Origin of the sequence: Streptomyces sp. NPDC091287, assembly GCF_044768525.1 — a bacterium.
In the GTDB taxonomy this organism is placed as follows: Bacteria; Actinomycetota; Actinomycetes; order Streptomycetales; family Streptomycetaceae; genus Streptomyces.
Map to the genome: position 1 here is coordinate 171,505 of NZ_JBIVUV010000007.1, position 55,654 is coordinate 227,158.

The 55,654-nt window shown below is 71.7% G+C and carries 51 protein-coding genes and 2 pseudogenes (2 of these 53 running past the window's edge); 17 read left to right on the forward strand and 36 right to left on the reverse strand.

The genetic code is table 11. From position 1 onward, the window contains the following. The 7 genes from ACIQRW_RS13865 to ACIQRW_RS13895 form a co-directional block, all read right to left on the reverse strand. Nucleotides 1–4,704 carry the beginning of an amino acid adenylation domain-containing protein gene (locus tag ACIQRW_RS13865; protein WP_403758825.1) on the reverse strand. Its footprint begins 6,222 nt before the window's first position, so the window shows 4,704 of its 10,926 coding nt (coding positions 1–4,704); the start codon lies at nucleotides 4,702–4,704; its stop codon lies beyond the left edge, outside the window. 59 nt (nucleotides 4,705–4,763) lie between these two features. Next, nucleotides 4,764–6,551, reverse strand: coding sequence for an ABC transporter ATP-binding protein (locus ACIQRW_RS13870; protein ID WP_403758827.1), 1,788 nt, complete (start codon nucleotides 6,549–6,551; stop codon nucleotides 4,764–4,766). 46 nt (nucleotides 6,552–6,597) lie between these two features. Then, nucleotides 6,598–7,650, reverse strand: coding sequence for an iron-siderophore ABC transporter substrate-binding protein (locus tag ACIQRW_RS13875; RefSeq protein WP_403758830.1), 1,053 nt, complete (start codon nucleotides 7,648–7,650; stop codon nucleotides 6,598–6,600). A 136-nt stretch (nucleotides 7,651–7,786) separates the two neighbouring features. Next, nucleotides 7,787–8,656 carry an ABC transporter ATP-binding protein gene (locus ACIQRW_RS13880; RefSeq protein ID WP_403758833.1) on the reverse strand — a complete coding sequence of 290 codons (870 nt, stop codon included), beginning with the start codon at nucleotides 8,654–8,656 and terminating at the stop codon, nucleotides 7,787–7,789. A gap of 37 nt (nucleotides 8,657–8,693) precedes the next feature. Next, the gene (locus ACIQRW_RS13885; protein ID WP_403758836.1) at nucleotides 8,694–9,755 is read right to left on the reverse strand and encodes a FecCD family ABC transporter permease; all 1,062 of its coding nucleotides are present in this window, start codon (nucleotides 9,753–9,755) and stop codon (nucleotides 8,694–8,696) included. A gap of 38 nt (nucleotides 9,756–9,793) precedes the next feature. Continuing rightward, on the reverse strand, nucleotides 9,794–10,852 hold the full coding sequence (locus ACIQRW_RS13890; protein WP_403758839.1) for a FecCD family ABC transporter permease: 1,059 nt from the start codon (nucleotides 10,850–10,852) through the stop codon (nucleotides 9,794–9,796). A gap of 120 nt (nucleotides 10,853–10,972) precedes the next feature. Next, complete coding sequence (locus ACIQRW_RS13895) at nucleotides 10,973–12,331, reverse strand: lysine N(6)-hydroxylase/L-ornithine N(5)-oxygenase family protein (RefSeq protein ID WP_403758842.1); 1,359 nt, start codon at nucleotides 12,329–12,331, stop codon at nucleotides 10,973–10,975. Between the two features lie 248 nt (nucleotides 12,332–12,579). On the opposite strand from ACIQRW_RS13895, the gene ACIQRW_RS13900 reads away from it, so the two are divergent. Next, on the forward strand, nucleotides 12,580–13,527 hold the full coding sequence (locus tag ACIQRW_RS13900; protein WP_397924665.1) for a methionyl-tRNA formyltransferase: 948 nt from the start codon (nucleotides 12,580–12,582) through the stop codon (nucleotides 13,525–13,527). 28 nt (nucleotides 13,528–13,555) lie between these two features. Here the strand turns inward: ACIQRW_RS13900 and ACIQRW_RS13905 are convergent, their stop codons facing one another. Beyond that, a complete protein-coding gene (locus ACIQRW_RS13905) occupies nucleotides 13,556–14,155 on the reverse strand; it encodes a hypothetical protein (protein WP_403758845.1) in 600 nt (199 codons plus the stop codon). Between the two features lie 332 nt (nucleotides 14,156–14,487). On the opposite strand from ACIQRW_RS13905, the gene ACIQRW_RS13910 reads away from it, so the two are divergent. After that, nucleotides 14,488–14,649, forward strand: a complete 162-nt coding sequence (locus ACIQRW_RS13910; protein WP_403758848.1) for a hypothetical protein — start codon at nucleotides 14,488–14,490, stop codon at nucleotides 14,647–14,649. Between the two features lie 53 nt (nucleotides 14,650–14,702). Next, a complete protein-coding gene (locus ACIQRW_RS13915; protein WP_403758851.1) occupies nucleotides 14,703–15,800 on the forward strand; it encodes an NAD-dependent epimerase/dehydratase family protein in 1,098 nt (365 codons plus the stop codon). Nucleotides 15,801–15,852: 52 nt separating this feature from the next. Here ACIQRW_RS13915 and ACIQRW_RS13920 read toward each other — a convergent pair. Next, nucleotides 15,853–16,183: pseudogene (locus tag ACIQRW_RS13920) on the reverse strand (two-component sensor histidine kinase); the annotation flags it as partial. Further along, on the reverse strand, nucleotides 16,180–16,977 hold the full coding sequence (locus ACIQRW_RS13925) for a response regulator transcription factor (protein ID WP_403758854.1): 798 nt from the start codon (nucleotides 16,975–16,977) through the stop codon (nucleotides 16,180–16,182). The pseudogene ACIQRW_RS13920 and the gene ACIQRW_RS13925, both read right to left, overlap by 4 nt. A 124-nt stretch (nucleotides 16,978–17,101) precedes the next feature. Here ACIQRW_RS13925 and ACIQRW_RS13930 point away from each other — a divergent pair, with 124 nt between their 5' ends. Genes ACIQRW_RS13930 through ACIQRW_RS13940 form a run of 3 tightly spaced genes read left to right on the forward strand, consistent with a single transcriptional unit; the run spans nucleotide 17,102 to nucleotide 19,379 of the window. Beyond that, nucleotides 17,102–17,863: a glycosyltransferase family 2 protein gene (locus tag ACIQRW_RS13930; RefSeq protein ID WP_403758856.1), complete on the forward strand. Its 762-nt coding sequence runs from the start codon at nucleotides 17,102–17,104 to the stop codon at nucleotides 17,861–17,863. Continuing rightward, a complete protein-coding gene (locus ACIQRW_RS13935) occupies nucleotides 17,860–18,507 on the forward strand; it encodes a DUF2064 domain-containing protein (RefSeq protein ID WP_403758859.1) in 648 nt (215 codons plus the stop codon). Before ACIQRW_RS13930 ends, ACIQRW_RS13935 begins: the two co-directional genes overlap by 4 nt. Continuing rightward, nucleotides 18,504–19,379, forward strand: a complete 876-nt coding sequence (locus ACIQRW_RS13940) for a class I SAM-dependent methyltransferase (RefSeq protein ID WP_403758862.1) — start codon at nucleotides 18,504–18,506, stop codon at nucleotides 19,377–19,379. Before ACIQRW_RS13935 ends, ACIQRW_RS13940 begins: the two co-directional genes overlap by 4 nt. Before the next feature lie 394 nt (nucleotides 19,380–19,773). Here the strand turns inward: ACIQRW_RS13940 and ACIQRW_RS13945 are convergent, their stop codons facing one another. Further along, nucleotides 19,774–21,045: a molybdopterin-dependent oxidoreductase gene (locus ACIQRW_RS13945; RefSeq protein WP_403758865.1), complete on the reverse strand. Its 1,272-nt coding sequence runs from the start codon at nucleotides 21,043–21,045 to the stop codon at nucleotides 19,774–19,776. A 193-nt stretch (nucleotides 21,046–21,238) separates the two neighbouring features. On the opposite strand from ACIQRW_RS13945, the gene ACIQRW_RS13950 reads away from it, so the two are divergent. Beyond that, nucleotides 21,239–22,690, forward strand: a complete 1,452-nt coding sequence (locus ACIQRW_RS13950; protein ID WP_403758868.1) for a hypothetical protein — start codon at nucleotides 21,239–21,241, stop codon at nucleotides 22,688–22,690. Between the two features lie 28 nt (nucleotides 22,691–22,718). Here ACIQRW_RS13950 and ACIQRW_RS13955 read toward each other — a convergent pair whose 3' ends face one another. Both ACIQRW_RS13955 and ACIQRW_RS13960 read right to left on the reverse strand, forming a co-directional pair. Continuing rightward, entirely contained in the window at nucleotides 22,719–24,380 is a 1,662-nt protein-coding gene (locus ACIQRW_RS13955) for an ABC transporter permease (protein ID WP_403758871.1), read from the reverse strand. Further along, nucleotides 24,377–25,372 carry an ATP-binding cassette domain-containing protein gene (locus ACIQRW_RS13960; RefSeq protein WP_403758874.1) on the reverse strand — a complete coding sequence of 332 codons (996 nt, stop codon included), beginning with the start codon at nucleotides 25,370–25,372 and terminating at the stop codon, nucleotides 24,377–24,379. The genes ACIQRW_RS13955 and ACIQRW_RS13960 overlap by 4 nt, the downstream gene beginning before the upstream one ends. Nucleotides 25,373–25,495: 123 nt before the next feature. On the opposite strand from ACIQRW_RS13960, the gene ACIQRW_RS13965 reads away from it, so the two are divergent. Further along, a complete protein-coding gene (locus tag ACIQRW_RS13965; protein ID WP_403758876.1) occupies nucleotides 25,496–26,005 on the forward strand; it encodes a GbsR/MarR family transcriptional regulator in 510 nt (169 codons plus the stop codon). A 120-nt stretch (nucleotides 26,006–26,125) separates the two neighbouring features. Here the strand turns inward: ACIQRW_RS13965 and ACIQRW_RS13970 are convergent, their stop codons facing one another. The 14 genes from ACIQRW_RS13970 to ACIQRW_RS14035 all read right to left on the reverse strand — a co-directional run bounded on the left by ACIQRW_RS13970 (nucleotide 26,126) and on the right by ACIQRW_RS14035 (nucleotide 38,754). Next, the gene (locus tag ACIQRW_RS13970) at nucleotides 26,126–27,334 is read right to left on the reverse strand and encodes an esterase/lipase family protein (protein ID WP_403758879.1); all 1,209 of its coding nucleotides are present in this window, start codon (nucleotides 27,332–27,334) and stop codon (nucleotides 26,126–26,128) included. A 205-nt stretch (nucleotides 27,335–27,539) separates the two neighbouring features. Continuing rightward, nucleotides 27,540–28,547, reverse strand: coding sequence for a DNA polymerase thumb domain-containing protein (locus ACIQRW_RS13975; protein WP_403758882.1), 1,008 nt, complete (start codon nucleotides 28,545–28,547; stop codon nucleotides 27,540–27,542). Then, nucleotides 28,544–32,011: a DNA polymerase III subunit alpha gene (locus ACIQRW_RS13980; protein ID WP_403758885.1), complete on the reverse strand. Its 3,468-nt coding sequence runs from the start codon at nucleotides 32,009–32,011 to the stop codon at nucleotides 28,544–28,546. Before ACIQRW_RS13980 ends, ACIQRW_RS13975 begins: the two co-directional genes overlap by 4 nt. Before the next feature lie 540 nt (nucleotides 32,012–32,551). Continuing rightward, nucleotides 32,552–33,028, reverse strand: coding sequence for a hypothetical protein (locus tag ACIQRW_RS13985; protein ID WP_403758888.1), 477 nt, complete (start codon nucleotides 33,026–33,028; stop codon nucleotides 32,552–32,554). 48 nt (nucleotides 33,029–33,076) lie between these two features. Then, nucleotides 33,077–33,487, reverse strand: coding sequence for a gas vesicle protein K (locus ACIQRW_RS13990; RefSeq protein WP_403759437.1), 411 nt, complete (start codon nucleotides 33,485–33,487; stop codon nucleotides 33,077–33,079). Nucleotides 33,488–33,546: 59 nt separating this feature from the next. Next, nucleotides 33,547–33,759, reverse strand: a complete 213-nt coding sequence (locus ACIQRW_RS13995; protein ID WP_265603411.1) for a gas vesicle protein — start codon at nucleotides 33,757–33,759, stop codon at nucleotides 33,547–33,549. Continuing rightward, nucleotides 33,756–34,604 carry a GvpL/GvpF family gas vesicle protein gene (locus ACIQRW_RS14000; RefSeq protein WP_403758890.1) on the reverse strand — a complete coding sequence of 283 codons (849 nt, stop codon included), beginning with the start codon at nucleotides 34,602–34,604 and terminating at the stop codon, nucleotides 33,756–33,758. Before ACIQRW_RS14000 ends, ACIQRW_RS13995 begins: the two co-directional genes overlap by 4 nt. Continuing rightward, a complete protein-coding gene (locus ACIQRW_RS14005) occupies nucleotides 34,601–35,032 on the reverse strand; it encodes a gas vesicle protein (protein WP_403758893.1) in 432 nt (143 codons plus the stop codon). The genes ACIQRW_RS14000 and ACIQRW_RS14005 overlap by 4 nt, the downstream gene beginning before the upstream one ends. Before the next feature lie 71 nt (nucleotides 35,033–35,103). After that, nucleotides 35,104–36,306, reverse strand: a complete 1,203-nt coding sequence (locus tag ACIQRW_RS14010; RefSeq protein ID WP_403758896.1) for an SRPBCC family protein — start codon at nucleotides 36,304–36,306, stop codon at nucleotides 35,104–35,106. Next, entirely contained in the window at nucleotides 36,299–36,889 is a 591-nt protein-coding gene (locus ACIQRW_RS14015) for a hypothetical protein (protein WP_403758899.1), read from the reverse strand. The genes ACIQRW_RS14010 and ACIQRW_RS14015 overlap by 8 nt, the downstream gene beginning before the upstream one ends. A 49-nt stretch (nucleotides 36,890–36,938) precedes the next feature. After that, complete coding sequence (locus ACIQRW_RS14020; protein ID WP_403758901.1) at nucleotides 36,939–37,196, reverse strand: gas vesicle protein GvpG; 258 nt, start codon at nucleotides 37,194–37,196, stop codon at nucleotides 36,939–36,941. A gap of 61 nt (nucleotides 37,197–37,257) precedes the next feature. Continuing rightward, a complete protein-coding gene (locus ACIQRW_RS14025; protein WP_403758904.1) occupies nucleotides 37,258–37,968 on the reverse strand; it encodes a GvpL/GvpF family gas vesicle protein in 711 nt (236 codons plus the stop codon). 2 nt (nucleotides 37,969–37,970) lie between these two features. Continuing rightward, nucleotides 37,971–38,408 carry a gas vesicle structural protein GvpA gene (locus ACIQRW_RS14030; protein WP_403758906.1) on the reverse strand — a complete coding sequence of 146 codons (438 nt, stop codon included), beginning with the start codon at nucleotides 38,406–38,408 and terminating at the stop codon, nucleotides 37,971–37,973. Between the two features lie 46 nt (nucleotides 38,409–38,454). Then, on the reverse strand, nucleotides 38,455–38,754 hold the full coding sequence (locus ACIQRW_RS14035) for a gas vesicle protein (RefSeq protein ID WP_403758909.1): 300 nt from the start codon (nucleotides 38,752–38,754) through the stop codon (nucleotides 38,455–38,457). A gap of 258 nt (nucleotides 38,755–39,012) precedes the next feature. Here ACIQRW_RS14035 and ACIQRW_RS14040 point away from each other — a divergent pair, with 258 nt between their 5' ends. Further along, nucleotides 39,013–39,300 (forward strand): GlsB/YeaQ/YmgE family stress response membrane protein, encoded by a 288-nt coding sequence (locus tag ACIQRW_RS14040; RefSeq protein ID WP_403758911.1) that lies wholly within the window; start codon nucleotides 39,013–39,015, stop codon nucleotides 39,298–39,300. A gap of 132 nt (nucleotides 39,301–39,432) precedes the next feature. On the opposite strand, the gene ACIQRW_RS14045 is transcribed toward ACIQRW_RS14040, so the two are convergent. From ACIQRW_RS14045 to ACIQRW_RS14060, 4 genes are all read right to left on the reverse strand, one after another. Beyond that, nucleotides 39,433–39,819, reverse strand: coding sequence for a VOC family protein (locus ACIQRW_RS14045; RefSeq protein ID WP_403758914.1), 387 nt, complete (start codon nucleotides 39,817–39,819; stop codon nucleotides 39,433–39,435). A 238-nt stretch (nucleotides 39,820–40,057) separates the two neighbouring features. Further along, the gene (gene ligD, locus ACIQRW_RS14050) at nucleotides 40,058–41,020 is read right to left on the reverse strand and encodes a non-homologous end-joining DNA ligase (protein WP_403758917.1); all 963 of its coding nucleotides are present in this window, start codon (nucleotides 41,018–41,020) and stop codon (nucleotides 40,058–40,060) included. A gap of 20 nt (nucleotides 41,021–41,040) precedes the next feature. Continuing rightward, on the reverse strand, nucleotides 41,041–42,036 hold the full coding sequence (locus ACIQRW_RS14055) for a Ku protein (RefSeq protein WP_403758919.1): 996 nt from the start codon (nucleotides 42,034–42,036) through the stop codon (nucleotides 41,041–41,043). Between the two features lie 170 nt (nucleotides 42,037–42,206). Then, nucleotides 42,207–42,959, reverse strand: a complete 753-nt coding sequence (locus ACIQRW_RS14060; protein WP_403758922.1) for a phosphotransferase family protein — start codon at nucleotides 42,957–42,959, stop codon at nucleotides 42,207–42,209. A gap of 120 nt (nucleotides 42,960–43,079) precedes the next feature. Here ACIQRW_RS14060 and ACIQRW_RS14065 point away from each other — a divergent pair, with 120 nt between their 5' ends. The 8 genes from ACIQRW_RS14065 (at nucleotide 43,080) to ACIQRW_RS14100 (ending at nucleotide 49,446) form a co-directional block, all read left to right on the forward strand. After that, nucleotides 43,080–43,916, forward strand: a complete 837-nt coding sequence (locus ACIQRW_RS14065) for a helix-turn-helix domain-containing protein (RefSeq protein WP_403758925.1) — start codon at nucleotides 43,080–43,082, stop codon at nucleotides 43,914–43,916. A gap of 83 nt (nucleotides 43,917–43,999) precedes the next feature. Then, nucleotides 44,000–44,467 (forward strand): cupin domain-containing protein, encoded by a 468-nt coding sequence (locus ACIQRW_RS14070; RefSeq protein ID WP_403758928.1) that lies wholly within the window; start codon nucleotides 44,000–44,002, stop codon nucleotides 44,465–44,467. A gap of 265 nt (nucleotides 44,468–44,732) precedes the next feature. After that, nucleotides 44,733–45,401, forward strand: a complete 669-nt coding sequence (gene snpA, locus ACIQRW_RS14075) for a snapalysin (protein ID WP_403758931.1) — start codon at nucleotides 44,733–44,735, stop codon at nucleotides 45,399–45,401. A gap of 281 nt (nucleotides 45,402–45,682) precedes the next feature. Beyond that, the gene (locus ACIQRW_RS14080) at nucleotides 45,683–45,829 is read left to right on the forward strand and encodes a hypothetical protein (protein ID WP_403758934.1); all 147 of its coding nucleotides are present in this window, start codon (nucleotides 45,683–45,685) and stop codon (nucleotides 45,827–45,829) included. Between the two features lie 924 nt (nucleotides 45,830–46,753). Continuing rightward, nucleotides 46,754–47,746 carry a dihydroxyacetone kinase subunit DhaK gene (gene dhaK, locus ACIQRW_RS14085; protein ID WP_403758937.1) on the forward strand — a complete coding sequence of 331 codons (993 nt, stop codon included), beginning with the start codon at nucleotides 46,754–46,756 and terminating at the stop codon, nucleotides 47,744–47,746. Between the two features lie 111 nt (nucleotides 47,747–47,857). Then, a complete protein-coding gene (gene dhaL / locus ACIQRW_RS14090; RefSeq protein WP_403758940.1) occupies nucleotides 47,858–48,469 on the forward strand; it encodes a dihydroxyacetone kinase subunit DhaL in 612 nt (203 codons plus the stop codon). Beyond that, nucleotides 48,466–48,876: a PTS-dependent dihydroxyacetone kinase phosphotransferase subunit DhaM gene (locus tag ACIQRW_RS14095; protein WP_398619021.1), complete on the forward strand. Its 411-nt coding sequence runs from the start codon at nucleotides 48,466–48,468 to the stop codon at nucleotides 48,874–48,876. Before dhaL ends, ACIQRW_RS14095 begins: the two co-directional genes overlap by 4 nt. Before the next feature lie 66 nt (nucleotides 48,877–48,942). Continuing rightward, nucleotides 48,943–49,446, forward strand: a complete 504-nt coding sequence (locus ACIQRW_RS14100) for an NUDIX domain-containing protein (protein ID WP_403758944.1) — start codon at nucleotides 48,943–48,945, stop codon at nucleotides 49,444–49,446. On the opposite strand, the gene ACIQRW_RS14105 is transcribed toward ACIQRW_RS14100, so the two are convergent. The 5 genes and pseudogenes from ACIQRW_RS14105 to ACIQRW_RS14125 all read right to left on the reverse strand — a co-directional run. After that, nucleotides 49,410–51,182, reverse strand: a complete 1,773-nt coding sequence (locus ACIQRW_RS14105; protein WP_403758946.1) for an ABC-F family ATP-binding cassette domain-containing protein — start codon at nucleotides 51,180–51,182, stop codon at nucleotides 49,410–49,412. The genes ACIQRW_RS14100 and ACIQRW_RS14105 overlap by 37 nt on opposite strands. 449 nt (nucleotides 51,183–51,631) lie before the next feature. Beyond that, nucleotides 51,632–52,672, reverse strand: coding sequence for an NAD(P)-dependent alcohol dehydrogenase (locus ACIQRW_RS14110; protein ID WP_403758948.1), 1,041 nt, complete (start codon nucleotides 52,670–52,672; stop codon nucleotides 51,632–51,634). 69 nt (nucleotides 52,673–52,741) lie between these two features. Then, complete coding sequence (locus ACIQRW_RS14115; protein WP_403758951.1) at nucleotides 52,742–53,542, reverse strand: SDR family NAD(P)-dependent oxidoreductase; 801 nt, start codon at nucleotides 53,540–53,542, stop codon at nucleotides 52,742–52,744. A gap of 173 nt (nucleotides 53,543–53,715) precedes the next feature. Continuing rightward, a pseudogene (locus tag ACIQRW_RS14120) lies at nucleotides 53,716–54,372 on the reverse strand (TetR family transcriptional regulator); the annotation flags it as partial. An 87-nt stretch (nucleotides 54,373–54,459) separates the two neighbouring features. Next, on the reverse strand, nucleotides 54,460–55,654 hold the 3' portion of the coding sequence (locus ACIQRW_RS14125; protein ID WP_403758954.1) for a PP2C family protein-serine/threonine phosphatase. It continues 83 nt past the right edge of the window; the window shows 1,195 of its 1,278 coding nt (coding positions 84–1,278); the start codon falls outside the window, past its right edge — the gene reads right to left on this strand; it ends in the stop codon at nucleotides 54,460–54,462.

Below are 55,654 nucleotides of genomic sequence, written 5' to 3' on the forward strand. Positions count from 1 at the left end.
GCGTTCCACGACGAGCGTCAACGGGTAGTGCGGTGCGCCCTCGTTGACGATGGCGGCGATGGTGAGGGTGTCGTCCGGTCGGCGCAGGGTGGCCACGTCGGTCGCGATGTCGAAGACGACCAGGGTGTCGAAGAGCGAGCCTGTGCCGTTCAGCCGGCCGATCCGGGCGAGGGAGACGTGCTGGTGTGCCAGGACCGCGCCCTGGTGCCGCTTCACGGCGTCGAGCAGGTCGTACGCCGTGTCGTTTGCTGTCCAACGGGCCCGCACGGGAATGGTGTTGATGAAGAGGCCGACCATGTCCCGGATGCCGGGGAGCTCGGCGTCACGTCCGGAGACGGTGGAGCCGAAGACGACGTCCCTGCTGTGGAGGATGGATCCGATGGTCGCCGCCCAGGCGCTGTGCACCGCCACGCTCAGGGACACTCCGGCCGAGCGTGCGGCCGCGTCGATGTCGTCGGCGGGTTCGGCCGAGACGTCGGCGAACCGCTGGGAGGGGGTGTGCCCCTCGGCGACCAGGGAAGGGCCCGGCAGTCCGGCGAGCTCCTCGCGCCACACCCGGTCGCTCTCGCCCTGGTCGCGTCCGGAGAGCCAGTCGACGTAGTCGCGGTAGCCGCCGAGCGGGTACACCGATCCTGGCGCGTGGTACTCGGCCAGCAGGGTGCGGAGCATCGGCGGCACCGACCAGCCGTCGGCGATGATGTGGTGCACGGTCTGCACCAGGACGGTGCGGCGGGCGCCGGCGCGGATGAGCGTGTACCGCATCAGCGGCCCGGCGGCGAGGTCGAACCCGGCTCTGCGGTCCTGCTCGGCGAGGTCGCCGATCTCCTCGTCGGTGAGGGCGGGGCGGTCCAGGGTGACGAAGGGCGCGGTCCTGCCACGCTCGACGACGGAGACGACCCTGCCGTCGGCGAGGGCCGTGAAGCGGGCGGCCAGGTTGGGATAGAGGGTGAGCAGCCGGGTGGCGGCCGCGGCGAGGCGGTCGGCGTCCACGTCGCCGTCCAGGGTCAGCATCTGCTGCTCGACGTAGGCGCCGGTGGCGTCGTCGTCGTAGACCGTGTGGAAGTAGAGGCCCTCCTGCAGCGGGGTCAGCGGCAGGATGTCGTGGAGGGCCGGGCCGTCCAGGGCGTCGACGTCGGTCTGGGTCAGGGGTACCAGCGGGAAGTCGCTGGGTGTGTGCCCACCGGCTTCGAGCGCGGCGAGTGACGTGAGGGCGGAGCTGAAGTGGTCACCGAGGGTGGCGATGTCCTCCTCGGTGAAGAGGCCTTCGGGCCAGGAGATGGTGGTGACCAGTTCGTACGCGCCGTTCGCGTCGGGTTCGGCGATGGCGTTGAACTCCAGGGCGCGCGGCAGCCGCATCGATGGATCTCGCTTCTCGCCCAACTGTTCTGTCGTGCTGCTGAGTTGCCAGTCGCCCGGGGTTCCGGCGTCGAAGCGGCCCAGGTAGTTGAAGAGGACCTGCGGCGCGGGGCCGGGCGGGACGCCGTCGGTCAGATAGTGCAGGGCGCCGTAGGAGAGGCCGTTGCTCGGCACGCGGGCGAGGTCCTCCTTGACCGCCTTGAGGGCGGCGGTGAGATAGGTGGGCGCGGTGAGGTCGGGTGCCGCTCCGGGGTCCACGACGACCGGAAAGAGGGTGGTGAACCAGCCGACGGTGCGCGACAGTTCGGGTTCGAAACCGGCCGCGGCCGTGACGAAGCGTCCTTCGCGGCCGTGTCCTTCCAGTTCGATGTGGGCGAACGTCTGGTCCTGCCCCCGGTCACGCCGCAGGCGGGCGAGGGCGACGGCGAGGGCGGTCAGCAGGACGTCGTTGACGCCGGTGTGGAACTTCGTGGGGATCTCGCCCAGCAGTGCGGCCGTGGCCGCGGGTCCGACGGAGACGGTTCGGGTCCGTTCCCGTTCCACGGTGTCGGCCTCGGTGAGCGCACGCCTGCCGATGGGCGCGTCGGCGGCGGGCAGCCGCGTGGCGTAGTGCCCACGGTCGGTGTCGAACGACGCGCGGCCCAGCAGCTGGGTCCAGCGCCGGAAGGATGTGCCGACCGGAGGCAGGTCGACGGGGGCACCGGTGGAGTGCTGACGCCAGGCCGTGGCCAGGTCGTCCATCAGGATGCGCCAGGAGACCCCGTCGATCACCACGTGGTGGGCGACCAGCACGAGTTGCTGTGCCTCGCGCCGCCAGACGGCGCGCAGCATGACGCCGTTGTCCGGGTCGAGCGCGTCGGTGGCGAGGGCGACGCACTCCGCCGGCGGGGCGTCGCTCTCCTCCCAGCAGGGTGCGGTCTTCCCGGCCGGCGGGATGTCGAAGCTCCAGCGCTCGCCGCGTACGAGCTTGGCACGGAGCATGTCGTGCCGGGTGAGCACGGCGGCGAGCATGTCGTCGAGGGCGTCGGCGGTCAGCTCCGCCGGGGTGTTGAGGACGACCGACTGCACGAAGCCGTCGATCGCGTCCGTGGTCTCGCCCAGCCACTGCACGATGGGCGAACCGACGACGGTGCCGGTCGCGACGTCACCGTGGTCGACGGCGGCGACGGACTCGGCGCTCGCCACCGCCGCCAGCGCCCCGACGACGGTGTTGGTGAAGATCTGTCGCGCGCTCACGTGGAGGCCGGCCTCGCGCAGGGCGCTGAGGAGGGAGATCGCCAGGATGCTGTCTCCACCGAGCTGGAAGAAGTCATCGTCCGCGCCGACGCTGTCCAGCCGCAGCACCTGCGCGACCGCCTCGCAGACCAGGCGCTCGTTCTCGGTGGCGGGCGCCACGGGGGCTCCGGCGCCCACGGCGGGTTCCGGCAGCGCCTTCCGGTCGATCTTGCCGTTCGCGGTGAGCGGGAACTCCGTCAGTACGACGATGTGGGCGGGCACCATGTACTCGACCATGCCGGCCGCGGCCCACGCCTTGACATCGTCCGCGCTCAGGTCCTGGTGGCCGCCGGACGGGATGACGTATCCGATCAGGTAGGTGCCGCCCACCGTGTTCTTCCTCGCGACGACACAGGTGTGCCGTACGCCGGGGTGCTCGGCGAGGGAGGCCTCGACGTCCTCGATCTCCAGCCGCATGCCGCGGATCTTCACCTGGTTGTCGGCGCGGCCCAGGAAGTCCAGCGAACCGTCGGGGGCGTACCGCGCCAGGTCGCCCGTCCGGTACAGCCGGGAACCGTCCGAGGCGAAGGGGTTGGCCACGAAACGGGAGGCGGTGAGGCTCGGCGCGCCCACATAGCCGCGGCCCAAGAGGAATCCGCCGACGTACAGTTCGCCACCGACGCCGACCGGCACGGGCCGCAGCTCGTCGTCGAGCACGTAGAGCTGGGTGTTGGGGTTGGCCCTGCCGATGGAGGTCGACAGGCGTGTCGCGGCCCCCCGGTAGATGACGTGGGAGACGCCGATGGTCGTCTCGGCGGGGCCGTAGCCGTGGTAGAGGGGGATGTCGAGGCGGGCGCGGAAGCGCTCGTACAGCTCCGGGGTGAGGACCTCGCCGCCGCACCAGACGTGCCGCAGGCAGTCGAGACGGCCGGAGTCGCCCGCGATCTCCAGGAGGACGTCCAGCATGGACGAGACCAGGTAGGTGAAGGTGACGCGCTGCTCGGCGATGACGGCGAGCAGGTGGTGCGGGTCGCGTTCGCCGCCGGGCCGCAGGATCACGAGACGGCCGCCGGTGACCAACGGCAGGAAGATCTCGTTGACGGAGATGTCGAAGGAGAGCGGGGCCTTGAAGAGCGACGCGTCGTCGTGGCCGAAGTGAAGGATCTCGGCGGACTGCCACAACAGGCGTTCGCTGATCGCCTCGTGTCGGATCATGGCGCCCTTGGGCCGTCCGGTGGAGCCGGACGTGAAGATCACATAGGCCAGGGAGGCGCCGGGGACGCTCACGTCGGGCGCGTCCCCCGGGTGGGCCCCGTACTTCCAGTCGCCGAGGTCGACGGAGACGGCGTCCGGTTCCCCCGCGTCGGTCTTGCCCGTGGAGTTGAGCTGCAGCACGACCGTGGCGTCCTCGACGACGACGTTCCTGCGGGTGGCGGGCCACTGGGGGTCGAGGGGGACGAACGCGCCTCCGGCCCGGAGCACGGCGAGGAGGCCGACGACCATCTCCGCGGAGCGGCCGAGCGAGATTCCGACGACCTGTTCCGCGCCGAGGCCCCGTTCGATCAGGTGGTGCGCCAACTGGGCGGACAGCCGGGCCGCTTCGCGGTAGGTCAGCGATCGGTGCTCGTCGACGATCGCGACGGCGTCCGGCCTCAGGCGCGCCTGTTCGAGGAACATCTCCATGACGGTCGGGCGGATCCGGTCCGCCCGGGTGTCGTTCCACCGGGTCAGTTCCTCGGCCCGGGCACGGGGACCGGACGGGCCTATGGTGCCGAGGGGCCGGTCGGGGAAGTCGGCCAGGTCGTCGAGGGCCTGCTGGGCGTCGGCCGGGTCGGTCCCGGCCGGCACGGCGACGGCGCGACACTCGGCATCGACCGGTCGACCGCCGGTTCCGCCGGTTCCACCGGTTCCACCGGTTCCACCGGTTCCGTCGTGGATCCGTCCGAGGACGTCGGGAAAGGGCGTGGCGGGGGTCAGCTCCATGCCGTCCGGGGCGATGCCGGTCGCCCAGTACGCGAGGGCGACGGTGCACGCTTCGACGATGGTCCGGTCGCTGTAGTCGCCGAGCCGCCGGCGTACGGCGGCCAGTCGAGTGGGGGAAAGCTCCAGGCGAGAACCGTTGGGTTCGGACATCGAAGTCTCAGCATCCTTCCGCGGTATGCGAATCGACCCGGCTCTCGGCCGGAATGCGCTCAACTGCCCTCTCGCCACGCACGCCACAGCCGGGCGTACTGGCCGCCCAGCTCGACCAGTTCGCTGTGCGTTCCCTCCTCCACCACGCGCCCCGCGTCCAGCACGGCGATCCGGTCCGCCGCCATCGCCTGGGTCAGCCGGTGGGCCACGAACAGCGTGGTCCGGCCGGAACAGGCGGCCAGCACAGCGCGTTCCAACTCGGCCGCGCCCTCACTGCCCGCCTCCGCGGTCGACTCGTCGAGCACGACCACGGGTGACCTGCTGAGCACCAGCCGGGCCAGGGCGATCTGGGCGACCTTGGTGACGTCCAGGCGTTCGCCGCCCTCGCCGACCGTGGTGTCCAGACCTTCGGGGAGCAGGTCGAGCCATCCCCCGGCGCCGACCGTGCGCAGCGCGTCCCTCAGCTCGTCGTCGCTCGCGTCGGGTGCGGCGAGCCGCAGGTCGTCGGCGAGCGGGCCGGAGAACACATGGGTCTCCTGGGTCAGGATGCTCACCAGGGCCCGCGCGCCGGCCTCGTCCGTCCCGGCGAGGTCGTGCGTCCCGATGCGCACCGACCCGGCCTGTGGTCTCCCGATGCCGGCGACCAGCGCGGCCAGGGTCGACTTGCCTGCGCCCGTCGCCCCGACCAGGGCGAGGGAGCCCCCGGCCGGGATGGACAGGGACACGCCCCGCAGGACCGGGTCCTCGGCCCCGGGATAGGTGAACGTCAGGTCCCGTACGGTGACGGGGTGGGGCGCGTTGTCGGCCGCGGCCACCGAGCCGTCGCCCACCAGCCGTTTCTCGGAGGGCTCCGAGAACACGCCGACCAGCCGGGTGAGGCTCGCGCCGGACTTCTGCGCCTCGTCGAAGGTGAACATGATGGCGCCGAGCGGGGTGAACAGGCGGTGGAACATCAGCGGGGCGGCCGACACCTCGCCCAGGGTGGCGGCGTCCGCCTCCAGCAGGGCGTACCCGACGACCAGGATCAGGACGAGGCCGATGAACTCGGCCCGGTTCTCCCGGCCGACGAACCGTCCGAAGAAGCGGAACACCTCGACGCCGAGGTTCCGCACCCGCCACGACTCGCTGGTGACCTTCTCCCGTACGGAGTCCTCCATACGGTAGGCGCGGACCGTGTCGATGCCGTTCAGCCCACTGATCAGGGCCTGCGCGCGATCGGCCTGGGCCACCCGCTGCTCGCGGTAGAGCGGTGCCGAGCGGGGCAGGTACCAGCGGAGCGCCAGCGCGTAGGCGGGCAGGGCGCCGGCTCCCGCCAGGCCGAGCCGCCAGTCGAGACCGAACATGCCGATCGTCGCGATGGCCACCAGGACTCCGGCCGAGAACACGGTGGGGATGGCCGTACGGATGCCCTTGGAGAGCACGGCCACGTCGTCGCCGACGCGGGACAGCACGTCCCCCCGCCCCACCTGCTCCACACGCGCGCTCGGCATCCCCAGAACCGCTCGCACGGCTTCCTCGCGGAGCCGTGCGAGCAGTTCGGCGCCGAGTCTCCCGATGAGGTACGTGGAGGCCGCGGAGGCCGCCGCGCCGAGGAGCGCCGCACTCACCATCAGCACCCCGACGGTGAGCAGTATCGAGCGTGACTCGCCCCCGACCACCCCGTCGACGACCCGGCCGAGGAGCAGCACCGGGAGCACCTGCAACGCGGCCCCGGCCACCGTGGTGAGCACGGTGGAGGCGGTCAGCCACCGTGCCCGGCGGCAGTGCTCGGCCACCCAGCGGGTGGCCTCGCGTCCGGTGGCCGTGCGCAGGGTCGTCCCGGCGACGGGGGTTTTGGTGGTAGTCACACGGAGACCGGTTCTCGCCGGGGAAGGGAGCGTCGGATCGTCATCGTCACTTGACCGACGCGACGAGCTCGTCGATCGCGTACGGCAGGGAGAGCAGGGTGCCCTGGGACATCGCCGCGCCGATCGCCGGTCCCTCGCTGTCCAGCAGGTAGGAGACCTTGCCGTTCTTGACGGCCGGGAGGTTGTTGAACAGTTCGAACTTCTTCAGCGCGTCCGTGTCGGCCTTGTCGTTGATGACGAAGATCCGGTCGACGTCGATGAGGTCGATGCGCTCGGGCGAGAGCTCGGTGGAGAATCCGCCGTCCGCGATCTTGTCGATCTCGGTCTGGTAGGTGAATCCGGTGCCTGTGATGAGCCGGCCCCGGACGTCGGTGGAGGTGAACGCCGAGATCGAGTCCTTGTACCAGGACAGGGCGACGGCCTTCTGTCCGCCGAACTCGGGGTGCGCCTTCTTGGCCGCGTCCAGCTTGGTCTGGATGCCCTTGACCAGTTCGGCGCCCTCCTTCTCCTTGCCGAGCGCCTTGGCGATGTGCACCGCGTTGTCCTGCCACGGGGCGCTGAAGAGCTCCTTCTCGCCCTTGGTGCGGCCCACGGTCGGGGCGATCTTGGAGAGCTTCTCGTAGGCCGCCTTGTCGACCTCGGAGTAGACCGCGATGATCAGGTCCGGCCGGAGGGAGGCGATCTTCTCGAAGTTGGGGCCCGCGTCACCGTTCTTCATGACGACCTCGGGGCGGGTGTCGCCCCACTGGTCCTTCACCCAGGGCCACTGCGTGTTGATGTCGGGCGTCTGCCCGGCCGGGTTCGGGTACTGGTCGACCATGCCGACCGGCTTGACGCCGAACGCCAGGACGGCCTGGTCGTCGGTGTAGCCGACGGTGACGACCCGCTGGGGGGCCTTGCTGACCTCGGTGGACCCGAACGCGTGCTCCACCGTGACGGGGAACGCGCCCCCGGCAGCGGCAGGGGCGTCGTCGTTCTTCTTCTCGTCCGCCGAATCGGTACCGCATCCCGCGAGGAGACCGACGCCGAGGGTCGCGGCGGCCATGGCCGCGGCCAGCCGCTGCCACGGCTTCACAAGCGTCGTTCGATGGAGAGACATCCGGAATCCCTTGCTTTCGCGCTGTCCACTGCACCCCGGTACGAGGGCAGCCAGACTGTACCCCGAGCAAGTGAGGTCAGCCTAGCCTAACCGGATAACTTTCCACCGGTCACGCTGAGTTGGATCCTTCGGGCGGTCAGCGGCCCTGCGGGGCGGGCCCGTTCCACCGTTCGCGCCGGACGTGTGTGCGGCCGATCGGCACGATGAGCGGCCGGTCGCCCACCGGATCGTCGATCACCTCGGCCCGCAGCCCGAACGCCTCGTGGAGCAGCTCGGCGGTGATCACGTCCCGGGGGTGTCCCTGCGCCAGGACGGCTCCCGCCCGCATGACGACGAGGTTGTCGCTGTAGCGCGTGGCCAGATTGAGGTCGTGCAGGACCATGACCACGGTGCGGCCCGACTCGTGCAGGTCGTCGACCAGGTCGAGTACGTCGATCGCGTGGGCCAGGTCCAGGTAGGTGGTCGGCTCGTCCAGCAACAGCAGATCGGTGCCCTGAGCCAGGGTCATCGATATCCACACGCGCTGGCGCTGGCCGCCGGACAGCGAGTCGACGGGCCGGTCGGCCAGGTCCGCCACCCCGGTCATGGCCAGCGCGCGCCGCACGACGTCGGCGTCGTCGGAGGACCACTGCCGCAGCCAGCTCTGGTGCGGGTGGCGTCCGCGGGCGACGAGGTCGGCGACGGTCAGCCCTTCCGGCGCCACCGGTGCCTGCGGCAGCAGTCCGAGCTTCTTCGCCACGTCCCTGGTACGGAGCCTGCCGATGTCCTCGCCGTCCAGCACGACGGAACCGCCGGCCGGTCTGAGCAGCCGGCTCAGGGTCCGCAGCAGGGTGGACTTTCCGCACCCGTTGGGGCCGATGATCGTGGTGATCACGCCGGGTGGAACGGTTACGTCGAGCTTGTCGATGACCGTGCGGTCGCCGTATCCGACGGTGATGCCCCTGGCTGCCAGCCGTGGGACGTCCTCGACGCCCGCTTCGGTCCGGGCGGTGAACTGAGCGGCCACAAGCCCCCCTTGTTGAGGTTCGCCTTACTTCTACCATCTACCGGAGGTTCGCCCGTACCAACAGGTAGACGAGGAACGGTCCCCCGATCACCGCGGTGACCACCCCGACCGGCAGACCGATCGGCAGCGCCGCGCGGGCGACCAGGTCCGAGCCGATCAGCAACAGCGCGCCCACCAGGCCGGAGGCGATCAACGGCGGCGTGGACCAGCGCGCCAGCCGCATCGCCACCTGCGGTGCCACCAGGGCGACGAACGGCACCGGACCCGCCGCGCTCACCCCCACCGCGGCCAGTAGGACGGCACAGAGCAGCAGGACGGCCCGAACCCGCGTGAACCGTACGCCCAGCCCGGCGGCGACGTCGTCGCCGAGGTGCATGGGCTTGAACGGGAAGGCCACCGCGGCCACGACGACGAGCAGGACGAGCGTGCACCAGAACGCCACCCGGACCTCGTCCCAGCTCCGGTTGTCCAGCGAGCCGATCAGCCACACCTGGGCGCGCGCCACGTCCCGGATGTCGGCGGAGGCCAGCAGCCACACCGTGATGGCCTGCATCGCCGCGGTGACCGAGATGCCGATGAGGATGAGCCGGAAGCCGTCGATCCCGCGTCGCCAGGCGAGGAAGTACACCAGCAGCCCCGTGCCGAGGCCGCCCAGGAGGGCAGCCGAGGACAGCCCGACCGAACCGGCGATCGCCGCGGCGGTGCCGCCCGTCGTCGTCACCAGGAACACCGCGACGGCGCCGGCTCCGGTGGTGATCCCCAGGATGTCCGGGCTGGCGAGCGGATTGCGCGCCACGGACTGGGTGATGGCCCCGGAGACGCCCAGGGCGATGCCCACGATGAGCCCGGCCAGCGCCCGGGGCATCCGGAGGTCCATGACCACGAACTCGTCGACCTGTTCGCCCCGGCCGAAGATGGTGGCGATGACCCGCGAGAGGCCGATGGGAAAGTCACCGACGGCGATGGAGAGGCAGAAGACCAGGAAGGCCGCCGCCGCGAGCACCAGCGTGACCAGTACGAGCCAGGGACGCCAGACGAACGACACCTGGCCGAGCCGCACGCCCGGCGGCACCGACGCTCGCACTTCGGTGCCACTCATGGGCTCCTGGACTTCCCTCATGTGCTCGTGAACCCGCCTCATGCGCTCTTGAACTTTCCTCGCCACACCAGGAGCGCGAAGAACGGGGCTCCGAGAAGGGCGACGACGACGCCCGACTCCAGCTCTCCCGGCCGCACGACCAGGCGGCCCACGATGTCGCAGACCAGCAGCACGCCGGCACCGAGCAGCCCCGCGTACGGCACCAGCCAGCGGTAGTCGGGGCCGGTCAGATAGCGGGCCACGTGGGCCACCATGAGCCCGAGGAAGGCGATGGGGCCACTGGCCGCCGTGGCGGCCCCCGCCAGCAGCGTGATGGCGACGATGCCGATGGTCCGGCTCACCGCGATGTTCACTCCCAGACCGCGCGCCACATCGTCGCCCAGGTTGAGCAGGTTGAGGGCGGGCAGCGTGATCAGCGCCAGGACCAGCCCGACGGCGATGAACCCCGTCACCGGCCAGATGACGTCGAAGCCGACGCCGGCGACAGAACCCGCGTTCCAGAATCGCAGCGCGTTCAACGACTTCTGGTCGGACAGGGCCACCGCCGTGGTCATCGCCGCGAGGAAGACCGTGACGCCCTGTCCGGCCAAGGCGAGGGTCAGGGGGTTGCCCGCGCCCCTGCCGATGCTGGCCAGGCCGAAGACGACGACGCCGGCGATCCCCGCGCCCACGAAGGCGAACCAGACGTACTGGAACGGGTCGGTGAACCCGAACAGGGCGATGACCGACACCACGGCGAAGGAGGCTCCGGCGTTCACGCCCAGCAGTCCCGTGTCGGCGATCGGGTTGCGCGTGTACCCCTGGATCAGCGCGCCGCCCACGCCCAGGGCCAGCCCCGCCACGATCGCGAGGACCGTGCGGGGCACGCGCACGGTCTGCACGATGAGCCGGATCTCGGTGAGCTTCTGGTCGGGCTCGGGGTCCGCGAACAGCCCGTGCCAGACCTCGGTGGGGCTCAACGCGCGCGCCCCGACGGCCAAGGACACCGCTGCCGCGATCACCAGGGCCGCCGTGAGGACGCCCAGCCCGACGACCCGCCGTCGGCGGGTGTCGGTCGTCTCCCCGGGCACGGGGCGCTCCACCTCAGTCGTGAACATGTCGAGGAACGATATCCCTTTGATCGGAGCGGTCCCGCGGGGCCCGCCCGGCAGGTCGCCGGGCAGGTCGCCGGGCGGGCCGGAAGCCGGACTCCCGGTGCGTCCACGGCGCTCGACGCGCTAGCGCGGGGTGGCGCCGCCGGCCCCCTCCGCCACCGGCCGGGACTCGTCGGAGGTGGACTTGACCCGGCGGTCGAGCAGGGAGTCCAGGATCTCGCCGACCCGTATCGCGGTGTTGGAGAGCAGCGAGGTGGTGATGCCGTGCGTGTGCTCCGTACCGCCCTGGAGGTAGATGCCGCAGCGCAGGCCGGGGTCGGTCACGATCCGGTAGTCGCGCTCGACCCGTACGCGGCCGGCGTCGTCACGCGGGCAGCGCTCTCCGACCTCGCCGAGGACGCCGAGCGGGTCGGCGGGGCTGTATCCGGTGGCGAACACCACGACGTCGGCGTCCAGTTCCGACTCCTCGTCGGTCACCAGGGATCTCACGGTCGCCCGGACCCCGTCGGCGCTCTCCTTGACTCCGGTGACCCGGGACACGTTGAGGAAGCGCAGCCGTTCGGTTCCCAGGACCTTCTCGCGGTACATCTGGCGGTAGAGGTCGTCGATCAGATCGATGTCCACCACGGAGTAGTTGGTGTTGCCGTGGTAGGCCATCAGCCGGCTCTTGACCTCCTCGGGGGCGGCGAAGTAGTCGTCGACCGCGTCGGGGTCGAAGATCCGGTTGGCGAAGCTGCTGTCGTCGGCGGGGCTGTAGCCGTAGCGGGAGAAGACCGCGCAGACCTCGGCGTCGGGGAATCGGCGGTGCAGATAGGCGACGTTCTCGGCGGCACTCTGGCCGGCGCCGACGACGACGAACCGCGAGGGCGAGGCGTTCTCCAGGCCGTCGACCTTCCGCAGCAGGTCGGAGTTGTGCCAGACGCGTTCGCCGCGTTCCACGCCCTTGGGCATGAGGGGGCGCAGCCCGGTTCCGATGACGAGGTTGCGGGCCCGGTGGACAGCCAGCCCCTCTCCGGACCGGACGGTCACGTCGAGGTACTCCACCGTCCCGTCGTGCACGAACGGTGTGACGGCGACGACCTCGTGGCCGTAGGAGACCAGGTCGTCGACCTTGGCCGCGGCCCACTCGAAGTAGTCGTGGAACTCCACACGCAGCGGGAAGAGGTTCTTGTGGTTGATGAAGTCGATCAGCCGGCCCTTGCTCTGCAGGTAGCAGAGGAAGCTGAATTCGCTGGCCGGGTTCCGGAGCGTCACCAGGTCCTTGAGGAAGGACACCTGCATGGTGGCGTCGTCGATGAGCATGCCGCGGTGCCAGCCGAAGCTCGACTGCTGCTCGAAGAAGTGGGCGGTGACCGAATCCTGCCTGCCGACTTTGCTGTTGTGCTCACTGAGCGCGATCGCCATGGCCACATTCGACGGGCCGAAGCCGATGCCGATGAGGTCGTGGACCAGTGGTGTGTCGCCAGGAAGAACCTGTGACATGTCACTCCCATTCGTCTGGGAAAGTCGCCTGTCAGGCGTGGGGGTTGATGGCGGAAGGTGGGCAGGCCGACGGAGTTGCCCACCTCGACTTAGGCGAGCCTAAGCTCACCAACAAGCCTTGTCGATAGGGCAAATGAGGTGGCGTTCCACTGACGGCCCGTCATCGACGGTCGATGGCATGCCATGTTGCCGACTCAGGTGAGGCTTGCTTTACTTGCCCGGCCCATCCCTGCCCCGAGGAGGAACCCATGCGGGTCGTCATGTTCGGTTATCAGACCTGGGGGCACCGCACCCTTCAGGCCCTCCTCGAATCCGAGCACACGGTGGTGCTGGTCGTGACGCACCCCAGGAGTGAGCACGCGTACGAGAAGATCTGGAGCGACTCCGTCGCCGATCTCGCCGAGGAGCACGGGGTCCCCGTCCTGATCCGCGAACGTCCGGACGACGAGGAGCTGTTCGAGCGCCTCAAGGAGGCGGACGCGGACATCATCGTGGCCAACAACTGGAGGACCTGGATACCGCCGCGCATCTTCGGCCTCCCCCGCCACGGCACGCTGAACGTTCACGACTCGCTGCTGCCGAAGTACGCCGGATTCTCGCCGCTGATCTGGGCGCTGATCAACGGCGAGAGCGAAGTCGGCGTCACCGCGCACCTCATGGACGACGAACTCGACGCCGGCGACATCGTCCGCCAGGAGGCGATAGCCGTCGGCCCGACCGACACCGCCACCGACCTCTTCCACCGCACCGTCGACCTCATCGCCCCGGTCACCATCGGCGCACTCGCCCTCATCGCCTCCGGACAGACCGAGTTCACCCCGCAGGACCGGTCGAAGGCGACCTTCTTCCACAAGCGGGCCGCGGAGGACATCCGCATCGACTGGAACTGGCCCGCCGAGGATCTCGAACGGCTGATCCGCGCCCAGTCCGCCCCTTACCCCAGCGCCTTCACCTTCCACCGGGGCCGGCGGCTGGAAGTCCTCTCCGCCGTCGTGTCCCAGAACCGCTACGGCGGCACGCCCGGCCGGGTGTTCTACCGGGAGGGCGAGGGCGTGGTGATCGTCGCCGGGGCCGACGCCCGCACCGGCCGCAACCACGGCCTCGCGATCACGCGCGTACGGACCGAGGACGGCCGCGAGCTGCCCGCGACCGAGTACTTCACCTCAATGGGCGGCTACCTCACCGGCCGCCCCTGATCCGGGGGGACTGTCGCCGGGCGCCCGCTCAGCGGGCCGGGTCGGCGCCCGGGGCCGTCGAGGCATCGATGCGGACCAGCCGATACCCCTTGAGCTCCGCCTTCTTCTTCCGGCCAGGCGACATGGTCCGTCGGCGCGCGCTCTGCGCCGCGCCGAAGAGCGCGCCGAGCCGGGGGTTGCCTCGCCTCAGGCGATAGAAGGCGTCCCGCTTCGCCCCCACCAGTGCCCCCACCGCGACGAACGGCACGCCGCTCAGGATGGCGTCCAGTGCCACCCTGAGCACTGCCGGGTTGGTGGCGACGTCCGGTACCACGTCATGCACATGCGCCAGGGACCTGGCCGCCGCGAGGGCGGCGTCGAAGACCGGGTCCTCGGCCCGCCAGGACGCGAGCAGACGCTCGGAGATTCCCGCGGCGGAAGCACAGCCTTCGGCTCCGAGCCCCATGGCCGCCGCCCGGACCGCCTCGGCCCGCCGTTGCGCCTTCTCCTCCTTCAGGGACATGGCCGGCCGCAGTGCCTCCGCCAGAGCGCGCTCCGCGGCCCTCGCGGCATCCAGCCCGGCCACCACGGCCTCGGCCCAGGCATCCGGTCGCTCGCCCGCCATGTCGCCCGCCGACCGATCGCTCAAGGGACCGCTCCTCTCCCACGACATGAGTTGTTTAAGGTGCAACCATATGCGTGATGTCCGTGGCGAGCGCGTCCGGGAGGACCGCCCACCGCGGGGCCGAGCACCGACGGACGTCCCGGCCGCCCGGTCAGCCCGCCGTCGTCACGTCGCCCCGGCCCAGGGGGTGCGGTCCGGCACCTTCGTCCGGCAACGGGGCCGGCGGCTCGCCTCCCGCCCGGTCGAAGTCGGTGAGCGCTTCGATGACGCCACGACACCAAGCCGGACGAAGCCGCCCACCCCTGCCGCGCGGCCGGCGGCGGCGCCTCGCCCGACTGCCCATAGCCTTCTACCGCGTGGGTCTCGGCTCGGTCTTCGGCCGGCGCCTGCTGCTCCCGCACCACACCGGCCGGAACAGCGGCCTGGACCGACGGGTGGCCCTGGAGGTCGTCGCGCACGACCGCGGGGCCGGCGGGTGCGCCGGCCGGGACGTCGGACACGTCCTTACGGACCCGTGACGTGTGCGCGCCGCGCCCGGCCCGACGGCTCGCCGGGCCCTAGCGTGGCGGTCATGCGCGTACTGGTCACCGGCGGAGCCGGGTTCATCGGGTCACATGTCGTCGCCGCACTCGCCGCCGCCGGACACGAGAGCGTGGTGCTGGACGCCCTGCTGCCCTCGGCACACGCCGGCGGCACGCCTCCGGAGCCGCCGGGCGACCGGGTGGTCGTCGGGGACGTCCGGGACCGGGAGACGGTGGCGGACGTGCTGGCCGGGGTGGACGCCGTGTGCCACCAGGCGGCCATGGTCGGCCTCGGCAAGGACTTCGCGGACGCCCCGCTGTACGTGGGGTGCAACGACCTCGGTACGGCGGTGCTGCTGGCGGAGATGGCCGCTGCCGGGGTCCGGGACCTGGTGCTGGCGGGGTCGATGGTGGTCTACGGCGAGGGTCGCTACGCCTGCCCCCGGCACGGCACAGTCCGCCCCGGACCGCGCGCGGAGGCCGATCTGCGGGCGGGGAACTTCGAGCCGCGCTGCCCGGACTGCGGGGCGGAACTGACCCCCGGCCTGGTGGCCGAGGACGCACCCGCGGACCCGCGCAACGTGTACGCGTCGACGAAGCTGGCCCAGGAGCACCTCGCCGCCGCGTGGGCACGGGCGACGGGCGGCCGGGCGGTGTCGCTGCGCTACCACAACGTGTACGGGCCGGGGATGCCGCGCGACACCCCGTACGCCGGTGTCGCCTCGTTCTTCCGCTCGGCCCTGGCGCGCGGTGAGGCCCCCCGGGTCTACGAGGACGGGGGCCAGCGGCGCGACTTCGTCCACGTCCATGATGTGGCGGCGGCGAACACGGTGGCCCTGGAGGCGGTACGGGAGCGGCGGCCCGCGTCCTTCGCCGCGTACAACACCGGCAGCGGAGAGCCGCACACCATCGGGGAGATGGCCGCCGCGCTGGCCGGCGCGCACGGCGGGCCGGACCCGGTGGTGACCGGGGAATACCGCCTCGGGGACGTACGCCATGTCACGGCGGACTCGCGGGCGCTGCGCGAGGAACTGGGCTGGCGACCCCGGGTCTCCTTCGCCGCGGGGATGGGGGACTTCGCGGCGGCCCCGCTGCGTGGTTCGGCGGGCAGCCGGCAGGAGAGCGCCGTCACGCTGTCGGGAGCGTGACGGAGCAGCAGCCGCCGCCCTGTACGTTGCGCACCTCGGCGCGCCCGGCGTGCGCCTCGACGATGCCGCCGTCGCCGAACGAACGCGTGGCCAGAGTCAGTTCACGGCTGTGGGCGGCCACCCAGCGACCCAGCAGGACGGCGGTGGCCAGGGCAGCCAGGCGGCGACGGTCGTGACGACGTAGAGGTCGTGGGACGAGAGGACCATGGCCCGGGCGACCGTCAGCGTCCCGGCGAGCATCGCCGTGACGCCACCTCGGCGACGACGCTCAGCGGGACCACCGGCGAACGGTGCCGCAGGAGACGCAGGACGCCCACGCCGAGGAGCCCGGCGGCCGCCGCGCCGAGAAGGGCGAAGAGCGCGATGAGCAGGACGTCCTTCACCGCGAACAGCCCCCGGTCGGCGGCACGGGGGCGGTGTCCACGCCCTCCTCCGTACGGTCCGCTTCGGCGTCCAGGCGGTAGCCCACGCCCCACACGGTGCGGATCAGCCGGGGGCGGGCGGGATCCGTCTCGACCTTGCCGCGCAGTCTGCGGATGTGGACGGTGACCGTCGACAGATCGCCGAAGTCCCACCCCCAGACCTCCCGCATCAGCTCCTCCCGCCCGAACGCCTTCCCGGGGTGCCGGAGGAGGAAGGCGAGCAGGTCGAACTCCCGCACTGTCAGGGCCAGTCCGTGCCCGTCGCGGTAGGCCCGCCGGGCCGCCGGGTCGAGGCTCAGCCCGCCCGCGGACAGCGGGCCGGCCCCGTCCGCCGGTACGGCGGCCCGGGCGCGGCGCAGCACGGAGTCGACCCGCAGGACCAGTTCGCGCGGGCTGAACGGCTTGGTGACGTAGTCGTCGGCGCCGGTCTCCAGTCCGAGGATGCGGTCCTCCTCGTCACCGCGGGCGGTGAGCATGATGACGGGGACCGGGCCGTGCTCGCGCATCCGGCGGCAGACCTCGAACCCGTCCATGGCGGGGAGCATCAGATCCAGGACGACGAGATCGGGCCGGTGTGCCGCGAACCGTGTCAGCGCGGCGGGACCGTCGCCGGCCTGCTCGACGGTATAGCCGGCGCGGTGCAGATAGCCGACGACGACCTCGGCGACGGTGGGGTCGTCGTCCACGACGAGGACCCGGCCGCGCGCCCCCTGCGGGACGGGCACCGGATGCCGGGCGGGCGGGGTGTTCTCCATGGGCTCCACTGTGGCACCCCGCCCCGGGACACCCGGGGCCGACCGCCCCCCATCCGGCCGATGTCCATGTTTCGTAAGAACCTGATGCCCTGAATGCCGGAGTTGTCTCCGTAGGGTGGTGCGGGTGACCGATTCTTCTGCCGCTCTTCCGTTTCCGCCCGCCCCGCACACCGGCCTCCCCAGGGCCGACCTCGTGCTGCCCTGCCTCGACGAGGCGGCCGCGCTGCCCTGGGTGCTCGATCGCGTCCCCGACGGCTGGCGCGCGATCGTGGTCGACAACGGCTCGACCGACGGTTCGGCCGAGCTCGCCCGCTCCCTCGGCGCGCACGTCGTCACGGAGGGACGGCGCGGGTTCGGCGCGGCCTGCCACGCCGGGCTGCTCGCCGCCGAGGCCGAGTTCGTCTGCTTCTGCGACTGCGACGGCTCGTTGGACCCCGCGCTGCTGACCGGCTTCGTGCGGCGGATCGCGGACGGCGAGTGCGATCTGCTGCTCGGCCGCCGCCGCCCCGAGGGCCGGGGCGCCTGGCCCCCGCACGCGCGCGCCGGCAATCTGGCACTGGCCCACATGCTGCGCCGCCGCACGGGTCTGCGCCTGCACGACCTCGGCCCGCTGCGGGCGGCCCGCCGGAGCGATCTGCTCGCCCTGGACCTCACCGACCGGCGTAGCGGCTATCCGCTCCAGATGGTGGTCCGGGCCTCGGACGCCGGGCTGCGGGTCGCCGAGAGCGACGTCCCCTACCGGCCGCGCACCGGGAAGTCGAAGGTGACCGGCACCTGGCGCGGGACCTGGCAGGCGGTCCGCGACATGCGGGGCGTGCTGCGCGAGCCACCGGCTGACCGGGCGTCCGACCGGGCCGGGCGCGCGGAGACGGAGGCCGTTCGATGAGCGCGTACGGGCCCACGGAGTTCCTGGTCATCGCGAAGGAGCCGGTGGCGGGACGGGTCAAGACCCGGCTCTGCCCGCCCTTCTCCCCCGCCGAGGCCGCCGAGCTCGCCGCCGCGGCCCTCGCGGACACCCTGGAGGCCGTGCTCGCCCTGCCCGCCCGGCGGCGTGTCCTGGTCCTCGACGGACAGCCGGGCCCCTGGGTGCCCCCGGGCTTCGAGGTGGTGCCGCAGAGCGCGGGCGGTCTCGACGAACGTCTCGCCGCAGCCTTCGGCGGGTGTACGGGACCGGCCCTGCTGGTCGGCATGGACACCCCGCAGATCTCGTCCGCGCTGCTCGCCCCCGCTCTCGCTCCGGACGCTTGGGACGGCGTCGGGGCCTGGTTCGGTCCGGCCGAGGACGGCGGCTTCTGGGCCCTGGGCCTGGCGGATCCCGACCCGGCCCTGCTGCGCGGGGTGCCGATGTCCGTCCCGGAAACGGGTGCGGTGCAGCGGCGCCGACTGGTGGAGTCGGGGCTCGCCGTGCGCGATCTGCCGGTACTGGTCGACGTGGACACCGCTGCCGACGCCCACCGGGTCGCGTCGGCGGCGCCGGGCGGCCGGTTCGCCGCGGCGCTCGGCCGGCTGACCGGGGCGGGGGTGCGATGAGTACCACCGTGCCCTCGTCCGGGCTCGCCGCACCGGCCCCGGCCGACCGCGTCGAGGCCCCGGACGCCCACGGAGCGCACGTCGGCTCCACGGATACCCCCGGCGCCGCGCCGATCCGCACCGCCCATTGGGGCGCCGACCCGTACGCCAACGCCCTGCGCACCGGCCGCGGTCCGTTGTTCCTGCGCCGCAACGACGGCTGGCTGCTGCCGCTGGACGTGGAGCGCTGGTGCTCCGACGCGGGCTCCGCCGACCTGTCCGCGCTGCACCGGTGCGAGGGGCCGGTACTGGACATCGGCTGCGGGCCGGGGCGGCTGGTGGCGGAGCTGGCCTCGCTCGGACACCGGGCGCTGGGCATCGACGTCAGCGAGGCGGCGGTGGCCCGTACGCGTGGTCTCGGCGGCGCAGCTCTGCTCCGCAGCGTGTTCGACCCGCTGCCCGGGGAGGGCCGTTGGGGCACCCTCCTGCTCCTCGACGGCAACATCGGCATCGGGGGTGACCCGGCCGCCCTGCTGGACCGGGCGGCCGATCTGCTCGGCGTCGGCGGGCTGTTGATCGCCGAGACCGCCCCCGTCGACGTGGACGAACGGGTCCGGGTCCGTCTCGACGACGGCCGGGACGGAACGGACGGAAGGACCGCCCCCGCCTCCGCGCGCGACGCCGAGCCGTTCCCGTGGGCGCGGATCGGGACGCCTGCCCTGCTGCGACACGCCCGCGCGGGCGGCTGGCTCACGGCCGATCAGTGGGGCGCGGAGGGGCGGACCTTCGTCTCGCTGCGCCGGCCCGTACGGGAGCGGAGCGCCCGGACCAGCAGCCAGAGCGCGGAGAGCGCGAACAGCGCACCGGTGATCAGCAGCCAGTTGCCGAAGTAGACGTCCGGGGAGGTGCCGGCGGCGGCCTCGTACCGCCGTTCGGTGCGCCGGGCGATCAGCGGGAACCAGATCAGCAGGAGCAGCCCGGAGAGGAACGCCGGCACCCGGACGAAGTTCACCAGGGCCGGCCGGGGGCCGAGCGCGGCGCGCAGCGCCCGGTCGGCCCCCGCGTACACCGGCAGCAGCACCAGGTCGTGCAGGACGGCCGACGCGGCGAACCAGAGCAGCACGCCGACGGTGTCCCCGTCCAGCAGCCGTACGCCCGCGTAGCCGGCCAGGCAGAACGTGGCGGCGAGCAGCAGCAGGTGGAGCGGGCCCTCGCCGTACGGGCGGCGCGGCGAGAAACGCGGGCGGCGCGGGCCGGCGGACGCGGGCGGTACGGCTCGGGTGGACATCACAGCTCTCCGAACGTCAGGGTCTCGACCCATTTGGTGTTCAGCACCCCGGGCGCGGCGGGGACGATGATCCTGGCCGGGTAGCCGTGGTCGGGCGACAGCGGTGCGCCGTTCACCTCCAGTGCCAGCAGCGAGCGGCCGTCGCGGACCTGGTTGTCACGCAGCGCGGCCTTGCGGAACGAGCCGCTGCGCTGGAGCGACTCGACGAACACGCCCGGCGGCCGGTCCGGGTATCCGGCGAGCGCCGCCAGGTCGGAGAGCCGCACCCCGCGCCACTGCTGGTCCGAGGTCGACCAGCCCTCCACGCAGGCGATCGGGAGCGCGGCGCCGTGCTGTTCCATGGCCAGCAGTTCGGCACGGGAGAAGCGGAACTCCCCGGCCGGCCCCCGTACCGTCAGCCGCCAGCGCTCACCGGTGTCGGCGGGCCTGATCCGTACGGCGGCGGCGGTCTTGTTGATCTGGAAGGCGTTCGGGCCGGGTCCCGGGTCGGTGCCGCCGCGCGGGGTGAGGAGGGCGATGCGGCGCAGCGGCCCGTCGAAGCTGCGGCCGGCCGAGGTGACCAGCAGAAGGAGCGAACCGGCCCCCACGAGGGCCAGCGCGCCGCGCCGGGACAGGGTGGCGGGCAGCGGGTCGGGGGCGGCGAGGGTGTCCGGTTCGCCGCGCGGGATGCCGCCTCGCAACACCCGTACGGCCTGGGGCGTCTTGAGCGCCACATGGGTGACGAACCCTGCGAGGAAGACCCAGGCCCCGTAGAAGTGCAGGGTGTAGAAGGACCCGGGGAAGAGGTAGTCCAGCTGGATGTTGAGCAGTCCGGTGAGGAACTCGAACAGCGCCCCGCCCACGAGCAGCAGCAGCGAGATCCGCTCCAGGGCGTGGCCCACGGAACGGGCGGGCGGCAGCGCGAAGAGCCGGGGGATCACCGACCAGAGCTTGGCGAGCAGGACGGGCACGAGCACGATGCCGACGGTGACGTGCAGGCCCTGGGTCAGCCGGTAGAGCCAGTGCGGGCCGGTCGGCCAGGAGAACAGGTAGAAGCCGAGCCACCCCTTGCCCGGGGTCTTGTCGTTGACCCGGTTCAGGTCGGGGTTGTAGGCCGCGTACGAGAGCAGACCGGTGACGAACAGCAGGGTGAGTCCGGCGAGCAGGATGACGCCGAGCACGGCGGTGAAGCGCACTCCCCGCACGGGGCTGCGCCAGAATGCCGGGTCGGCAGGGGTGCGCAGGGCGCGGAGGGAGTCGGGGAGGGAACGGATGCGACGGCGTTCGGGCATGATGCCGACGCTAGGCGGGATCGGCGTCTACGGGCGGACGCGACTCCTGACGGAATTCTGACGTCGCGGCGGCAGGGCGGGGGAACGGGCTTCGCCGCAACGGTCGTCCCAGCCGGCAGGGTGAATCTGACGGTTCGGTGACGCGGCCCTGCCGTACCGCCCGATCGCCCCCCGGTGTGCATAGCGTGCCAGGGTGAAGACCGAGGACGCCACCCCCACGAACACCGCCGGCGGCACGGGGCACGGCCCGCCGACACCGCCGGACCGCGACCACGACCACGACCGCGCCCGCGCCCGGCGCGCGGGGCGGGCCGACCTGGTCGCCGCCGCCGCGGGCGTGCTGCTGGTCACGGCCGCCGTGGTCGTCGGCCATGTCATCCAGAACCGCGACGGGAGTCTGCGCGCCCAGTGGCCGCCGCTGCTGGCCTCCTGGGACCCGCACCTGGGTCCGGGCACGCCGGCCGCTCTGATCATGGCGGTCCTGGTGGTCGCTCACGGCCCGGCGCTCGCCGCCCGGCTGCCCTGGCGCGGGCTGCTGGCCGCGGCCTGGGCCGGGTCGATGGCCTGGGTCCTCTCGATGGCGCTGATCGACGGCTGGCACCGGGGTGTCGCGAAGCGGCTCACCACGAAGCACGAGTATCTGCGGGTCATCGACCGCTTCGAGGACATTCCCGCCACCCTGCGCGACTTCACGAACCACATCGTGATCGGCGAGCCCGGCAACTGGCCCGCGCATGTCGCCGGGCACCCGCCGGGCGCGACGCTGACCTTCGTGTGGCTGGACCGCGTCGGTCTCGGTGGCGGCGCCTGGGCGGCCGTCTTCTGCGTCGTGGTGGGCAGTTCGGGGGTGCTGGCCGCCCTGATCACCGTGCGCGTGCTGGCCGAGGAGCGCCTGGCCCGGCGTGCCGCGCCCTTCCTCGTCCTCGCCCCGGCCGCCGTCTGGGCGGGCGTCTCCGCCGACGGCTACTTCACGGCCGTGGCCGCCTGGTCGGTGGCGCTGCTCGCGCTGGCCGCCACCCGCCGGGTCCGCTTCCCGGCCGGGGCGGCGGTCGGCGGGGGCCTGCTGTTCGGGTGGACCTGCTACCTCAGTTACGGGCTGGGGCTGATGGCGGCCGTCCTGCTGGCGGTGCTGGTGCTCGCCCGGACCGCCCGCCCGGTGCCGTTGTTCCTGCTCGGCGCCCTCGTGGTCCCGGTGGCCTTCACGCTCGCCGGGTTCAACTGGTGGACCGCCTACCACCTGTTGGTCGAGCGCTACTACCAGGGCGCGGGCGGCGTCCGTCCGTACGGCTACTGGGTCTGGGCCAACCTGGCATGCGCGACCCTCGCGGCCGGGCTCGCCGCCGTCGCCGGGCTGCGCCGGAGCGCGGTGGCCGCGCCCGGCGCCGTACGGGCACTGCGGGGCGGCTCCGCGGCGGCCTCCCCGGAAGCGAGGCTGGCGCTGCTCGTCCTGGCGGCGCTGGCGGCGCTGCTCGCCGCGGACCTCTCCGGCATGAGCAAGGCGGAGACCGAGCGCATTTGGCAGCCGTTCCTGCTGTGGCTGCTGCCGGCGACGGCGCTGCTCCCCCGCCGCAGTGTGCGGTGGTGGCTGGCCGCGTCGGCGATTCCGGCTCTGTTGATCAACCACCTGCTGTGGACGGGGTGGTGATTGAACGTCAGTGCGGCCTCCGTGTCCGTCACTTGGTCTCCAGGTCCCGGCGGCGGAAGCCCGTCAGCCCCAGCAGGATCAGGCCGGCGGCGACGGCGGTCAGGGCGAGCAGTGGGGTCCAGTTCATGCCGGCGGCCGGGAGTCGCGGCACATGGCCGAAGGGCGACAGGTTCTCCATCCAGTCCGGGAGCTGGAGGATCGGCCCCAGGTACCCGACGAGGAACGCGTACACGGGCACGGTCCACGCCACCGCTCCCGCACGCGGGAACCAGCCGAAGAGCAGGACGGCCACACCGACGGTCACCCACAGGGCGGGGGCGTAGGCGGCGGCCGCTCCGACCAGGTCGAGGACCAGGCGCCCGTCCCCCGCCGACGCCGCGCCCGAGAGGCCGAAGCCCAGCCCGGCGAGGACCAGCAGCGCGGTGCCGCCGGCCAGTGCGACGGCGACATGGCTTCCGAGCCAGCGGTTCCGGGAGAGGCCGGTGGCCAGGAGCGGTTCGGCGCGGCCGGCGCTCTCCTCGGCGCGCGGCCGCAGCGCGGCCATCACCACGTACACGGCGGCGACCACCGCGACGACCACCATCACCATGGACGCGAACGACTCGGCCACGGTGCTGCCGCCGATCTTCGCCAGCGCCTCCTGGACCTGTTCGATGTCCTTCACCATGTCGGCTGCCTCGCCGAGGATCGAGCCGTACATGACGCCCATCAGGCACAGCCCGGCGCCGAAGCCCAGCAGGGTCGCCCGGTGCAGCCGCAGGGCGAAGCCGAAGGGCCGGGTGAGGGCGTCGGACGCCGTACGCCGGCCGAGCCGCGCGGCGCGCAGGCCCGCGCCGACATCGCGTCGGGTACTCAGTACGAATCCGTACGCCGCGGTCAGCGCGGCGAGGGCAAGGCAGAGCGCCAACGGCCACCACCGGTCGTCGACGAAGACGTAGGTGCGCTGGATCCAGCCGATCGGGCTCAGCCAGGACAGGGCGTCGTTGCCCACGTCGCCGGAGGCCCGCAGCACGTAGGCGGCGCCGATCGCCGCGAGCGCCATGCCCGAGGCGCCCCGGGTGTGCTCCGTGATCTGTGCGGTGAGCGCGGCGATCCCGGCGAAGACGAGCCCGATCGCGGCATGGGTGAGGCCGTACAGCAGCGCCCCTCCGGCGCCGATTCCGTCGATGCCCAACGCGGTGAGGCCCAGGGCCAGCAGCAGGGCGAGCGCGAGGTTGGCCACGACGGCGAGCGCCAGTGCGGAGGCGAGGTGAGCGTGGTGCCCGACGACGGTGGAGCGGACCAGTTCGGCGCGGCCTGTCTCCTCCTCGTCGCGGGTGTGGCGGGTGACGATCAGGATGCTCATCAGACCCACCAGGACGGCCATGAAACCGAGCAGCTGGTGACCGAGCATCGCTCCGGCGGTGTAGTCGGAGAGATAGTGACGAGGGCCGGTCATGGCGAGCGCGGCCGGGCTGTCCATGGAGCCGACGGCGGTGGCGCGTTCTTCGGGGGTGGAGTACAGCGCCTTGTACTCGGACGCCGTGGCCAGCGTGCCCAGGGTGAGGGCAAGCAGCCATACGGACACGCGGACGCGGTCCCGGCGCAGTCCGAACCGGAGCAGGGTCCCGGTACCGGTGAAGGCGACGGAGGCGGTCCTGGTGGGCGCGGACCTTCCGGAGACGTCGAGCGGCGCGACGGTGCTGGTCATCGGGGAACGCCGCCCTTTCCGCCGGTGGAGGTGGAGGGGGGCCCGTCGGAATACGTCGGCGCGTCGGAGGGCGCGGGGTCGCCGTTCCCCGTACGTCCGTTGGACGCGAGCTCGTCGCCGTAGTGGCGCAGCATCAGCTCTTCGAGCGTCGGCGGGTGGCTGGTCAGGCTCCGGATGCCGAACTCTCCGAGCCTGCGGATCGCGGCGTCGAGGTGTGCTCCGTCCACGGCGAAGTTCACTCTCCGGTCCATCACTTTCAGTCCGTGCACACCGGGCATGGCGTCGAGTCCGGTGGCCGGGCGCTCGGTCTCGGCCTCGACGGTCGTGCGCGTGAGGTGGCGCATCTCGCCGAGCGTGCCCGACTGCACGGTGCGGCCCCGGCGGACGATGCTGACGCGGTCGCAGAGCTTCTCGACCTGGGCCAGGATGTGGCTGGAGAGCAGCACGGTCTTCCCCGCGGCCCTCGCCTGAAGGATGACGTCCTGGAAGACGACCTCCATCAGGGGGTCGAGGCCCGCCGTGGGCTCGTCGAGGAGGAGCAGTTCGGCGTCGGAGGCGAGCGCGGCGACGATGGCGACCTTCTGCCGGTTGCCCTTGGAGTAGGCGCGGCCCTTCTTGACCGGATCGAGGTCGAACCGTTCGATGAGTTCGTCGCGCCTCTGCCGGTCGAGGCCGCCGCGCAGCTTCGCCAGCAGGTCGATGGCCTCTCCTCCGGTGAGGCCCGGCCACAGCTCCACGTCCCCGGGGACGTAGGCGAGCCGCCGGTGCAGCTCGACCGCGTCTTTCCACGGGTCCTTGCCGAGGAGTTGGGCCCCGCCGGAGTCGGCGCGCAGCAGCCCCAGCAGGATGCGGATCGTCGTGGACTTGCCGGCCCCGTTGGGTCCGAGGAAGCCGTGGACCTCACCTGCTTCGACGGCGAGGTCGAGGCCGGTGAGGGCGTGCGTCCGACCGAACGACTTGTGCAGTCCGGCGACGGTGATTGCCTTCTTCATATTTCGAAAGTACGCTTCTTTCAGAAGTGTGTGAAGTTAAGAAACCGTATGAATCGCTCGATAGACTGGCCGAGGACGCGGGCGCACAGGGGCGCCAAGAACCACAGGGACCGGGGTCGGAGCATGGATGAGCGGCGGGAAGAGAGCCGCGTGGACGGCAGCGACGACGAGGCGGCCCTCTCCCTCTTCGTGGAGCGCTTCGCCGCCCAGCTGGTCCAGGCGGGCATGTCACGCATGCCGGCCAGGGTCTTCGCCGCCCTGCTCTCCTCCGAGCGAGGAGCACTCACCTCCGCCGAACTGAGCGAGCGGCTGAAGATCAGCCCGGCGGCCGTGTCAGGAGCCGTCCGCTATCTCGCCCAGGTCAACATGGTCAGCCGTGAGCGGGAGCCGGGGTCCCGGCGTGAGCGCTATCGCGTACAGAGCGACCAGTGGTACAACGCGCTGCTGGAACGGGACGTCCACCTGAAGAACTGGCAGGCCACGATGCAGGAGGGCGTGGACCGGTTCGGCCTCGACACCCCGCAGGGACGCCGGATCAACGACACCCTGGAGTTCTTCCGGTTCCTGGAGAAGGAACTCGGGTCGCTGATGCAGCGTTGGGCCGCGCACCGGGCCGAACACCTCGGGGGCTGATGGCCGCACGGTACGGGCACGGGCTACGGCGTCCGTGCCGCCGGGCCCGGCCGTGGGCGCGGCCGAAGGCCGCCGCCCGGGTGCGATCGGACGGCAGCCCCGCCGGGCGCGGGACGAGGATCAGTCGGGAAGCCGGTCCATGATCCAGGTACACAGCTCCTCGGTGATGCCCGTGTGCGCGGTGGTCGTGGACGAGCAGAGGAAATCGTCGAGTTCGCTCTCCTGCGGGTCCAGGTCACCGACGTTCGCGTACAGGTCGTCCTGCTTCTCGATGTCGCGGATCGCGACCGCGCTGACCGTGGGGACGAAGCAGACGTCCTCGTGGCGCAGGTCGATCTTGCCGCCGAGCTTCTCCATCGCCCCGGAGAGGATCTTGTACGTGTGCAGGGTTCCGCCCGGCGCGCCGTCCAGTTCCGGGAAGCCGTTGGTCGCGATGGTCCTCTCGGCCTTGGGGAACCTGCGGTTCAGGTACGCGGCCGTCACGTCGTCGCCCTGGGCCTGGGTGTAGAAGGTGGTGCCGGGGTAGATCCGGTCGATGCGCAGAGCGACCTCGCCGGGCTTCACCTCCGGCAGACCGATGCCGTCGGCGCGGCCGTTGGCCACGGCGATCTTCATCGGGATCTGCGGCCAGTCGCCGACCCGGTCCAGGGCCGCCAGGAACTCCGTGCGCTCCGGGGCGACCGCGATCTTCTCGGTGTCCTTGTCGTAGTGCTGCCACAGCATCTGCCGCGCGGCGGGGCTGTTCATCTGCTTCGCGAAGTCGTTCGGGAAGGGGATGAAGTGGGAGAACGCCTGCACGCCGACGGGGATGGAAGCGCCGCGGTGCGGGCTGTCGTAGGAGAAGTACAGGGCGGTCCTGTGGTCCATCCGCTGCCTCTCGAGCTTGGCCAGTGCGTAGCGGGTGACGATGCCTCCCATGCTGAAGCCGCCGACGACCAGGCGGGCGTCGCCCACCTGCTCGGCGGTCGCGCGCAGGATGGCGGCAACCGCCGCCTCGGCGTTGTCCAGGATCGACGCGCTGCGCTCCTCGAAGCCGAGGAGGATCACGTCCCTGCCGCGGCGGCGCAGCTCGCTGATGAACGGGAAGCTGCCGCTCTCCAGCCCGTGGTAGAGCACGTCGAGCTTGCTCCGGCCGAGGTTGAAGCCGTCGGCCATGATCACGGGCCGGACGAGGCCGCCCCGGTCGCCCTCGCCGGGGAAGACCCACGCGAAGCCGTTCGGCAGGGGCCATTCCTCGTGCTCCGGCACCTCGATGGGCCCGGCCGGTTCAGCGGTGAGCGGGCCGCCGAGGGTGAAGGCACCGACATTGGGCTCGGACGTCTCTGACATCGTCGTACTCCTGTGGGGAGGTGGGCGGGACGACCTCATCATCGTGGGCGATATGGGCGTATCGCCCCTGGGAGTTGGGGAGTTCACCACATCTGATGATCATGAGCGGAAAACGCGTTCAGTGCGTCCGGCAGATGCTCCAGCACCGCCAGATGCTTGAGCACCGTCCGACGTGGCGCCGGGGAACGGGCGGGGGGGGCCGCGGTCACCACCGCAGCTGGGCGAGGGTGCCCGGGCGGATCGCCTGATCGCCGAAGCGGGCCCGCGCCCGGTCGGCGGCTTGCTCGATGCGCCGCCGTTTGCCGTCCGCCGGGTCCAGGAGCAACTGCTGGACGGCGTACTGGGCATCGGTGAGGTCCGCGCGAACGGTGATCGTGCGGACACGGGCGCGCTGCAGCCCGAAGCGGGCATACAGGTCGTACGCGGCAGCGCTGAGTGCCGGTGTGTGAGCGGTGTACTCCTCCAGCGTGCGCGAGCGCTGCGTCGTGGCGCCGTCGGCGTACGAGATGCTCAGCGCGAGCCGCGCGGCGACCTGGCCGGTGGTGCGCAGCCGCAGCCCGAGACGTTCGCAGAGGTCGAGCAGGGCCCGGCGGTGTGCGGCGGGGTCGAGCTCGTCGTGGCTGAACTCGTAGGAGCAGCCGGTGGACTTGGGCGCCGTCTCGGAGGTGACCGGGCGCGTGTCCAGGCCGCGGGCCCGTTGCGACAGCGTCACGGCGGTGGCCTTGCCGAGGATGCGCTGCAGCGTCAGCAGCGGAACATCGAGAAGGTCGCCGATGCGGTGGAGGCCGTACTCCCCGAGCGTACGGGCGGTGGCCGGGCCGACCCCGTGGAGGGCGCCGACAGGCTTGGGGTGGAGAAACGCGGCGACTGCCTCGGGGTCCGGGGCGACGACGGTGACCTGACCAGGAGCGGTCGTGTCGGCCGCCATCGCGGCCAGCATCCGATTCGGGCCGGCGCCGATCGTCGCGCGTAGCCCGAGGTGTGCGGCCAGGCGGAGCGCGGCCATGGCCGCCAGGCCACCGGTGTCCCGGTCGAAGAACCGCAGGGCACCGGTGACATCGAGGTCGGCGGCGTCCGGCGGGAGGGCCTGCACCAGCGGGGTGAGATCACGCAGCAGCGCGAGGGCCTGCTCGTACGTCTCCTGGCCGGCCGGGCCGAGGTCGTGGAGCTGAATACGCAGGATGCTTCGGGCTCGGGTGGTCATGGCGCTCACCCCGCCGATCCGGGAGATCGATGCCCCAGGCGCCGCAGGTCGGCGGAGCCGGACCCGGCGGGCCGCAGATCGCTCCAGGCGTTGAGCTTCGCCCCGGCCGTTCCGTCTTCGAGTGTCCGGCCCGCACCCGGCGTGCTGTCACCGCGGGCAGGTGTGGGGGCGGGTGTGGTGCGGCCGAGCAGGCCGAGGGCGGCTTCGGGGCCCAGGTCGCGGCGGGTGGTGGCGACTTCCTCGAGGTCCCAGGCCGCCTGCCCGACCACGGTGCGCCGGGGGCCGCGTTCCTCGACGACTCCGCGGACCAGGAGCAGGCCGGAGTGGAAGACCGTGTGCGCGCAGGTGTCGTGGGAGTCCTCGAAGAACGCGAGGTCCACGAGGCCGGAGCCGTCCTCCAGGGTCACGAAGATGACCCTCTTGCCGGACGGGATCGGCGGCGTCTGGGTCGATGCCCGCACGCCGGCGACCAGCACCTGCTGTCCGCGGTGCATCGCCTGCAAGTGGTGGGCATCGGTCGCGCCGAGCTCGGCGAGCAGGCGGTGGTGGTGTTCGAGCAGATGGCGGCTGACGTCGATGGAGAGCACGTCGATCTCGGCACTCATCACGTCGCGGCCGGTCATCTCGGGCAGCCCGGCCGGCTCGCCCGCGTGCGTCTCGTCGCCGAGCGGCAGTTGGCCGTCGATCGTGGTCCGGTTGCGTGCGGAGCGGTGCAGCTCGGTGGCCTGCAACAGCAGATCCCGCCGGGTCAGCCCGCCTTGCAGCGGAGCGAGCGCTCCGATCTTGATGAGGCGCTGGGCGAGAGGCAGGGACGGGCGGGCGCGCAGCCACAGATCCTGCAGTCCGGCGTACGGCTGCCCGGCTTCGATGCGGGCGCTCTCCGCCTCGGTGATCCCGCGCACCGTGGACAACGCGAGCCGTACGCCCCAGCCGTTCGCGGTCGGCTCGACGCTGTGTGCGCTGCGGGAGGTGTTGACGTCGACCGGCAGGATCGCCACTCCGAACTGCTTCGCGTCCTGGACCAGGACGCGGGGCGCCCACATGCCGGGATCGTGCTGGAGCAGCCCGGCGAAGAACGCGGCGGGGTAGTGCGTTTTGAGCCACGCCGACTGGACGGCCGGGACCGCGAAGGCCACGGCGTGCGCGCGGCAGAATCCGTACGCCCCGAACTCCTTGACGATGTCCCAGACTTCGCCGATCACGTCCGGGGTGTAGCCGCGCTCGCCGGCGCAGCGGCGAAACCACGCCTCCACCTTCGGCAGCCGCTCGGCGTCGGCGAGGGCGCGGCGTGCGACGTCCGAGGCCGCACGGTCGCAGCCGGTCATCGTGGCCAGGATCATCATGATCTGCTCGTGCCAGATCACCACCCCGTACGTGTCATCCATGATCGGCACAAGGTCGGGGTGGGGATAGCGAGGCTCCTCGGCCCCGTGCCGGGCGGCGATGAATTTCGCGGGCATGCCGCCGGCGACCGGGCCGGGCCTGAAGAGGCTGATGTCGGCGATCACGTCCTGCATGTGCCGTGGCTGGAGTCTCGCGATGAGATCCTGCTGTCCTGGGCTCTCGAGCTGGAAGCAACCCAACACCTTGGTGCTGCGGATCAGTTCGAAGGTGGACTCATCGGCGAGGTCGACGTGGTCGGGACTGTCGAGGTCGATGTGCCGGCCTGTGGTGCGGCGGATCTCGGCGACCGAGTGCGCCATCGCCGACTGCATGCGCACGCCGAGGACATCGAGCTTCAGCAGGCCGAGGTCTTCGGCATCGTGCTTGTCGGCCTGCACCGTCGGATACGCGCCTCCCGGAGCGGGCTGCACCGGGAGGCGACCGAGCAGGCTCGCGTCGGAAAGGATCACGCCGCACGGGTGCATGGCGAAGCCGCGCGGCAGGGCGTCCAGGCCCTCGGCCAGCTCCCACAGCGGACCGTACTGGTCGGCCTCGGCCGCGAGCTGCCGCAGTTCGGGCAGTTCGGACAGGGCGGAGCCGATGTCGCACGCGCGGATGTGCGGAAAGCTCTTGGCGATCCTGTCGACGGTCTGCGGGCGGATCCCGAGCGCGAGCCCCGTATCGCGCAGGGCGTGACGGGCGCGGTAGGTCTCCGGCATCCCGGTGACCGCCACGCGCTCGGAGCCGAACCGTTCGAAGATCCGGTCGTAGACCTCCAGGCGCCGGTCCGACTCGACATCGAGGTCGATGTCCGGCAAGGCGGTGCGGCGCTCGCTGAGAAAGCGTTCGAACAGGAGCCGGTGCGAGAGCGGGTCGGCCGTGGCGATGAAAAGGCTGTGGTTGACCATGGACCCGGCACCGGAGCCGCGGGCGGCGACCCGGATCCCCATGGACCGCACGTCCGCGACGACCTGGGCCACCGCGAGGAAGTACGCCTCATATCCGAGGCGCTCGATCACCCCGAGCTCGTAGTCGAGCCGATCCATCGCCCGCACGTCCCGGTCGAGGCCGCGGGCGGTCATCCCGGCCTCGCTGCGCTGCCGCAGCATCCGCATCCCGTCCCCCGGCCGGGTGCCGGCTCCCACCACGTACGGCTCGGGGAAGTGTGCCCGCCCCAGTCCGAGGTCGCGCACCGGGTCCATCGTGCACTGCTCGGCGACAGCTGCCGTCTCCTCGATCAGACGTCGCCCCCGACCGGCCGGGGCGCTCGTGGCCGCGGCCACCCGCTCTGCCACCTCGGCCATCTCGGCTCCGGACTTCAGATACCGCTCGCCCGGGTCGAGCGCTCCGCGCTGCGGGATCGGACGCAGCAGCCGGGCGGCGTCCAGCACGTCGGCCAGGCGGTGCTGCTCGCGCCGCTCGTAACGCACGGCGTTGGTGAGCACCGTCGGGATGCCGAGCCGGTCGCCCAGAGCAAGGGTGTGCGCGGCCAACCGCACCGATCCCGCGCCCAGCCCGGACAGGCCGTAGGCGACCGCCTCCAGCCGAAGAAGTCCCTGACCCGCGATCTCCCGCCACGGGACGAGCAGCCTTTCCGCGACGTCCGGCCGCCCGGCGGCCAGCGCCCGTACAGGCTCGGAGGTCGGCCCGAGGATCGCCACCACATCCTCGCCCAAGCCCTCCCGCAGCGCCTCCCACGAGGCGACCGGAAAGCCGTCGACCGGATGCGCGTGGGCCGCGGAGACGAGACGGCAGATACGCGCCCACCCGCTCACGGAGCCTGCCAGCAGCGTGATCCTCAGGCGCGGCTCCGCCACGTGCCCACCACCGCGGACCGGTGTGCGCGAGCGGCGAGGAGCCTTTGCCGTGTCGAACGCCGGGACGGCGAGATCCACCCCGAAGATCGGGCGTACCCCGGCGCTCAGGCACGCCTTCGCGTGCCGCACGGCGCCGGTGACACTGTCCCGATCAGTCAGCGCGAGCGCACCCATGCCGAGCTCCGCCGCCCGGCGCACCAGGTCTTGCGGATGCGAGGCACCGTAGCGGGCGGAGAACCCGGAAGCGACGTGGAGATGCGTGAAAACAGCCATCGCGCACCTCCGAATCTGCTCTGGCACCCCCTGCTCGTCTGGCGTCCCGCTGTCAGAACGTTGCATCCGATCTATTCGCACAATAGTTCGATAGGGCAGTTTCAGCCAACCGATCTTGACGTGGCGAGAAGTCGCCCTCCCGCGAGAGCGCACCTTGAACGCACAGAACCGACGCGGCGGGAGGCCGACACCAACACCGACTCCAGCAGCGCGGCGAGCACGTGGGCCGCGCGGGACCCCGGGTCGCCCACCACCAGGCCGATGGCCAGATCCAGGCCCGCCTGCGCCGCCGCCGACCCGCCCCGCTCCTCGCCTACCTGCTGACCTGTCCATACTCTTCGATATTCGCTCGAACGTTCGAATAATTCAAGCCAGGCATCTCTCGGCGGGGCACTCCGGACCGGGGCCGCGGGTGTGCCGACACGGGACAGGGCCCGGTAGGGGCCAGGACGTGGGGGGGGGGGGGGGGGGGTTTTACGGGCCCCCCCCCCCCCCCCACGTCCTGGCCCCTACCGGGCCCGGCGTTCTCCTGCTTCTCGGTCAGATCCTCCCGCGCGCCAGTCGGGTCAGCGGGCCCGTCGGAGGCCTGGCCGTCGAACGGCCGATGGCGAACGCCGCTCCGGCGACACCGGCCACCCCCGCCGCGGCTCCGGCGGCGACCGCCTTGCGGTGCTTGACGACGGTCCAGGCCGTGGTCGCCGCGCTCGCGGCCTTCGCCGCGTTGGCGGTCACTGCGTGCTGCCCGCTCTGAAGACCTGCGGCAGCGGCACGGCCGACGCGGCGGGTGGTCTCACCGGCCGCCCGGGAGCTGTCCGAGGCCGCGTCCTTGGCGCTCCCGGCCGCATCCTTGGCGCTCCCTGCCGCGGACAGCGCCTCGTCGGCGGTCGCGTCGGCCCGCTTACCGGCCTTCTCGGCCGTGGTATCGACCGACTTGCGGGCCGATGCCGTCTTGCGGGCGGTCGGGGTCGTCCTGCCCTTGTTCGGGGTCGAGTTCTTCGTGTCCTTGTCGTCAGTCATGGGCTCCTCCTTGCCTTGGGTGCTGCGATGAAACCTGGCTCTGCCCGCTCAGGCGCCGTTGTGCGGCAGCAGTGAGCCGAGCGGCCCGAGGTCGAGATTGAGGTCGTCCATCGTCAGGTCGTAGCGGTCGCACAGCTCCGTCATGCGTTCGTTCAGGATCATCAGCGTCATGCCGATCCGCTCCTCCTGGGGCTCGCTCAGGTCGCCCTGGTCGACGCGGTGGATCGCGGTGCGCTCCATGAGCTGGCGGAGCAGTTCGACGATGGTGAGCACCAGCTTGATGAGATCCCGCTCCACGGTGTCCGGATCGGTGTGCAGCCGCTGGGCCGCCGCCGATGGACGACTGTCGTCCCGTTGCGCGGGGCTGAGCCCGAACGCCCGGGCCGCGGCGTGTGCCACCTCTTCTGCCGCCGCGGCGGCCGTGCCCTCCGCGCCACGCGCGCGGTCGTCCTCGGCCATCGTGTCCACCTCCTCCTCGCTCGCCGGAGTCCTTCGCTCGTACGCGGCCGGGGGCGGCCTCACCACGGCCCCGGCTCCTCACCGGTGATCGACCGGATCACCGCTCGAAGGTTGATGTGGACGAGATCGACGTCGGCGATGGACAGGACGAGGTCTCCGGTGAGCACGGCCCCGCCGTTCAGCAGTCGGTCCAGGAGATCGATCAGCGCGACGGGCGGACCGCCCCGCGGCTCGGTCTCGCCGAGAACGCCGCCGATGATGTCCGTGCTCACCGCGGGCCACCGCCGTCCGCGCCCTCCGCCACCACGGCGGTGGCGAACGAGTAGGGTGCCCACGGTCCGGTCACCTCGATCGACACCCCGGGGGCGCCTTCGGCCAGCGCGGCGAGATCCCGGTGGAGCTGCGCCGTGTGTTCCCGGGGCACGAGGTAGGCCTCGTTGGCCACGTTCACCCCGGCCCGGGCGGCGAGCTGCCCCTGCTGCGGGCGGTGCACCGCCCGTGAGGCCGCCACTCCCTCGGCCAGCCGCGCGGCCCGGGCGGCCAGGTCGGACGCCGCCCGGTAGACGTCCTGGCTGTCGCGCTGCTGCGCCTGACGCTGCCGCAGATAGGCGCGGCCCGCTCCGCCGCCCGACGGCGCCGCCGCGGCCGGTGCCGTCGCGGTGGCCGTACGGGGATCGGCGTAGACCTTCACGCCCAGCTCGACGTGGCCCTCCAGACGGCCCAACAGTTCCTGGAACTCGCTGCGTTGCCGGACCAGCATGTCGGCCACCCGGGTGTCGTCCAGATAGACCGCGGCCAGCCGCATCGGCAGGACGGAGGTCTCCGCGAACGCGGCGTCCACCACGGCGTGGTGGGCTCGGGCCACGGCTTCGAGCCGGTCCAGGTCCTCCATCTGCGCGGTGAGTCCCTGCTCGCTGAACGTGTCCGCCGGCACGGGGGAGACGAGTGCGCACAGCCCGCCTCCGCCGACGGGGCGCAGGGGCCGGCCGTCCACGCCCGGCAGCCGGGCGGCGAGCCCGTCCAGGGCGGGGCCCTCACGGCCGACGGCGTAGACGTAACTCATCTCCCCGGCGCCCTCGCCCGGAACGCGGACGGTTGCGTTCGGTCCGGTGTTCATCGTTCCTCCTCCTGTTCCACCGGGGTGGCCCGGTCTCCGGCCGCCGCGGAGCCCGGAATCCCGGCCGCCGACCGCAGGTGGGCCAGTTCGGCGCGCAGTCGCTCGTTCTCGTCGGCCAGCGCGTCGTGCCCGGGACCGGCCTCGGTTCCCCGCGCGGGGCGGGCCCGTGAGGAGAGCGAGGGATCGTGCTCCCACCAGTCGATGCCCATCTCCTTGGCCTTGTCGACGGAGGCGACGAGCAGCCGGAGCTTGATGGTGAGCAGTTCGATGTCGAGCAGGTTGATCTGGATGTCACCGGCGATGACGATGCCCTTGTCCAGCACCCTTTCCAGGATGTCGGCGAGGTTGGCCGACGAGCCCTGCTGCCCGTATGCCGGGCCGGCCCCTCGGGGCGAGGCCGGCAGCCGGCCGGCGAGTGAATCGGACACGGTGTCTCACGCCTTTCCGTGGGGTGTGGGTTTTCCGTGGGGTGTCGGTGCGGCTCTGTGCGCGGGTCCGGTCACTGGTCGGCGGTGGCCGTACGGCGTCGGGAGCGACGGGCCGGCCGCGGCTCTTCTTCCGTCTCCTCGGCCGCCGCTTCGTCGTCCTGGTCCCCGGCGTCCTCGTCGTCCGCGGCCTCCTCCGGTTCGTCCAGCTCGTCCGCCGGCTCGACGTCCTCGTCTTCCTCCTCGTCGCCCTCCCCCTGGTCCTCCTCGTCGCCGAACTCCTCGTCCTGCGGCTCTTCGTCCTCGTCCTGCGGCTCTTCGTCCTCGTACGCGAGGTCGTCGTCCTCGTCAGAGGGCTGCTCGTCCTCGGACGGTTCCTCCTCCGACGGTTCGTCGGGGACGCCCTCATCGGATTCGGAGCCCTCGTCGTTCCGGGACTCCTCCTCGTCCAGCGCCTCGTCATGGCTGAGGACGACTTCTCCGTCACGGATCTCGCCGCGCCAGCTGTCGGTCGCCTCGCCGCGCATCATGATGAACTTGCGGTAGAGCTTGAGGTCGAGCCGGGCGCGGCGGCCCTGGGCGCGCCAGATGTTGCCGGTCTTCTCGAACAGCCCCTTGGGGAAGTATTCGAGGACCAGCAGGACACGGGTGAGATCGTCGGTGATCGCGTGGAAGGTGACCACGCCCTTGACGGTGCCCTTGGCTCCCTCGGTGGTCCAGGTGATGCGTTCGTCGGGCACCTGCTCGGTGACGTTCGCCTTCCAGCTGCGGGTCGACTTGGCGACCTTCACCTTCCAGTTGCTGGTGGTGTCGTCCGTCTTCTCCACGCTCACGACGCCCTTGGCGAACGAGCTGAACTCCTGGAACTGGGTCCACTGGTCGTACGCCTCACGGACCGGCACGCCGACGTCGATGTCCTCGACGATGGTGACGCTCTTGGACTTGCCCCCACCGGACTTGCGCCCCTTGCCGAACAATCCCTTGACCTTGTCCTTGACGGTGTCCTTGAGATGGGAGGCGCCGGCGCTCAGGGCGGCCTGACCGGGTGACTTGCCTTCCCCGAGGGCTTGGCCTCCCTTGGCCAGGCTCTTGAGGGCACCGCCCCCGCCGCCCGGCTCCGCGAGCTTGGACACCGAGTCGCCGAGACGGTGTCCCAGCTGGGTCACGGCGTGTTCGGCACGGGCCCGGAGGTAGTTCTGCAGCTCGTCCTTGAGGCGGTCGGTGGCCGGGCTCTTGACCACGTCGTCCTTGATGCCGCCAAGTGCGGAGTCAGGCATCGTCGCCTCCCCGGGCCTTGCGGGCGCCGGAGGCCGCGGTCTTCCGGGCGGTTCCGCCGCGCTTGCGGGCGGGGGCGGACTTGCCCCCGCTCCCGGACCGGCCGGCACCGGACGAGGACCGGTTCCTGGACGCGGGCTTGGAGTCGGACGCGGCGGCGGTCTTTCGGGGAGTGCGCTTGCTCTTCCCGCCCGTGTCCTCGCCCCCGTCCGCCTCGACTTCGTCGTCGACGGCGGCTGTCCCGGCCTCCTCGTCCTCCTCCTCGAACTCCTCCTCGTCGGCCCCTGAACCGGCCCCCAGTGCCTGGGTGCGCTGTTGCAGGGAGTCGGCCAGACTGCCGGCCCGCTGCGTGACGGCCTTGGTGGCCGCCGTCCTGGTGGCGTCGACCAGTTCCTTGCGCACCTGGTCGTTGAGGGAGCCCAGGACCGGTGAGTCGGCCAGCATCCTGCCGAGCTGCCGCGGGTCGAGGTCGATCTTCTTACCGAGGAGGAACATCCCGAACCCCAGGGCGAGTTTGGCCTTCTTGGTACGCCCCAGCAGGTATCCCCCCACCAGAGCCGCGCCTATCTTGGCGTTCTTCGTCATGTGCGATGCACCTCTGCTCTCCCCCGGTCACGTGTGTCGTGGTTGATGGTCACGGCGCGTGCCGTGTGTTGTTGCGGTACTCCTCGATCTCGTCGAGCAGGTCGAGGAGTTCGTCCTCGCGCCGATCGAACTCGTCCTCGTCGACCAGGCCGTTGATCAGGTCCTGTTCCAACTGGGCAAGCCGGGCACGTACCGGCTCGGGGTCGTAGTACTCCTCCTCGGCGGCCTGGACGACCTGGTCGAGGACCCAGGCCGTCCCCCGTACGGGAGCCAGCGGCAGGGTCAGGATGCTGCTGATGAGGCCCATGGCTGACAGATCACCTCCGCTCCCGGGGACGGCCGGACGGGCCCGGGCCGCCCCTCGGCGGTCAGACGAAGCTGTACGGGGGCAGCGGGCCGGTCAGGGTGAACGCGTACGCGTCGCCGCGCTGCTCCGCCTCGCGCTGGACCGCTGCCACGAAGGCGTCGGTCTCCGCCCGGGGCACGAGGAAGGACAGGTTGAGGAACTGCTGCGGGGCCGGCTCCGCGTGCGAGCTGCGGGTGGCGGCGTCCGCCAGCCGGACTGCGACGTCCTCCGCCTCCCGCTGGTGGCGGGCGGTCACCTCGCGGGCCACCAGTTCTCCCAACGCGACCCGGTCGTCGTGGCTGCCCTGGGCACGCGTCCGTTCGTTGAGCTGCCGTATGTCCTCGGACTCGGTCATGATCTCCCGCAGGAGATCCTCCTCGTCGCGGCCGGCCTTGAGGTTGTACTCCACCCGGCCGTCGAGTTCCACCAGCCGGTCCCCGTACGCGTCGGCCTCCCGGTCCAGGGCCGCAGTGACCTCGTCGTCGCCGGGGCCCACCAGACCGAACCTCATGGGCAGGGTCGCACCACCCGCCATCAGCGCTTCCAGAACAGCCTGATGGGCCATCACATCGCGTCGCTTGGCGCGGAGTCCGGGAGGCGCGTCGCTGACCACGGCGGCCAGCCGGTCGGTATGCAGGGTACGCAGGGCGGAAGGCGGGTCGCCCACGCCGTACAGGCCGTTCAGGGGCAGCGGATGGTCGGCGCCGGTGATGGCGTAGATGTAGGTGGGCACCGTCACTCCCCGCTTCGCTGGGTCTGGCGGCTGGACGTCGACTTACGGGCCGGGCGCTTGCGCGGCTCTTCCTCGGACTCGTCGCGCTTGCCCTGCAACGACTCGGTCACCGCCTCGACGGCACCGCTGAGCGCGCCCTTGGACTTGCCCTTGGCGCCGTTCTCCGTCATGTCGCCGACCAGGTCCGTGAGCTGACTCGGCGCCTTGCGTCCGGACTCCAGATCGAGTCGGTTGCAGGCTTCGGCGAACCGCAGATAGGTGTCGACACTCGCGACCACCACCCGGACGTCGATTTTGAGAATTTCGATACCGACCACGGAGACACGGACGAATGCGTCGATGACCAACCCGCGGTCGAGTATGAGTTCAAGAACGTCGTAGAGATTTCCCGATCCGCTCCCACCACCGGACGTCGCATTGCTCTGCTGAACGAGTGCCATGGGGAACTCCTTTCGGTGATCTTTGTTACGTCTGACGACGGAATTTTCAGCGACGGTCGATCTGGCCCCTGGCATAGCGGCGCAGTCGCTCGTAGGACAACAGCGTTCCCTGCGGGTCGAGTTCAACCCGGTAGGAGGCCATGACACTCATGGTGTCCGGCACTCTTTCCAGCTCGACCACTTCCACGTCCGCCGACCAACCGTCCTCGGTGGCCTTCACCGCGGAAACAGAACCCGGCTCGCACTGGAGCAATTCCGTGAGCTGCGCAGAGGCCTGCCTCATGGCGGTAGGAACGTCGACGCGCTTTCCGTCGTGCTCTTCATCGGTCTTCTTCTCGGTGCTCATCATTCACCTGTCGCCGGGGATGACCGCTTGCGATCGGCCTCCGTCGTCCATGGCTGACATTCGCCTGCCCCTACGCTCCGGACGTATGCACGAATGAATGGGCCGATGGTGGCGAACCGCCTCCGGTGACGCCGGATACCCCTGTGCGGCGGCGACTTCGGCGGTGTCGTGGCGTGTCGGCGAGTCTCGTGTACCGAGAGTCCTCATCGCCCCTCGGGGGTACACGAGGCGGACACGTCGACCACGAAGGAGCCGGCCATGCACATCTCGGGACTCGTCAGCGCTCTGATCATCGGTGCGGCCGTCGGCCTGCTGGGGCGCCTCGTCCTGCCCGGCCGTCAGCACATCGGCGTCCTGTGGACCCTCGTCGTCGGCATGGCCGCGGCGCTCCTCGGCTCGCTGCTGGCGTCCGTCCTGGGTGTGGGCGACACGCGGGGCGTCGACTGGTCGGAGTGGCTCTTCCAGATCGTCCTGGCCGGCCTGGGCGTGGCCGCCCTCGACCGCGCACTCGCCGGAACCGAACGACGGCCGCGGAAGCGCGCGTGACGCCTGCCGTCAGTACGGGTACGTGGGCCCCAGTACGGGTACGTGGGCCCCGCGGCCCGGCCGGTCAGGCCGCCCTTCCAGCGGATGCGGTCAGGTCGTCCCGGGGATCGTGGGGTCGGGCCGTCGCGCCGTTCAGCTTCCGCCGCTGGGAGCGTGGCTCAGGTCCACGACGCAGAAGATGTTGCCGTCCGGGTCGGCCAGAACAACGAAGTCCGGATCGGCCGGGTAGAGGTCCCAGTCGACGCTCTGCGCGCCGAGACCGAGCAGTCGCCGGACCTCACTCCGCTGCTCCTCGGCCGAATCCGTGAACAGGTCCAGATGGATACGGGGGCGTGGCTCGGCCGGGGAGTCGCTGCGCAACAGGCCGAGTGCCCGGCCGGAGCCGTCGACGTGGTCGAGCGTTCGCCACGTCTCGCTCGCCCACTCCTGACTGGCGACCAGGTTCAACGCCGCGCTCCAGAAGGCAACCGCTCGGGGGAGGTCGGTGACACCGACGACAGGCATTCCGAGTCTCAGCATAGGACGAGCGTAACAAGTGCTCCTTCAGGCCCGCGTGCTGCCCGCGTGCTGTTCGGCTTGAGCTGTGTGACGCGCCCGTCGAGTTCACTTCGGTATCGGTAGAAGTCGAACTGCTGAGCCACCTCGACGCACCGTCCGGGGTCCCCTCCGCAGACGGTAGTGGTCGCTGATCTCCACGAAGTCGACGCCCGAGGCCGTACGGCGCTTGCTCGACGGAGGAAGGACGCCTCTGCGCGACTCAGTGGAGGTCATCGGGTGTGAGGTCGGGGCGCAGGCGGTGCCAGGAGGGCTGGCGCAGCCGTCCGGCCCTGGTGCGGGTCGTGTAGCGGACCTCTCCGACCAGCCGGGGCTCCACCCACCGGGCCCCGGTCACCGCGGGCCGCTCGGTGAACGGGCAGGTGTCGGTCGCCGCGGCGTGGAGGAGGGCTGCGAGGGTGGTGCGTTCGGCGTCGCTCCAGCCGGTGCCGACGCCACCGACGTAGCGGAGTCCCCCGCCGGGGTCCGGTCGGCCCATGAGGAGGGCGCCGGGCAGCGAGGTGAGGCGGCCGTGGCCGGGCAGCCAGCCGCCGACGACGATGTCCTCGGTCCGCACGTGCCGGATCTTGACCCACGCCCGGGAGCGGACACCCGGCTCGTAGAGGGAGGTGCGCCGCTTGGCGACGATCCCTTCGAAGCCGGCGGTCCGTGTCATCTCCAGCGCCTGCTGACCGTGTCCGACGACCGCCGCCGGGGTCGACCACGTGGGCCCGCCCAGGTCCAGGGAGTCCAGGACGGCGCGGCGCTCGGAGTACGGGGTGCGGGTGAGCCGGCTCGTGCCGAGAAACACGACGTCGAAGAGCATCAGGTGCACGGGCGCCTTCGCGGCCATGCGGCCCGCCCTGGCCCGGGAGCCGGCCAGCCCCATCCGCGGCTGCAGCCGCTGGAAGTCGCCGCGCCCCTCGTCGTCCAGGGCGACGATCTCCCCGTCCAGTACAGCGGGGCGGGAGCCCAGCGCCGCTCCCAGGCTCGCGAGCTCGGGATAGGCGGGGGTGATGTCGGCGCCGGACCGGGAGCGCAGCTGTACGGACCCGTCGCCGGGAAGGTAGACCATGCACCGCTGCCCGTCCTGCTTCACCTCGTACGCGTACGAGCCGTCCTCCGAGGGCGGGGGCAGCCGCCCCGGGGTCGCGAGCATCGGTGCGATGCGGGGCAGACGCGCCACGGAACCGTCTCGGTCCGCGGTCAGGAGGCGCTCCGCTTCCTCGCCGTGCGTTTGGCGCCGGTCGTCTTCTTCGCCGAGGTCGTCTTCCCGGCGCCCGTCTTCCGGCCGGTGGTCTTCCTGGACGTGGCCGCCTTCCGGCCGGTGGCCGACGTCCCGGACGAGGCCGTCTTCTTCGCTGGGGTCTTCTTCCGGGGCCGCATCTCGTGCACCGTGGCCTCCCCTCCCCCGCCCTCCCCGCGGCTGTCCTTCGCCGCCTCGACCGACGCGTTCAGCGCGGCCATCAGGTCCACGACCTTGCCCTCCTCCTGCTCCTCGCCCTCGGCGGGCTCCGGAAGCTCCTTGCCCTCCGACTTCGCCGTGAGCAGTTCCTCCAGGGCGTCCCGGTAGGTGTCCCGGAACCCGGCGATGCTGTCCAGAGCCATGGTGTCGGTGAGCTGTACGGCCCGCTCGATCTCTTCGTCGTCCAGCTCGACCTGGATCGGGGCCAGGGACTCGGGGCTGCGGATCTCGTCCGGCCAGCGCATCGAGTGCAGCACGATCGCCCCTTCCCTGACCCGCAGCAGCCCCAGCCGCTCACGGTTGTGCCAGGCGAACTTCGCGACGGCCACCTTGTCCGAGCGCTCCAGCGCCCGGCGCAGCAAGGTGTAGGGCTTCTCGGCTACTTTGCCGTCGATCGCAAGGTAGTAGGAGTCGCTGATCCGGATCGGGTCGACGCTGTCGGCGTCCACGAAAGCGACGATCTCGATGGCTTTCGCGGTGGGCAGCGGAATCCTGTCCAGTTCCTCATCCGTGATCGGCACCGTCTGCTCCTTGGAGAGCTCGTAGCCCTTGCCGATCTCGTCCTGCGACAGTGCTTCGCCGTCCAGCTCGCAGACCTTCCGGGTGCGGACCCGTCCGAGATCCTCCAGGTGGACCTGGCGGAAGTGGATCGAGTGGTCCTGGGTCGCGGATACGACCTTCACCGGGATGGTGACCAGGCCGAAGCTGATCGCACCGGTCCACAAAGGCCTCGGCATACCTACCTCCATGCCCGCCGCGGGCTGAGTCGCCGTGCGGGCTCTCACGACCCCCCACCACATTCTCAGCACCATTCGTATCCCGGCGCCATTCGTGGTGCTGCGCCGGATTCGGAACGGCGAACGCGGCGGCCTTGTTGTTCCCCTCCGTGGCGAGGAGGTCGATCGCCTCACATCCGGGCTCTCAGCACGTCGACCTCACAGCCCGGCGCGAACGGGTCGAAGCCGTGCTCGATCAGCCAGCGAACTGCCAGCAGGCTTCGCAACGACCACCACGCGTGGATCACGTCGAGGTCGATGTCGATGTCGGCGTCATAGCCGACGAGGACGTCGTCGAGGTGCTTCTCGTGTCCGAGCGTGAAGGTGGCGAGGTCGTACAGGGCATCACCCCGACCCGCCTCGGACCAGTCGATGATGCCCGTGACCTCGTCGCCGTCGAGGAAGACGTGCGCGATCTGCAGGTCGCCGTGCGTGAACGCCGGAGTCCACGGCCTGAGCGCGGCCTCGGCGACCCGGCGGTTGTGGGCGACCAGGTCAGCGGGGAGGAGGCCGTTCGTCACGAGCGACGCGCACGCGTCGTCGAGTTCCGCCGCCAGCGCGACAACGCTCCGCCCGGCACGACCGGGCCAGGGCGGCGGCGGCGCGTCGTGCAGCTTCCGGATGGCGGCGCCCGCCGCGGCCCACGCCGCCGACGACCCGGTCGGCGGCCCGCCGAGACGCCCGAGCGTTGTTCCCGGGAGTGCGGCGATCGCGAGCACGGGCGGCTTGCGCCACAGGACCTCCGGGGTCGGAACCGGCGCGAGGGACATCGCCTCGACCTCGACGTCGATGCGCGCCTGATCGGCGTCCACCTTCAGGAACACGTCGCCGACGCGCAGAGTCGCGCGCTCGGAATGGGCGACGACGACTTCGACCTCTTCCATGGGCGACCACTATCCGGGGGACGACCGCCGATGTCGCCGGGATATCTCCGATGTCGCCGATGTAGCGGCTGTTGAACACGAGAGCTCACCAGTGGGCCGCCGGTTCATACACTGACGAGGGTGGAGGACCATAGGGCTACCAGGATCGATGCGCGTCCGGCGCCGGCCTTGCGGCGGTACGTCGGCTCGTATGTCGGCTTCGACCTTCGCGGGTTCCCGGCGGGGGTGCACTGCGGTCCGCCGGGCCGCGTGCTCACGGCGGTGATCAGCCTGTCCGACCCTTTGGAGGTGGCGACGGGCGTCGACGACGGGTCACCGGTGACCCGATTCGGCAGCGTGGCCGGCGGGCTGATGTGCCGGTCCGTCGCGATCCACCACGACGGACGCCAGCAAGGCGTGCAGGTGTCGCTGACACCTCTCGGGGCTCGGGCCGTCTACGGCATGCCCGCCGCTGCACTCGCCCACCAGCTGGTTCCCCTCGACGAGCTTCTCGGAGCGCTCGGCGTCGAGCTGGTCGACCGGCTCCGAACGGCAACGACCTGGGCCGCGCGGTTCGCCGCGCTGGACGAATTGCTCCTGCGAGCCGTCGGCCGCAGCGACGGCGGCGAACGCGTCCCCCGGGCACGCCCCGAGGTGGCCGAGGCCTGGCGCCGCCTCGTCGCCGCGCGGGGCCGTGTCCAGGTTGCGGCGGTCGCCGCAGAACTGGGCTGGAGCCGTCGGTACCTCACCGAGCGGTTTCGCAGTGAGGTGGGCCTGTTACCGAAAACCTTCGCCCGAGTTCTGCGCTTCGAGCACGCGCACGAACTGGCAACGGCGCACGATCCGCTCCCGTGGGCCGATGTGGCGGCCCTCTCCGGCTACGCCGACCAGGCCCATCTCGTTCGGGACTGGAGCGAGTTCACGGGCCGATCGCCGACAGCCTGGCGTCGCGGCGAAGTCCTCCTCGGGAACGGGTAGTCGCCGGCCGGCTGCCCGTCGCGTCGGCTCCCGTTCCCTTTCGTTCAAGACCACCCGATGGCCGTCCGGTGACGATCGTCGGCATGAGACTCATCAACCACGAACGCAACGCCATCGACCTGCGGACCACCCCCGTGCACCTCGGGCTGGGATCAAGAGCCAAACCCGTCGAGGGCTTCGCCTGGGACCCGGAGGTGCTCCAGGCCTACAGCGCCGCGGTCGCGGCGGACGGCGCCGAGGGCCGGATAGTGACGATCTTCGACGGCGACGGCCCAGGCGACCACTGGGAGCGCCACCCCGCCGGCGACGAACTGGTCGTCTGCCTCAGCGGGTCGGTGACGGTCACCCGCGACGTGGACGGGGTGCCCGACCGCGTTACGCTCCGGCCGGGCGAGGCCACCGTCAACCCTGCCGGAGCATGGCACGCGGTCGACATGGCGGGGTCGGCGTCCATCCTGACCATCACCGCAGGCCTCGGCACCGACCACCGTCCCCGGACCGGCATCCGCCCGACCGAGCACGTCGGCACCCCCGGCCCGCAAGCGCCGTGACCAAGGCCGCACTCCTCGAACTCGCCGAGCCTGGCGCGGGCTCCGTCGTCGCGTACGAGGCTGCTTCCTCGGCCACGTGGCGGCCTTGAGCCGATGTCATGGGGGCGCGACCCGGAGGACGGGGATAGGGCGGTGGCATCGCGAGTTGGCATCATTCCCAGCAGGTCTCCGCTCCCCCACACTCTCCCCGTACCGTCCCGCGCCCCGTCCGTTCAGCGGACAAACTCCAGGGTGCGGCTTCATCGGACAGTAGGAGAAATCCCCCATGAGACACGTCCCGACCGCCATCGCCTCCGCCATTGTCGGCCTCGGCTTAGTTGCCGCGCTGGGTTCAGCTCCCGCGGTCTCCGCCGCTCCTGCTCCTGCTACTGCTCCTGCCACCTCCACCTCAGCCGGCATTGCCGCGTACAACGGGTCGGGGGAGAACGCCGCCGCGAACCGGGCCTTCTTCGACGCGGTCATGAAGTCGGTCGCTGAGAAGCGGGCCGCCAACCCGGGAACCCAGGCCGTCACGGTCACGTACAGCGCGGCTTCCGCCCCGAGCTTCCGCACCCAGATAGCCAACAGCACCCGGATCTGGAACAGCTCGGTCTCCAACGTCCGGCTTCAGGAAGGCTCCAGGGCTGACTTCACGTACCGCGAAGGAAACGATCCGCGCGGATCGTACGCCTCGACCAACGGACACGGCCGTGGCTTCATCTTCCTGGACTACCGGCAGAACCAGCAGTACAACTCGACCCGCGTCACCACGCACGAGACCGGACATGTGCTCGGCCTGCCGGACAACTACTCCGGACCGTGCAGCCAACTGATGTCCGGCGGCGGCCCCGGCCCGTCCTGCACCAACGCCCAGCCGGACGCCAACGAGCGAGCGCGGGTGAACCAGCTCTGGCAGAACGGCTTCGCGGCCGCGCTGGCCCGTGCCGCCTCCTAACCGGACCGGGAACTGATCGCTACACCTGCATGAGTGGAGGGCCGTTCTGGACGGGGAGCGGCCCTCCACACTGAGCCTTCCGCCGTCAGCGTGCTGCCGGTTCGGGGTCGGTGCTGCACCCGCTGATGGTGAGCAGGACTGCCGTGAGCGCGGTGGTGAAGCTGCGACGACGGGGTGCGCGTTGGTCGGACCCGGCTCGGCCGGCAACGCGCACTGCGACGCCCGAGCATTCTCGCGTCTTTGCCGGGTAGGCGGATGGCACACCGTTCCGAGGAGGAACCATGTCCGGACTGATCGCGCGTCTCACGCAATTCACCCGTAGCCCCCGTGGCCGGCGGACCATCGAGTCGGCCCGACGTGCCGCGGCCGACCCCCGTAAGCGCGCCCAGGCTCGCAGCCTGCTCGGCCGGCTGCGCGGACGCCGGTGACATCGGCGCTTCGGCGGACGACCGGAAAAGTACCTGCTGGCATCACTCATCGGAGACCGGGGACAAAGGGCCTTGACGGAAGTCGATCGCTCCCCTGCCTGACGAATATTCCCCATGGCGCGGATGGGCACCAGGCCGATCATGGTGTGCGGATCGATCATGGTCGCCGAGGGGCTGATTCGAGCTGGTGCCATCGGGTTCGGCTTCGAAGAGGTCCGTCCCGCCCGGGCGGGCGTGGCGGAAAGGGTGAACGCCGCTCGCCGTTCCGGCAGCGCCGCGTAGGCCCGCGGCAGTAAATCAGGGCGCAGCGGGACGGTCGACGTTCCGCAAACGCAGCCGAGAAGTCGGTTACCGCCGCTGAAGCTTCGGTGGAGGAGGCGCGGTTATCGCGCCTTGCCTCGGAACGGTCGGCCACGGTGGCCGAGGAGACGTTGGCCGATCAGCGACGCGAGGCGGCGGAGCGGCGTGCGGCGGAGGAAGAGGCGGCCCGCCCGCGGGTGGACCTCCGCATCGAGCACAGCGGGGGCGGGCGCACCCGCCGCACCGCCAGGGCGTCCGCTTCGGGTAGGTCACCTGCCCGCTGCCCACCCTCGATGACCGCCTTCAGCGTGGGAGCGGGTCACCCCCGGGCGGCGGAATGCATCCACTGTCCGGATCAAACTCCGCAACTCGTTCCGCGGATGGCGTCGAACGCGGCTTGTCGGCAGGATCGTGGGAGTCTCACCGGTTCCAGCCCGATCACTCACGAGCGCCCCACCGATCGACTGACAGCCCTTCAGGAAACTCAGCAAGCAGTCGGCATCAGGACCACCACGATGCGCATCCGGCCGCTGCGGACCGCCGGGATCAGCAACTCGCCGCAACCCTTCCCACCAGGAAAAACGCAGGTCAACAAGGCTCTGACAGGCCCGCTAGGAGACAGATGTGAAGATGCTCATCAACGTTCCCGAGACCGTGGTCGCCGATGCCCTACGGGGCATCGCTGCCGCACATCCCGAGCTGACCGTCGATGTGGAGAACCGGGTCGTCATGCGGCGGGACGCGCCCGTGGCGGGAAAGGTGGGCCTCGTCTCCGGGGGCGGTTCGGGACACGAGCCGCTGCACGCCGGGTTCGTCGGACCCGGGATGCTGTCGGCCGCCTGTCCCGGGGAGGTCTTCACCTCCCCCGTGCCCGACCAGATGCTGCGGGCGGCGGCAGCCGTCGACAGTGGGGCGGGGGTGCTGTTCGTCGTCAAGAACTACACCGGTGACGTGCTCAACTTCGAGATGGCCGCCGAGCTCGCCGACGACGAGGGAATCCAGGTCGCCCAGGTGGTGGTGGACGACGACGTGGCCGTGAGCGACAGTACGTTCACCGCCGGGCGGCGCGGTACGGGAGCGACGCTGTTCGTCGAGAAGATCGCCGGAGCCCTGGCGGACGAGGGCGCTCCGCTGGAGCGGGTGGCCGCCGTCGCACGGCAGGTGAACGGGGCCTCGCGCAGCTTCGGGGTGGCGCTGGGCGCCGTCACCACCCCGGCCAAGGGCAGCCCCACCTTCGATCTGCCCACCGGGGAGCTGGAGTTGGGCATCGGCATCCATGGGGAGCCGGGGCGTGAGCGGCGGCCGATGATGACGTCCGGTGAGATCGCCGACTTTGCCGTGAACGCGGTACTGGAGGATCTGCGCCCCACCGGTCCGGTCCTGGCGCTGGTGAACGGCATGGGGGCGACACCGCTGCTGGAGCTGTACGGGTTCAATGCCGAGGTCCATCGGGTCCTGTCCGAGCGGGGTGTCGCGGTGGCTCGTACGCTCGTGGGGAACTACGTGACGTCGCTCGACATGGCAGGCTGTTCGGTGACGCTGTGCCAGGTCGACGAGGAGCTGCTGCGACTGTGGGACGCGCCCGTGCGGACGGCCGCGCTCCGCTGGGGCTGCTGAGCGCCGACGGGATCCCGTGACCGGGTGCGAATCCGGCGCGGGGTCGCCCGTACAGCCCGCGCCGCCGCCGGGACGACCCGTTCCGGGTGGGACCGAGGAACAGGAGATCATGTGCTCGACACCGACTTCTTCCGCCGCTGGATGACCGCTGTCGCGGCGTCCGTGGAGCGTGAGGCGAACCATCTGACCGAGCTGGACTCGGCGATCGGGGACGCCGATCACGGCAGTAACCTCCAGCGCGGCTTCACGGCGGTGACGGCGGTGCTGGAGAAGGATGCCCCCGCCACTCCCGGTGCTGTGCTCACCCTGGCCGGACGGCAACTCATCTCCACCGTCGGCGGGGCGTCCGGACCGCTGTACGGGACGCTGCTGCGCCGTACGGGCAAGGCGCTCGGGGACGACGACGAGGTGACGCGGGACCAGCTGGCCCGGGCGTTCGCGGCCGGGGTCGCCGCGGTGGGACAGCTGGGCGGCGCGCAGGCCGGGGACAAGACGATGCTCGACGCGCTGCTGCCCGCGGCGGAGGCCCTCGCCACCTCGTTCGACGGCGCCGCGAACGCGGCTCGTGCGGGCGCCGAGGCGACGGTGCCGTTGCAGGCGCGCAAGGGCCGGGCCAGCTATCTCGGCGAGCGCAGTATCGGGCATCAGGACCCGGGTGCGACCTCGTCGGCTCTGCTGGTCGAGGCCCTGGCGGCGACGGCGGCGGACGGAACGGGCGCGTGAGCGGCGAGCGGCAGGTGGGCATCGTGCTGGTCTCCCACAGCGGTCCGGTCGCCGAGTCGGTCGCCGAGCTGGCCCGGGGCCTCGCCGCCGGAGGGGTGACCGCGCCGGTCGCTCCGGCCGGCGGGCTGCCCAACGGCGGGCTCGGGACGAGCGCGGAGCTGATCGGCCGGGCCGCCGCCTCGGTGGACCGGGGTGCGGGTGTCGCGGTCCTGGTGGACCTGGGGAGCGCGGTCCTCACGGTGAAGGCCATGCTCGCCGAGGGCGACGAGCTGCCGGAGGGCACGAGGCTGGTGGACGCGCCGTTCGTGGAGGGCGCTGTGGCCGCCGTGGTGACCGCCTCGGCGGGTGGCGACCTCGCGGCGGTGGAGGCCGCGGCCTCGGAGGCGTACGGCTACCGCAAGACGTAGCGCTGTCCGCAGGATCAGGCTGGGCCCGCGTGGCGCCCCGCACCGTGCCGCAGCAGACTTGACGACATGTCGACAGGCAGGCGCAGTGCGGGGCTTCTTCTCTTCCGGGTCACGGAGGGCGTGGGCGAGCGGGATGTCGAGGTGCTGATCGGGCACATGGGCGGGCCGTTCTGGGCGGGGCGGGAGGCGGCCGCCTGGTCGGTGCCGAAGGGCGAGTACGGACCGGAGGAGGACGCGGAGGCCGCCGCCCGCCGGGAGTTCGTGGAGGAGCTGGGCGTGCCGGTCCCGCCGGGCGAGTGGATCGCGCTGGGCGAGTCACGGCAGCGCAGCGGCAAGACGGTGACCGCCTGGGCCCTGGAGGCGGAGCTGGACCTGGCGTCCGTCGTGCCCGGGACGTTCACGATGGAGTGGCCGCGCGGGTCCGGCGTGCAGCAGGAGTTCCCGGAGATGGACCGGTTCGCCTGGTGCACGCCGGAGCAGGCCGCCGAGCGGCTGATCGTCGGCCAGCGGGTGTTCGTCGACCGGCTGCGCGCTCAGGTGCGCGGGAGGACCGCCTCCCCCGAGGCGTAGGCCGGTGCCGCGCCCGCCGGGCGGCCGGCCCGCAGCTCCAGTACGTCGCCGGTGAAGCGGGCCCGGAAGCTGCGGTCGTGCGAGACGACGACGACCGCGCCCCGGTACTGGTCGAGGGCCTGTTCCAGCTCCTCCACCAGGCTCAGCGCGATGTGGTTCGTCGGCTCGTCCAGTACCAGCAGATCGGCAGGCCGGGTCACCAGCCGGGCCAGGGCCAGCCTGCGTTGCTGGCCGACGGAGAGGGACGCGACGGGCACGTCGAGGTCCTCGGGGCGGAACAGGCCGAGGGCCAGGAGTTCGTCGGCGTACTCGTCGGGGAAGCCGGGGCGGCCCGCCGCGAAGGTGGCGAGCAGGGTACGCCGGGTCGGGCGCGCGGGCAGTTCCTGCGGGAGGTAGCCGATGCGGGCCCGGCGGGTGACCGTTCCCGCGTCGGGGGTCAGGTCACCCGCGAGGACCCGCAGCAGGGTGGTCTTCCCGGCCCCGTTCTCACCGGTCACCAGGAGGCGGGATCCCGATTCCACGCGCAGGGAGGGGAGGCGGAGGCGGTCCCCGACGGAGACCGCCTCCAGCTCCACGAGAGTCCTCGCCCGGTCCGCGGTGCCGGTCACGGTGGCAATTCCGTCGTGGTCCGCCGTGCCGGTCCCGTCGGCGATTCCGTCGCGGTCCGCGGTGCCGGTCCCGTCGGCGACGGTCGGGCGGCCGGTGAAGGCGAGCGGGCGGGGCGGGGGTGGCACGGGAGACCTGCGTAGCGCGTCCAGCCGGGTCCGGGCGGCCCTGACCTGGCCGGACAGCTTCGCCTCGTGCGAGCGGCGGTGCTTGCCGAAGCCCTGTTTCGGATCTCCTCCGCCGGCCGCGAGCCGCGCTCCGGCCGCTGCGACGAGCTCCTCGGTGCGGGCCAGGTCCGTCAGGTACTCCTCGTGTTCCTGGGCCCAGCGGCGGCGGGCGGTGGTCTTGGCCGTGCGGTAGCCGTCCCAGCCGTCTCCGTACCGGGTGACCGTGCGCAGGTCCCGGTCGACCTCCAGGATCACCGAGGTGACGCGCTCCAGGAACGCCCGGTCGTGGGTGATCGCCACGACGGTGCCCCGGTGGGCGCGCAGGTGGTCCTCCAGCCAGCCGACGGCGCGGGCGTCGAGGTGGTTGGTCGGCTCGTCGAGCAGCAGCAGTTCGGGGGCGGCTGCCAGGACGCAGGTGAGGGCGAGCCGGGACTGCTCGCCGCCGGAGAGCGTGGCGAGAGCACGGTCGCGGGTGAGGTGGGCGAGGCCGAGGCCGTGCAGAGCCGCTTCGGTGCGGGCGTCCGCCCGGTAGCCGTCGCGGTCCTCGTAGGCGGTGAGGAGGTCTCCGTACGCGGCGAGCTCCGCGTCGGTCGGCCCCGGGTCGCCGGGCTTCCGCTCCGAGAGGTCGGCCTCCGCCCCGCGGATACGGTGTTCGAGGTCGCGCAGTTCGGCGAGGGCCGCGTCGACGGCGTCCTGCACGGTGTCGGCCGGGTCGAGGTCGAGGGTCTGGGCGAGATAGCCGGTACCGCCGGGGAAGCGGACGGTGATCTCACCGGTGTCCGGTTGTTCCGCTCCGGCCAGCAGCCGGAGCAGCGTGGACTTTCCGGAGCCGTTCTCGCCGATGACGGCGGTCTTCTCACCGGGCCGGACGGTGAGGGTCACCTGGTCGAGTACGGAGCGGTCCCCGTACGCCTTGGAGACGTCCTTGATGGCCAGTTGAGCGCGGTCGCGCTGGGGGTGCATGGGTGCCTTTTCCCTGGGTGACGGCCCGCGAAGGGGCGCGCGGAAGCGCGGCGGCGGGGCGTGGATGCCGGACGGCGGAAGGGACGGCGGCGGGCGCGCGCGGTGACGTCGACGTCACCGGGGCGTCTCAGAAGGACGCGCGGTGCGGCGCGCTGCGGCCGTCCGGGCCGGGAATCAGCGGAAGAAGTAGTAGCGGTACGAACCCATGTCGGCCAGTCTAGCGGCGGCCGGCCTCCCGGCGCCGGGAATTTCTCGCCCGCCCGGCGGCCGCCGGGCAGGAGCCGGAGGCCGCCGGGCGGGCGGGGAGGGCGGCGGACGTTCGACGATGAGACGACCGGGAGGTTCAGCCGCCGGCTGCGGGACAGATTCAGGCACCCGCCGGGGTGCCAGAGGGGATCAGGCAGCTGCCCGGGGGCCGGCGAGGTTCGGCCGCCCGGGTGCCAGAGGGCTCAGCCGCCCGGGAGGATGACGGCCCGGCCGTTGATCCTGCCGTCGTGGAGGCGCTCGTAGGCGAGCGGGGCCTCGTCGAGGGAGTACGTCTCCACGTGGACGTCGACCGCTCCGGCGTGGGCCAGGTCGAGGACCTCGGCGAGCTCCTTGCGCGAGCCCCAGTAGGGCGCGCTGACGTTGGTGCCGTACGGAAGCGTGCCGAAGCCGACCGGGAGCGCGCCGCCGCCGATGCCGACGATGGTGACGTCGCCGTCGACGCGGGCGACGGCGCCCGCGGTCGCCACGGTGGGCGGCGCTCCGACGAAGTCGAGGACCACGTGGGCGCCGAGTCCGCCGGTCAGTTCCATGACGCGGGCGGCCGCCTTCTCGTCGGAGAGGACGGCTTCGTGCGCGCCGACGGTCCTGGCCAGGACGAGCTTGTCCTCGGTGACGTCGAGGGCGATCACCCGGGCGGCCGTCATGGCGCGCAGCAGCTGGATCGCGACGTGGCCGAGGCCGCCGGTGCCGATGACGACGGCGGTGGAGCCGGGCACCAGCTTCGCCCGGGAGCGCACGATCGCGTGGTACGGGGTCAGTCCGGCGTCCGTGAGGGGCACCGTCTTCACCGGGTCGAGGTCGCCGATCGGGATCAGGTGGCGGGGGTCGTCGACGATCATGTATTCGGCCATCGCGCCGGGTGCGCCGAGTCCGGGCGGCATGATGCCGAGCTCTTTGGCGCGCAGGCAGTAGTTCTCCTTGCCTTCGGCGCAGTTCACACAGGTGCCGCAGCCCCAGGGCCCGTAGACCGCGACGGAGTCGCCGAGGGCGAAGCCGTCGACGCCGTCACCGAGGGCGGCGACCGTGCCGACGCCCTCGTGCCCCAGGGTCAGGGGCAGCGGGAAGGGGATCTGGTCGGCGGGCCAGCTCATCACGGCGATGTCGGAGTGGCAGACACCGGCGGCGGTGACCTTCAGCAGGACCTGGCCGGGGCCGGGCTCGGGGTCCGGGACGGTGACCACCTCGGGGGCGGCGCCGACGGCCCGGTACTGAACGGCTTTCATGGGGTCTCCTCGCTTCTCTCTTGACTCTCTTTGTCGCCCCCGTGTCCCCCGCGCGCCACTCGGGCTCCGTCACGGGGCGGAGTAGCCGCCGTCCACCAGGTGGTAGCTGCCGTGGATGAAGGAGGCCTTGTCGGAGAGCAGGAAGGCCGCGAGTTCGGCGACCTCCTCGGCGGTGCCGAGCCGTCCCGCCGGGTGCAGGGAGATCAGGTGCTCGCGGGCCCCCGGGTCGGTGTTCCGCAGGAGCGGGGTGTCGATGAAGCCGGGGCCGACCGCGTTGATCCGGACGTTCTGTCCGGCGTATTCGAGGGCGGCGGTCTTGGTGAGGCCGACGACGCCGTGCTTGGCCGCGACGTAGGCGGGCGACCCCGCGAAGCCGTTGGTGCCGAGGATGGAGGACATGTTGACGATCGCGCCGCCGCCCGCCGCGACGATGGCGGGCAGTTCGTAGCGCATCGAGTGGAAGACGCCGCTGAGGTTGGTGGCGACGACGCGGTTCCAGTCCTCGACCGGGTACTCGCCGGTGGGGCTGCTGGGGCCCGCGATGCCGGCGTTGTTGACGGCCAGGTGGAGGGCGCCGAAGGTGGCCACCGCGAACCGCACGCCCGCTTCGACGGAGGCCGGGTCGGTGACGTCCATCGCGACGGCGGCGGCCCTGGCTCCGGCACTCTCCAGGTCGGCCGCGGCCCTGCGCGCGCTCTGCTCGTCGTAGTCGGCGACGACGACCGCCGCGCCGCCGGCGGCGAGCCGCCGGGCCAGGGCGAGGCCGATGCCGGAGGCACCGCCGGTGATGAGGGCGGTGCGCCCCGCGAACTCGGTCCGGGCTTCGGCCTTCGCCTCGGCTGCGGGGGTGGAGCTGTGCTCGGTGCTCATGGTGTTGCCTCGGTTCCTTCTGCTTCTTCGGTGGTGCCGGTGGTGCCGGTGGTGCCGGTGGTGCCGGTGGTGCTGGTGGTGCTGGTGGTGTTGGTGGTGCTGGTGGTGCCGATCTTGCTGTTGGTGCCGGTCGTGCTGTTGGTGCCGGTAGGGCTGTTGGTGCCCCGGTGCTGTTCCGGGGTACCCCGGTGCTGTTCCGGAGCGGGGTGCGGCTCGCCGAGCAGATCGGCGGAGAGCGCGTCGAACGCCTCGGCGACCAGTCCGGGCAGAGCGTCCGGCCGGCCTCCCCGCACCCAGGCGGCCTGGGCGGCGAGCAGCGCGCCCGCTCCTGCGGCGACGGTCACGGCGGGCCGGATGTCCCGCCGGGGATCGACGCCGAGCCGGTCCGCGACAATGGCGACCGAGTCCTCCTGGGCGTCCACCCGGATGTGGTGGAAGACGGCGTAGAGGGTCGGCTCCTCCTCGGCGACGACCAGCAGGTCGAAGATCCGGGGGCGGCGGTGCCACGGCTCCGACCCGGGATCGGCGAGCCAGTCGAGGACGGCCCGCCGGTAGGCGAGGAGCGGGGGCTCAGGGGCCGGGCGTGCTCGCAGGGCCGCGTTGATGCGGTCACCGTCGCCCCGCAGCGAGTCGAGGGCGGCGGCCTCCTTGCTCGTGAAGTACCGGCTGAACGTACGGCGATCGACGTCCGCGGCTTCCGCGATCTCCTCGACCGTCACGTTCCGCAGCCCTCGGTCGAGCACCAGCTCGAACGCGGCCTGCGCCAGGGTGTCGCGGGTGCGGCGCGCCTTGCGGCCGCGCCGATCCGGGATCTTCCGTTCCGGAGTCATACATGCACGGTACACCCAAAAATGTCCCCACGCGACATTCGTCTCATGGGGACATCAGGGTGCCGGCCGCAGGCTCGCGGCGAGCGTTCAGACTGCGGCGGTACGCCACTGGGCCTCGCCCGCTTCGGCGGTGTCGCCGAGAACCGCAGCCCCGGAATCGGCACCGTCGGGAGCGGCATCGCCGGGGACCGCGGCGCCCGGAACCGCGGGCCGCCGCCCGTCGTCGGCTGAGGTGCGCAGCAGGGCGAGCGCGGCGATGTCGTCGCGCCGGACGCCTCCGGAGAACTCCCCCAGATCGACGTGGAGCGCGTCGAGCAGTTCGCGCGGCCCGTGCCCGGCCCAGGCCCTGATCCGCTCGTCCAGCGGGTAGAAGGCGCCGGCGATGTCGCGGGCCTCGGTCACCCCGTCGGTGACGACGAGGAGCGTGGCGCCCGGCGGGAAGTCGAAGGACTCGGTCGTACGGATCTCCTGGCTGAGTCCGGCGAGGCCGAGGGGGACGTACGTCCGGTGGAGCGTGACGGCCGAGGACCGGCCGTCGTGCAGCAGGCGCGGCGGCAGGTGCCCGCAGTTCACGGCCTCCACCCGGCCGCCCTCGTCAAACCCGAGGACGAGCGCGGTCACGAAGCGTTCGGCCTCACCCGTCTGGGCGGAGAACGCGTTGTGCCGGACGACGGCGGCCTCCAGCGCCTCCACCACTCCCGTGAGCGTGGGTTCGCGGATGGCCGCCTCACGGAACGCGGCGATGGCCGCGAATCCGGCGCCGATGGCCGCGAGCCCCTTGCCCTGGACGTCCCCGATGATCACCCGGGTCCCGTAGGGCGACTCGACGACCTCGTAGATGTCTCCGCCGACGAAGCGGTCCTCCTCGATCGGCTCGTAGAGCCCGTGCGCGATGACGTGGCCGGTACCGACCGGCAGCGGCCGCAGGATCTGGCGCTGCAGGGTGACGGCGGCGGATCGCAGCCGCGCCATCTCGGTGGCGTGCCGGATGCGCGCCGCGCAGGCGGCGACCCCGAGCGCACAGGCCAGTACGGCGAATCCGATGCCGAAGACGAAGTCCCAGAAGGTGCCGTCCGCGCCGACCCGGAACCCGACGACGACGGTGGTGATCCACACCGCGATCCAGATGGTCTGGCGGAGGCTGCAGTAGACGGAGGCCAGTGCGGGGACGACCACGAGCAGCGGCACGACCCGCAGGTCGTTGCCTGTTCTGACGTCGAGGAACACGACGAGTACGGTCAGCAGCGCGAGACCGCCGACCAGTGCCCAGTTGCCGATCCGG

What these genes read in the sequence shown, in the direction of transcription:
- ACIQRW_RS13875 (WP_403758830.1), bottom strand. Translation starts at nt 7,650, where the DNA reads ATGTCTCTCCATCGAACGACGCTTGTGAAGCCGTGGCAGCGGCTGGCC.
- ACIQRW_RS13885 (WP_403758836.1), bottom strand. Translation starts at nt 9,755, where the DNA reads ATGAGTGGCACCGAAGTGCGAGCGTCGGTGCCGCCGGGCGTGCGGCTC.
- ACIQRW_RS13890 (WP_403758839.1), bottom strand. Translation starts at nt 10,852, where the DNA reads ATGTTCACGACTGAGGTGGAGCGCCCCGTGCCCGGGGAGACGACCGAC.
- ACIQRW_RS13895 (WP_403758842.1), bottom strand. Translation starts at nt 12,331, where the DNA reads ATGTCACAGGTTCTTCCTGGCGACACACCACTGGTCCACGACCTCATC.
- ACIQRW_RS13900 (WP_397924665.1), top strand. Translation starts at nt 12,580, where the DNA reads ATGCGGGTCGTCATGTTCGGTTATCAGACCTGGGGGCACCGCACCCTT.
- ACIQRW_RS13915 (WP_403758851.1), top strand. Translation starts at nt 14,703, where the DNA reads ATGCGCGTACTGGTCACCGGCGGAGCCGGGTTCATCGGGTCACATGTC.
- ACIQRW_RS13925 (WP_403758854.1), bottom strand. Translation starts at nt 16,977, where the DNA reads ATGGAGAACACCCCGCCCGCCCGGCATCCGGTGCCCGTCCCGCAGGGG.
- ACIQRW_RS13935 (WP_403758859.1), top strand. Translation starts at nt 17,860, where the DNA reads ATGAGCGCGTACGGGCCCACGGAGTTCCTGGTCATCGCGAAGGAGCCG.
- ACIQRW_RS13940 (WP_403758862.1), top strand. Translation starts at nt 18,504, where the DNA reads ATGAGTACCACCGTGCCCTCGTCCGGGCTCGCCGCACCGGCCCCGGCC.
- ACIQRW_RS13945 (WP_403758865.1), bottom strand. Translation starts at nt 21,045, where the DNA reads ATGCCCGAACGCCGTCGCATCCGTTCCCTCCCCGACTCCCTCCGCGCC.
- ACIQRW_RS13955 (WP_403758871.1), bottom strand. Translation starts at nt 24,380, where the DNA reads ATGACCAGCACCGTCGCGCCGCTCGACGTCTCCGGAAGGTCCGCGCCC.
- ACIQRW_RS13960 (WP_403758874.1), bottom strand. Translation starts at nt 25,372, where the DNA reads ATGAAGAAGGCAATCACCGTCGCCGGACTGCACAAGTCGTTCGGTCGG.
- ACIQRW_RS13965 (WP_403758876.1), top strand. Translation starts at nt 25,496, where the DNA reads ATGGATGAGCGGCGGGAAGAGAGCCGCGTGGACGGCAGCGACGACGAG.
- ACIQRW_RS13970 (WP_403758879.1), bottom strand. Translation starts at nt 27,334, where the DNA reads ATGTCAGAGACGTCCGAGCCCAATGTCGGTGCCTTCACCCTCGGCGGC.
- ACIQRW_RS13980 (WP_403758885.1), bottom strand. Translation starts at nt 32,011, where the DNA reads ATGGCTGTTTTCACGCATCTCCACGTCGCTTCCGGGTTCTCCGCCCGC.
- ACIQRW_RS13985 (WP_403758888.1), bottom strand. Translation starts at nt 33,028, where the DNA reads ATGACTGACGACAAGGACACGAAGAACTCGACCCCGAACAAGGGCAGG.
- ACIQRW_RS13990 (WP_403759437.1), bottom strand. Translation starts at nt 33,487, where the DNA reads ATGGCCGAGGACGACCGCGCGCGTGGCGCGGAGGGCACGGCCGCCGCG.
- ACIQRW_RS14000 (WP_403758890.1), bottom strand. Translation starts at nt 34,604, where the DNA reads ATGAACACCGGACCGAACGCAACCGTCCGCGTTCCGGGCGAGGGCGCC.
- ACIQRW_RS14010 (WP_403758896.1), bottom strand. Translation starts at nt 36,306, where the DNA reads ATGCCTGACTCCGCACTTGGCGGCATCAAGGACGACGTGGTCAAGAGC.
- ACIQRW_RS14015 (WP_403758899.1), bottom strand. Translation starts at nt 36,889, where the DNA reads ATGACGAAGAACGCCAAGATAGGCGCGGCTCTGGTGGGGGGATACCTG.
- ACIQRW_RS14020 (WP_403758901.1), bottom strand. Translation starts at nt 37,196, where the DNA reads ATGGGCCTCATCAGCAGCATCCTGACCCTGCCGCTGGCTCCCGTACGG.
- ACIQRW_RS14030 (WP_403758906.1), bottom strand. Translation starts at nt 38,408, where the DNA reads ATGGCACTCGTTCAGCAGAGCAATGCGACGTCCGGTGGTGGGAGCGGA.
- ACIQRW_RS14035 (WP_403758909.1), bottom strand. Translation starts at nt 38,754, where the DNA reads ATGAGCACCGAGAAGAAGACCGATGAAGAGCACGACGGAAAGCGCGTC.
- ACIQRW_RS14040 (WP_403758911.1), top strand. Translation starts at nt 39,013, where the DNA reads ATGCACATCTCGGGACTCGTCAGCGCTCTGATCATCGGTGCGGCCGTC.
- ACIQRW_RS14045 (WP_403758914.1), bottom strand. Translation starts at nt 39,819, where the DNA reads ATGCTGAGACTCGGAATGCCTGTCGTCGGTGTCACCGACCTCCCCCGA.
- ACIQRW_RS14055 (WP_403758919.1), bottom strand. Translation starts at nt 42,036, where the DNA reads ATGCCGAGGCCTTTGTGGACCGGTGCGATCAGCTTCGGCCTGGTCACC.
- ACIQRW_RS14060 (WP_403758922.1), bottom strand. Translation starts at nt 42,959, where the DNA reads ATGGAAGAGGTCGAAGTCGTCGTCGCCCATTCCGAGCGCGCGACTCTG.
- ACIQRW_RS14070 (WP_403758928.1), top strand. Translation starts at nt 44,000, where the DNA reads ATGAGACTCATCAACCACGAACGCAACGCCATCGACCTGCGGACCACC.
- snpA (WP_403758931.1), top strand. Translation starts at nt 44,733, where the DNA reads ATGAGACACGTCCCGACCGCCATCGCCTCCGCCATTGTCGGCCTCGGC.
- ACIQRW_RS14080 (WP_403758934.1), top strand. Translation starts at nt 45,683, where the DNA reads ATGTCCGGACTGATCGCGCGTCTCACGCAATTCACCCGTAGCCCCCGT.
- ACIQRW_RS14100 (WP_403758944.1), top strand. Translation starts at nt 48,943, where the DNA reads ATGTCGACAGGCAGGCGCAGTGCGGGGCTTCTTCTCTTCCGGGTCACG.
- ACIQRW_RS14105 (WP_403758946.1), bottom strand. Translation starts at nt 51,182, where the DNA reads ATGCACCCCCAGCGCGACCGCGCTCAACTGGCCATCAAGGACGTCTCC.
- ACIQRW_RS14110 (WP_403758948.1), bottom strand. Translation starts at nt 52,672, where the DNA reads ATGAAAGCCGTTCAGTACCGGGCCGTCGGCGCCGCCCCCGAGGTGGTC.
- ACIQRW_RS14115 (WP_403758951.1), bottom strand. Translation starts at nt 53,542, where the DNA reads ATGAGCACCGAGCACAGCTCCACCCCCGCAGCCGAGGCGAAGGCCGAA.